At 72.8% G+C, this 57671-nt stretch carries 40 protein-coding genes and 2 pseudogenes (2 of these 42 cut by a window edge); 35 read left to right on the top strand and 7 right to left on the bottom strand.

The window, feature by feature from the left end; genetic code table 11:
* On the bottom strand, positions 1-208 hold the beginning of the coding sequence (locus tag BU197_RS22965; protein ID WP_188270198.1) for a choice-of-anchor C family protein. The gene continues 389 nt to the left of window position 1, outside the view; the window shows 208 of its 597 coding nt (coding positions 1-208); the start codon lies at positions 206-208; its stop codon lies beyond the left edge, outside the window.
* A gap of 588 nt (positions 209-796) precedes the next feature.
* Between BU197_RS22965 and BU197_RS22970 the strand changes: the two genes are divergently transcribed.
* Positions 797-2815: an ABC transporter ATP-binding protein gene (locus tag BU197_RS22970; RefSeq protein WP_188270199.1), complete on the top strand. Its 2019-nt coding sequence runs from the start codon at positions 797-799 to the stop codon at positions 2813-2815.
* Between the two features lie 119 nt (positions 2816-2934).
* On the opposite strand, the gene BU197_RS22975 is transcribed toward BU197_RS22970, so the two are convergent.
* Both BU197_RS22975 and car read right to left on the bottom strand, forming a co-directional pair.
* Positions 2935-3792 (bottom strand): D-alanyl-D-alanine carboxypeptidase family protein, encoded by an 858-nt coding sequence (locus tag BU197_RS22975; RefSeq protein ID WP_188270248.1) that lies wholly within the window; start codon positions 3790-3792, stop codon positions 2935-2937.
* A 210-nt stretch (positions 3793-4002) separates the two neighbouring features.
* Complete coding sequence (gene car / locus BU197_RS22980; RefSeq protein ID WP_411158523.1) at positions 4003-7461, bottom strand: carboxylic acid reductase; 3459 nt, start codon at positions 7459-7461, stop codon at positions 4003-4005.
* A 397-nt stretch (positions 7462-7858) separates the two neighbouring features.
* Between car and BU197_RS22985 the strand changes: the two genes are divergently transcribed.
* Positions 7859-8563 carry a ScbR family autoregulator-binding transcription factor gene (locus BU197_RS22985; protein WP_188270200.1) on the top strand — a complete coding sequence of 235 codons (705 nt, stop codon included), beginning with the start codon at positions 7859-7861 and terminating at the stop codon, positions 8561-8563.
* Here the strand turns inward: BU197_RS22985 and BU197_RS22990 are convergent.
* Both BU197_RS22990 and BU197_RS22995 read right to left on the bottom strand, forming a co-directional pair.
* A complete protein-coding gene (locus BU197_RS22990) occupies positions 8550-9362 on the bottom strand; it encodes an aminotransferase class IV family protein (RefSeq protein ID WP_188270201.1) in 813 nt (270 codons plus the stop codon). The two genes, BU197_RS22985 and BU197_RS22990, sit on opposite strands and share 14 nt — an antisense overlap.
* Positions 9363-9423: 61 nt before the next feature.
* Complete coding sequence (locus BU197_RS22995; protein WP_188270202.1) at positions 9424-10005, bottom strand: TetR/AcrR family transcriptional regulator; 582 nt, start codon at positions 10003-10005, stop codon at positions 9424-9426.
* Between the two features lie 303 nt (positions 10006-10308).
* Here BU197_RS22995 and BU197_RS23000 point away from each other — a divergent pair, with 303 nt between their 5' ends.
* The 26 genes and pseudogenes from BU197_RS23000 (at position 10309) to BU197_RS23125 (ending at position 46345) form a co-directional block, all read left to right on the top strand.
* Positions 10309-11718 carry an MFS transporter gene (locus BU197_RS23000; protein WP_188270250.1) on the top strand — a complete coding sequence of 470 codons (1410 nt, stop codon included), beginning with the start codon at positions 10309-10311 and terminating at the stop codon, positions 11716-11718.
* A 354-nt stretch (positions 11719-12072) separates the two neighbouring features.
* Positions 12073-13266: a transposase gene (locus tag BU197_RS23005; RefSeq protein ID WP_188270203.1), complete on the top strand. Its 1194-nt coding sequence runs from the start codon at positions 12073-12075 to the stop codon at positions 13264-13266.
* Between the two features lie 280 nt (positions 13267-13546).
* On the top strand, positions 13547-14749 hold the full coding sequence (locus BU197_RS23010; protein WP_188270204.1) for a 3-deoxy-7-phosphoheptulonate synthase: 1203 nt from the start codon (positions 13547-13549) through the stop codon (positions 14747-14749).
* A gap of 305 nt (positions 14750-15054) precedes the next feature.
* Entirely contained in the window at positions 15055-15717 is a 663-nt protein-coding gene (locus BU197_RS23015; RefSeq protein ID WP_188270205.1) for an isochorismatase family protein, read from the top strand.
* Positions 15714-17753, top strand: a complete 2040-nt coding sequence (locus BU197_RS23020; protein WP_188270206.1) for an anthranilate synthase family protein — start codon at positions 15714-15716, stop codon at positions 17751-17753. The genes BU197_RS23015 and BU197_RS23020 overlap by 4 nt, the downstream gene beginning before the upstream one ends.
* An 831-nt stretch (positions 17754-18584) precedes the next feature.
* Positions 18585-20075, top strand: a complete 1491-nt coding sequence (locus tag BU197_RS23025; protein ID WP_188270207.1) for a sugar transferase — start codon at positions 18585-18587, stop codon at positions 20073-20075.
* A gap of 73 nt (positions 20076-20148) precedes the next feature.
* Positions 20149-21468 carry a nucleotide sugar dehydrogenase gene (locus BU197_RS23030; protein ID WP_188270208.1) on the top strand — a complete coding sequence of 440 codons (1320 nt, stop codon included), beginning with the start codon at positions 20149-20151 and terminating at the stop codon, positions 21466-21468.
* Complete coding sequence (locus BU197_RS23035) at positions 21458-22732, top strand: glycosyltransferase family 4 protein (protein ID WP_188270209.1); 1275 nt, start codon at positions 21458-21460, stop codon at positions 22730-22732. The genes BU197_RS23030 and BU197_RS23035 overlap by 11 nt, the downstream gene beginning before the upstream one ends.
* On the top strand, positions 22729-24087 hold the full coding sequence (locus BU197_RS23040) for a Wzz/FepE/Etk N-terminal domain-containing protein (protein ID WP_188270210.1): 1359 nt from the start codon (positions 22729-22731) through the stop codon (positions 24085-24087). Before BU197_RS23035 ends, BU197_RS23040 begins: the two co-directional genes overlap by 4 nt.
* On the top strand, positions 24084-25607 hold the full coding sequence (locus BU197_RS23045) for a Wzz/FepE/Etk N-terminal domain-containing protein (protein WP_188270211.1): 1524 nt from the start codon (positions 24084-24086) through the stop codon (positions 25605-25607). The genes BU197_RS23040 and BU197_RS23045 overlap by 4 nt, the downstream gene beginning before the upstream one ends.
* A 3-nt stretch (positions 25608-25610) precedes the next feature.
* Positions 25611-27536 carry an asparagine synthase (glutamine-hydrolyzing) gene (asnB, locus tag BU197_RS23050; protein WP_188270212.1) on the top strand — a complete coding sequence of 642 codons (1926 nt, stop codon included), beginning with the start codon at positions 25611-25613 and terminating at the stop codon, positions 27534-27536.
* A gap of 25 nt (positions 27537-27561) precedes the next feature.
* Positions 27562-29739, top strand: coding sequence for a bi-domain-containing oxidoreductase (locus BU197_RS23055; protein WP_188270213.1), 2178 nt, complete (start codon positions 27562-27564; stop codon positions 29737-29739).
* Positions 29736-31688 (top strand): alginate lyase family protein, encoded by a 1953-nt coding sequence (locus BU197_RS23060; RefSeq protein ID WP_188270214.1) that lies wholly within the window; start codon positions 29736-29738, stop codon positions 31686-31688. The genes BU197_RS23055 and BU197_RS23060 overlap by 4 nt, the downstream gene beginning before the upstream one ends.
* Positions 31689-31702: 14 nt before the next feature.
* On the top strand, positions 31703-33292 hold the full coding sequence (locus BU197_RS23065) for a right-handed parallel beta-helix repeat-containing protein (RefSeq protein WP_317452109.1): 1590 nt from the start codon (positions 31703-31705) through the stop codon (positions 33290-33292).
* 1 nt (position 33293) lies between these two features.
* Positions 33294-34697, top strand: a complete 1404-nt coding sequence (locus BU197_RS23070) for an O-antigen ligase domain-containing protein (RefSeq protein WP_223182919.1) — start codon at positions 33294-33296, stop codon at positions 34695-34697.
* Positions 34698-34704: 7 nt separating this feature from the next.
* Positions 34705-35981 (top strand): annotated as a pseudogene (locus BU197_RS23075) (glycosyltransferase).
* Positions 35978-37213: a class I SAM-dependent methyltransferase gene (locus BU197_RS23080; RefSeq protein WP_188270216.1), complete on the top strand. Its 1236-nt coding sequence runs from the start codon at positions 35978-35980 to the stop codon at positions 37211-37213. The pseudogene BU197_RS23075 and the gene BU197_RS23080 overlap by 4 nt, the downstream one beginning before the upstream one ends.
* Complete coding sequence (locus tag BU197_RS23085) at positions 37210-38016, top strand: sugar phosphate nucleotidyltransferase (RefSeq protein WP_188270217.1); 807 nt, start codon at positions 37210-37212, stop codon at positions 38014-38016. The genes BU197_RS23080 and BU197_RS23085 overlap by 4 nt, the downstream gene beginning before the upstream one ends.
* The gene (locus BU197_RS23090; RefSeq protein ID WP_188270218.1) at positions 38013-38660 is read left to right on the top strand and encodes a PIG-L deacetylase family protein; all 648 of its coding nucleotides are present in this window, start codon (positions 38013-38015) and stop codon (positions 38658-38660) included. The genes BU197_RS23085 and BU197_RS23090 overlap by 4 nt, the downstream gene beginning before the upstream one ends.
* Before the next feature lie 3 nt (positions 38661-38663).
* Positions 38664-39689: an NAD-dependent epimerase/dehydratase family protein gene (locus tag BU197_RS23095; RefSeq protein ID WP_188270219.1), complete on the top strand. Its 1026-nt coding sequence runs from the start codon at positions 38664-38666 to the stop codon at positions 39687-39689.
* Positions 39677-40960, top strand: a complete 1284-nt coding sequence (locus BU197_RS23100) for a DUF4910 domain-containing protein (protein WP_188270220.1) — start codon at positions 39677-39679, stop codon at positions 40958-40960. Before BU197_RS23095 ends, BU197_RS23100 begins: the two co-directional genes overlap by 13 nt.
* A gap of 4 nt (positions 40961-40964) precedes the next feature.
* Positions 40965-42281 (top strand): hypothetical protein, encoded by a 1317-nt coding sequence (locus BU197_RS23105; RefSeq protein ID WP_188270221.1) that lies wholly within the window; start codon positions 40965-40967, stop codon positions 42279-42281.
* Complete coding sequence (locus BU197_RS23110; RefSeq protein ID WP_188270222.1) at positions 42278-43234, top strand: glycosyltransferase family 2 protein; 957 nt, start codon at positions 42278-42280, stop codon at positions 43232-43234. Before BU197_RS23105 ends, BU197_RS23110 begins: the two co-directional genes overlap by 4 nt.
* Positions 43231-44469 (top strand): polysaccharide pyruvyl transferase family protein, encoded by a 1239-nt coding sequence (locus BU197_RS23115; protein ID WP_188270223.1) that lies wholly within the window; start codon positions 43231-43233, stop codon positions 44467-44469. The genes BU197_RS23110 and BU197_RS23115 overlap by 4 nt, the downstream gene beginning before the upstream one ends.
* Entirely contained in the window at positions 44466-45023 is a 558-nt protein-coding gene (rfbC, locus tag BU197_RS23120; protein ID WP_188270224.1) for a dTDP-4-dehydrorhamnose 3,5-epimerase, read from the top strand. The genes BU197_RS23115 and rfbC overlap by 4 nt, the downstream gene beginning before the upstream one ends.
* Positions 45020-46345 carry a glutamate-1-semialdehyde 2,1-aminomutase gene (locus BU197_RS23125; protein WP_188270225.1) on the top strand — a complete coding sequence of 442 codons (1326 nt, stop codon included), beginning with the start codon at positions 45020-45022 and terminating at the stop codon, positions 46343-46345. Before rfbC ends, BU197_RS23125 begins: the two co-directional genes overlap by 4 nt.
* Before the next feature lie 7 nt (positions 46346-46352).
* Here BU197_RS23125 and BU197_RS23130 read toward each other — a convergent pair whose 3' ends face one another.
* Positions 46353-47000, bottom strand: a complete 648-nt coding sequence (locus BU197_RS23130; RefSeq protein ID WP_188270253.1) for a phosphatase PAP2 family protein — start codon at positions 46998-47000, stop codon at positions 46353-46355.
* A 610-nt stretch (positions 47001-47610) separates the two neighbouring features.
* Here BU197_RS23130 and BU197_RS23135 point away from each other — a divergent pair.
* The 3 genes from BU197_RS23135 to BU197_RS23145 all read left to right on the top strand — a co-directional run bounded on the left by BU197_RS23135 (position 47611) and on the right by BU197_RS23145 (position 52742).
* On the top strand, positions 47611-49395 hold the full coding sequence (locus BU197_RS23135; RefSeq protein ID WP_188270226.1) for an N-acetylglutaminylglutamine amidotransferase: 1785 nt from the start codon (positions 47611-47613) through the stop codon (positions 49393-49395).
* Positions 49368-51443 carry an alpha/beta fold hydrolase gene (locus BU197_RS23140; RefSeq protein WP_188270227.1) on the top strand — a complete coding sequence of 692 codons (2076 nt, stop codon included), beginning with the start codon at positions 49368-49370 and terminating at the stop codon, positions 51441-51443. The genes BU197_RS23135 and BU197_RS23140 overlap by 28 nt, the downstream gene beginning before the upstream one ends.
* Positions 51444-51551: 108 nt before the next feature.
* Complete coding sequence (locus BU197_RS23145; RefSeq protein WP_317452110.1) at positions 51552-52742, top strand: amidohydrolase; 1191 nt, start codon at positions 51552-51554, stop codon at positions 52740-52742.
* A 71-nt stretch (positions 52743-52813) separates the two neighbouring features.
* Here the strand turns inward: BU197_RS23145 and BU197_RS30725 are convergent.
* Positions 52814-52930, bottom strand: a pseudogene (locus BU197_RS30725) (LLM class F420-dependent oxidoreductase); the annotation flags it as partial.
* A gap of 530 nt (positions 52931-53460) precedes the next feature.
* Here BU197_RS30725 and lanL point away from each other — a divergent pair.
* The 4 genes from lanL to BU197_RS23165 all read left to right on the top strand — a co-directional run.
* Positions 53461-56127, top strand: a complete 2667-nt coding sequence (gene lanL, locus BU197_RS23150) for a class IV lanthionine synthetase LanL (protein ID WP_188270229.1) — start codon at positions 53461-53463, stop codon at positions 56125-56127.
* A gap of 52 nt (positions 56128-56179) precedes the next feature.
* Entirely contained in the window at positions 56180-56335 is a 156-nt protein-coding gene (locus BU197_RS23155; protein ID WP_188270230.1) for a VenA family class IV lanthipeptide, read from the top strand.
* 146 nt (positions 56336-56481) lie between these two features.
* Entirely contained in the window at positions 56482-57594 is a 1113-nt protein-coding gene (locus BU197_RS23160; protein WP_188270231.1) for an ATP-binding cassette domain-containing protein, read from the top strand.
* Positions 57591-57671, top strand: partial view of an ABC transporter permease gene (locus BU197_RS23165; RefSeq protein WP_188270232.1) — the beginning only. It continues 792 nt past the right edge of the window; only the first 81 of its 873 coding nucleotides appear in the window; the start codon lies at positions 57591-57593; the stop codon falls past the right edge of the window. Before BU197_RS23160 ends, BU197_RS23165 begins: the two co-directional genes overlap by 4 nt.

A 57671-nucleotide genomic window follows, 5' to 3' on the forward strand; every position in this document is an offset into this window, starting at 1 on the left:
CCACGGAGCCGGAGACGACCCGCCAGGGTCCGATCGACTGACCCGCGACGAGCGTGGTGAACGCGTGCGCCGGAGCGGTGGGGTATTCGAAACTGCCGTCGTCGAACCGGCTCACGGCCGCCGCCGGGGTGGCCGTGACCATGCCCGAGCCGACCGCGAGAAGCCCCGCCGTGATCGCGGCGACGCATGAGGAACCGGTGACCGCCATGTCTTCCTCCTGGTGAGGGTGAGTTCCCGAGGACGGGATCAGCGTTCCGGCATCCCCACCGACAGGGGAAGACCGAGGCCCCGGCGTGCGGAAGTGCGGGACGGGGCGCGTGCCGACGAATGCGCCGGACGCGCTCCTGCGAGCCCTCAGCGTCCGGGGAGCCCGCAGGGACCCCAGAGCACGGAGAGGCCGGGGAGCCCGAAGTGCCCGTGGAGGCCGTGGAAGCCATGGCGGCCGTGGAGTCCGGGTGATCGTGGAACCCTCGGTGTCCGTTGGGTTCGGCCGGATCCCGGTGTCGGCGTTTCGGCCATGCGTGTGGATCATCACGACCCCGTGTCGACGGGGGTCGATGCATGACACACGAACGCGTATTCGCTGATTCCCGGGAGGCGCACCACGTCCAAAACACATGTGTTCGAGGAGCGGGGTGGCGTCGTTGGGCTTCCCGACAGTTCGACTCTCCTGCCTGGAGGCAGCGATGTACCCCCTTCCCACCACCGTGGCTCCCCTCCTCCGTACCGCCGGCGCCGTGACCGGGCGGTCCCCCGAGTCCCTCCGTACGGCACGGCCGGATACGAGGTGGGGAGCATGACGGGTGGCGACAACGATCCGCTGACGGCCGCCAAGGGGACTCCGTCCGCGTCCGAGCGGCTCCTGTTCGGGGGCGAACTCACCTACGAGCAGGGGTGGGGCGCGCACGACGGCGCCTGGCTGAAGCTGGGGCTGCGCGCGATGGCGGGCTCGCTGCCGAAGCAGGTGGCGGTGGCCGTCCGGCTGGCGCGGGAGGCCGACCCCCGGGCGTTCGCGACGGTCGCCGTGAGCGAGGTCGTCCGCGGTGTCACCCAGGCGGTCTCCCTGGTCGCGGTGAACGCCCTGCTCGTGCATGTGCTGGCCCCCGGGGACATCGCGGGGCGGCTCCGTGCGGCGCTGCCGTCACTCGTGCTCGTCGCCCTCCTCTCGGTCGTCGGCTCGGTCTGCCAGTCGGCCTCGGCCGCCGCCACGGGAATCCTGGAACCGAAGGCGCAGCGGGTGGCGACCGAGCGGTATCTGGGTCTGGTGGCGGGGGTGGAGCTGGAGGCGATCGAGGACGACACCTTCCACAAGTTGATGGACTCCGCCCAGTGGGGCGCCGACTCGGCCCGGCGGATGGTCGGCTACTGCACCGCCGTGGTGACCTCGGCGATCTCGCTGCTCGCCGCCGCGGGGGTGCTCACCGTCCTCCACCCGGTCCTCCTGCCGCTCCTGGTCCTGATGGCGCTGCCGAGCGCCTGGAGCGCGTTGACCATGGCCCGGCACCGGTACATCAGCTGGCACCGCTTCGTGCAGCACGTGCGGGCCGCGAAGCTGATCGGGCAGCTGCTGATCAACCAGCAGGCGGCCGCCGAGATCCGGGTCCACGGGGCGGCCCCTTTCCTGCTGCGGCACTTCCGGCGGATGGCCGAGACGAGCGAGCGGGAGCAGACCCGGCTCGCGTGGACCGGCGCCCGCACCCGTATGGTCGCGGGCGCGACGCGCGGGATCGCGGTCGTCGCCACCTACGGGGTGCTCGGGCTGCTGCTGTGGCACGGGCGGATGGGCCTGGCCGTCGCGGGCACGGCCGTGCTGGCGATCCGTACGGGCGCGGCGAGCATCACGGATCTCGTCCTGCGCGTCACCGACGTACAGGAGGAGGCCCTGTTCGTCGCCGACTTGCAGGAGCTGTGCGAGGAGGCCGCCCGGCGGGCCATCCCCGTCGGCGGGCTCGACGTGCCGGAGGACGGCGACGTCCGGTTCGAGGGGGTGACGTTCACCTATCCCGGCGCCGACAAGCCGTCCCTGCACGAGGTCGACCTGGTCATTCCGAGGGGCCGGACGGTCGCCCTGGTCGGGCGGAACGGCTCGGGCAAGTCGACCCTCGTCCGGCTCCTGAGCGGGGCCCGGCTCCCCGACTCCGGGCGGGTGCTGTGGGGCGGGGTGAGCACCGCGGAGGCCGACCGGGCGCAGATCTTCGACCGGGTCGCGATGGTCGCGCAGGACTTCTTCCGCTGGCCCTTCACCGCACGGGTCAACATCGGCATCGGCCGCAGCTCCGCCCCCATGGACGACCGGACCATCGGGGCGGCGGCGGCCTACGCGGGGGCCGACGAGGTGGTCGAGGGCCTCCCGCGCGGCCTGGACAGTCTGCTTTCCCGGGGCTACCGGGGCGGGCAGGAGATCTCGGGCGGGCAGTGGCAGAAGATCGGGCTCGCCCGCGCCCGGCACCGGGAGGGCGCCGTCCTGATCGTGGACGAGCCGACCAGCGCGCTCGACCCCGCCGCCGAGCAGCGGGTCTTCGACCAGATCCACCGGCTCGCGGGCTCGGGCCAGACCACGGTCCTGATCACCCACCGGCTGCACAGCGTCCGGCACGCCGACCTCGTCTACGTGCTCGACGAGGGCCGGGTCGTCGAGCACGGCACCTTCGCGGAACTCATGGCCCCGACGGCCGGGACGGGGCTGTTCCGGGAGATGTACGCGCTTCAGGCCCGTCAGTTCGCCGACGCTCCGTTGCCCGCGCAGCCCGGCGCGGCGGACGGGGCGGCGGGAGCGGCGCCGAGTGGTGTCGGGGAGGGGGCGGCCTTCTCCTGACGTCCCGCCCCGACGGGCGGCGGGTCCGCCGGTGGCGCTCGGGCCCGTGGAGCTGCCTCCCGCCGGGGCGGGAGGCAGCGGGGCGGCGACCGGTGGTCCGGGCCTCCGGTCGTCGCCGGTTACTTCGCGAAGCCGTAGTCCAGCAGCTTCTTCACGTCGGCGGCCCGGTTGGTCTCGTTGGGCGCGCCGAGCACCGTGCCGATGACCGTCTTGTTGCCGCGGGTGGCCGCGAAGACGAGGCAGTACTTGGCCTGCGGGCCCGATCCGGTCTTCACGCCGATCGCGCCGCTGTAGGTGCTCAGGAGCTTGTTCGTGTTGGTCCACGCCATGTTCCGGTAACCGCCGCTCTTGGTGGTCACCTTCTGGCTCGTGGACTTCGTCTTGACGATGGTGCGGAAGGTGGAGTTCTTCATCGCACTGCTGGCGATCTTCGTCAGATCGCGCGGGGTGGAGTAGTTGCCCGTGCCCCCTATCCCGTCGAACGAGTCGAAGTGGGTGTTCCTCAGGCCCATCTTCTTGGCCTCGTCGTTCATCTTCCCGATGAACGACTTGACCCGGGCGGCCCGGGTGGTGCCGGTGCCGAACTTGTCGGCGAGGGCGTAGGCCGCGTCACAGCCGGACGGGAGCATCAGGCCGTAGAGGAGCTGCCGGACCGTCACCTTGTCGCCGACGATGAGGCGGGCCGAGGAGGCGTTCTTGGAGACGATGTAGTCGCTGTAGGCCTTGTCGATCGTGACCTTCGCGTCGAGGTTGAGGTTGCGCTGTGCCAGCACCACCTTCGCCGTCATGATCTTCGTGGTGGAGCCGGTCGGCCTGCGGGTGTCCGCTGCCTTGCCGAACAGCGCCGCGCCCGTCCCGTTGTTCATCACGAAGCCGCCCGGGGCGGTGATGGTCGGGACGCGCGGCGCCGCGGCGTGCGCCTGGCCGGCGAAGAGGCCGCCGGCCAGGACGGCCGAGGTCGTGACCGCGACGGTCATGGCCCGGCGCACGCCCAGTGTCGTAGTTGTCAAAGTGTTCTGCCCTTGGTGAGTGTCACTGCCACACGAGACCCGGACGGACCTCGCGCACCATCAAGATGCGCGAGGGGCCCCAAGGGATGTACGGACGGGAGTGTGACCTGCGTCGCATTTCACGAAGGTCCCGGAGGGCCCGCCCGGAGCGGGCACATCCGCGTAACTCGGTTTATTTTAGCTACGGTTGACCTCTATGTCCGCCTTGAGGGCGGCGAGGTCGGCCGCGTACTTCGCCACGAAGTCACGGTTCAGGCTGGGGATGTCCGTGTACCCCTCGACCCCGCCCGCGCGGACGGCGGCGCGGAACCGTCCGGAGGGGATGACGGATCCCGACACCGGCTCCTCGGGTTCCTTGTATCCGTGGAGGATCGGCAGTGCCGAGCGCTGTCGTTGGGCCTCCGGGAGGGAGCGCATGGCCGCCTCGAAGCGGAGGTACCAGTCGGCGTGGTCCGCGACCCGTTCGACGGGGTGCCCGAGTTCGCTCAGCCAGTCGGTGATGGTGTCGAGGGAGACGCCGTCGTCGTTCGGGTTGACCAGGCTGAACGTACGGTACGCGGAGGGCGCTTCCTCGGACGCACCGCCCAGGGCGACCACGGCCGCCGCGGTGAAGTCGACGGGCAGCCCGTCGTAGTGGGCCCGTGCGCCGTCCGCGCGGTAGAAGCTGCGCGGCGCGATGCCGGTGGCGAGCACGCTGTAGAGCAGCCGGGTGAACATGTCGGGGACGTTGAGCTGGCCCCGGTACCGGCTGTGCGCCAGGATCATGTTGGAGCGGAAGGTGGTGACGGGCAGCCCGTACTGCTCGTGCGCCTCGCGCAGCAGGATCTCCCCGGCCCACTTGCTGGTGGCGTAGCCGCCCGCGTAGCCGTCGCCGTCGACGCTCTGGGCGGGCATCGCGAGCCGGACGTCGGCGTCCTCGTCGAGCGGGGTCCCGGGGTGTGCGACGGCGACCGCCACGCTGGAGATGTACGTGAACGCCTTCGCCCGGCGGGTGAGGGCCAGCCTGATCAGCTCGGCGGTGCCGACGACATTGGCCTCGAACAGCTCGGGGTAGGGCAGTACGTGGTTGACGAGCGCTCCGGCGTGGACGACGAGGTCGACCTCCTCGGCGAGCCGGTCCCAGGTCTCCTCGTCCAGACCGAGCCTCGGCTCGGCCAGATCGCCCGCCACCACCTCCAGATGGTCCGCCGCCAGCGCCTCGAAGGTGCGGACCAGCTCGGGATCGCCGCTGTCGAAGGCCGTGTCGAGACGGGCGCGGGCGGCGGCGGCGTCCTTGCCCCGGATGACGGCGATCAGCCGGCCGCCCTCGGGGGCCAGCCGCTCCAGCCACTGGAGGGTGAGGAAACGGCCGAGGTAGCCGCCGGCGCCGGTGAGCAGGACGGTGCGCGGCGCGGTCGGCGCGGGGGGCAGGGTGGCGGCCCCCGCCAGGGTGGCCTGGTCGACGAACCGGTCCAGGGTGAGGTCCTTGGCGTGGACCTCGGTGCTGCCCTCGCCGTGCACCGAGGCGAAGGTGGGACGGTCGGAGCCGTCGGCGCGGCGGGCCTCGATGTGCTCGGCGAGGTGCCGCAGGTCGTAGGCGGGGCTGATGATCACGTCCACGGGGACCCGGACCCCGAAGGTCTCCCCCAGGAGGGTGGAGAGCTGCACGGCGGAGAGGGAGTCGCCGCCGAGGTCGCGGAAGTGGGCGTCGGGACCGATCTCGGCGGTGGCTCCGGCGAGCAGGGCCCGGACGGCGCGCAGGACGGTCTCCAGGGCGGGGCCGTCGGCGCCGGCGAGGCGGATCCGGGCCAGTTCCGCGTTCTCGCGGGCGGTGGTGTCGGCGTAGAGCTGTTCGAGCCGCTCGCCGTACCGCTTCACCAGCCGGGGCCAGAGCAGTTTGCGGTGGTCCGAGAGGAGACCGTTGGCCTGACTGAACGGCTCGGTCTCGACGAGGAGGTCACGGGGGATCTCGTACGAGTTGAGTCCGGCCTCCCTGGCGAGTTCCTGGAAGCGCCCGGTGAGCAGCCGCTTCAGCTCCCCGTGGTCGGCGCCGTGCTCGCGCAGGGCCTCGGGGGTCGGGACGACCACCGCGAGGAGATAGGAGCGCTCGCTGTTTCCGTAGACGAAGATCTGGCGTACCAGCGGGCTGGTGGCGAAGACGGCTTCGAGCCGGGAGGTGGCCACGAACTCGCCTTGGGAGAGCTTGAGGACGTTGCTGCGCCGGTCGACGATCGCGATCCGGTCGGGTCCCAGCTCCGCGACGATGTCGCCCGTGCGGTAGTAGCCGTCCTCGTCGAAGAGCTTCGCGGAGAGTTCGGGCTGCTTGTAGTAGCCGGGGATCATGGCGTCGGTCCTGAGCAGGAGTTCGCCGCGCGGATGGGGCGAGTCCGTCCGGAAGTAGCCGAGTTCGGGTACGTCGGCGAGGCGGTAGTCGAGGACCGGCGGGCGCAGCAGCAGGCCGTCGACCGAGACTCCGGCGGCCTCGGTGGAGCCGTAGACGTTGTGCAGTTCGAGGCCGAGGAGGGATTCGACGAAGGCGGTCAGCTCCGGGGAGAGCGGGGCGGAGCTGTTGCTGGCCCAGGCGATCCGGCCGCCGAGGACGTTCTCCCGGATGTCCTCGCGGGCCGCGGCCTCGGCGCTCTCGCGGTCGAGTCCGGCGGCGGTGCGCCGGTCGGCCTCGCTGAGGAAGCGCTGGTGGAGCATCTCCGACACCCGGGGCACCAGGGAGAGTTCCGTGGGCCTGGCCAGGGCGATGTCCTCGAAGAAGGTCGACAGGTCGCTGCTGGCGGTGAAGTAGCTGGTGCCGCCGCGCACCATGGTCGCCTTCAGGGAGGAGTGCCCGGCGACATGGCTCATCGGCATGTAGTGGAAGGTGACGGCGTACGTCTCGTCGAAGAGCTTGGCCCATGCCCCGCCCCACATGGCACCGGCCAGCCGCTGGGTGTACATGGCGCCCTTGGGCGTACCGGTGCTGCCGGAGGTGTAGATGAGCATGGCGAGGGGGTCCTCGCCCTCGGGTGCCTCGTACAGCGGCGCCTCGGGCAGCCTGGTGCCCTCTTCCAGGAGTTCGGACAGGAGGTCCACGGCGAGGGCGGGCCGGAGTGCGGCGAGGCGTTCGCGCGCGGCGGCCAGGGTCTCGCGGTGGTCGTCGGACTCGGGGTGGTAGTCGAAGACGAGGAGCTGCCGCACCGAGTCGCTGTCGCGTACCAGCTCGACGGCGGCGTCGAGCCGTTCGAGGCTGGTGGCCAGGGTGGAGGGTTCGGTCTCGGCCACGATCGAGCGCAGCTGCTCGGTGGCGCTGCTGGTCTGAAGGGGGACGGTGACGGCGCCGAGGTGGATGGCGGCGAGGTCGATCGTGGCGTAGTCACGGCTGGTGAATCCGAAGAGGGCGACCCGTTCGCCGGCGCTCAGCGGCCGGTCCGGGTCGTGGTGCCAGGCGCCCGCCACCGCGCGGACCCGGCCCCACAGCTCCGCGTAGCTGGTGGTCTCGTAGCGGGGCAGCAGCCGGAGAACGGTTCGGCCCGTCGTGGCGTCGCGCGTGAATTCCTTCACGCGTTCGCCGACGGCGGGGCGGTCGGGGTGGCGCTGCAAGACGGACGCCATCACATGGGCAAGTCGCATTCTGGGTCTCCGCGTCGCATCATGGGCCGACTTCAGGGGTGGGGTGCCGTGAACAGGGCGAGGAGCGGGTGCGCGACGGCATACCGAAAGGCGCCGGTCGCTTTCGGAACGCGACGGAATGGGGGCCGCGTCGATTCCGGCTCGTCGCCTCATGCTAGGCACAGCCGAAGAGGCGGCTTCGGGAATCGGCCGACGATCCGTCAAGTTCCGTTGGATGCATCAGGTTCGTCGGAAGGTCGATATCACAGGGGCCGGTAACCATCTGTGGTTATCGCATTGTTCACGTGGTAGGAAGGACAAGCGGTCGCACGGGACGTGCGTTCGCCATTCCGCCTCGGCAGGTGTACACCCGCGCCGCCCCGGCGTCTTCGCGTGGCCGCTCACCGGTCCACGTGCTCTTCACTCCCTCACCTTCCTACGGAGTGCGCATCGCATGAAGGATCGTGCCGCCAAAACACGCCGCCAACTGATCAGGTCGACCGCCGAGCTCTTCGACCGATCCGGTTTCGCGGGAACGTCCGTCGGGCAGATCTGCGCCCTGGCCCAGGTCAGCCAGGGCGCTCTGCATTTCCATTTCGGAAACAAGCACGCTCTCGGCCAGGCGGTCGAGGCGACCGCCGCCGAGATCCTGACATGTGTCATCGGGCCGGTGCCCGCCCGCCATCCCGCGCCGCTCCAGCTGCTCGTGGACACCTCCCACGTGCTGGCGCGGCGGGTCTCCCAGGATCCGCTGCTGCGGGCGGGGTTCGGTCTCGCACGGGATCCCGCCTGGCCGGGCGGGACCAGTCCGTGGCAGCTGTGGCGGGAGTGGGTCAGGGGGCTGCTCCGGCTCGCCCGGCGGCAGGGCTGTCTGACGGCGGGCGTGGACCTGGACGGCGCCGTCACCACGATCACGGCGGTGACGGCGGGGCTCGAAGGGTTGCAGCGCGCCCCCGACCGGGCCGGTGCGACGCAGTCGGTGACGCCGTTCTGGCGGTTGGTGCTGCCGCAGCTCGCCGCGGAGGGCGTCCGGGGGCGGATCGATCCGGCGGGGGCGTGTCCGTTGGAGCTGCGGCGGTTCGGACCGGGAGGGGAGCCGGAGGAGTGCCCGGTGACGGGTGCCGGGGAGCTGTGCCGCTCCCCTCTCACCAGGAGCTGAGCGGTTCGGCCTGGTAGGCGCGGTGCAGCAGGTCCGTGAAGTCCGGCGCCTCGGGAAGGGGCGTCGGGCCCATCCGGCGGACCGGGACCCCTGGCGTCCAGGAGTTCATGACCGCGGCGCCGGACAGTTCCGGCAGGTCGGCGGGGGTGAGGTCCTGGACGCGCTGGGGGATGCCGAGGCGGTCGAGCTGCCTGCGGACGATGCTCATGGTGATGCCGTCGAGCATGGCCGCCGAGGGCCAGAGGACGCGGGTGCCGTCCCAGAAGGCGAGGTTCCAGATGGAGCCTTCGCTGAGCCGGCCCGTGCGGTCGGTGAAGGCGACGTCGTCGTGGCCCTGTTCGGTGGCGCGGCGCAGCCAGTAGGTCTTGGCGGGTTCGCCGACGTGCTTCACGGAGGGCAGGAACCGCTCGTGTTCCACCACCGCGAGCGAGAGCGGGCCGGTGGGACCGGAGGCGGGGGGTGCGGTACGGACGAGGAGTCCGGGCTCCTCGCCGGGTGCGGCGACGGTGAACTCGCCGGACGGCGAGAAGGCGGTGGCGGTCAGCGAGAGGTCGGCGGGAGCCCCGGCGAGGGCGGCGTGCAGCTGGGCCCGGACGCGGTCGTCGGGGAGGGCCCGGCCGAAGAGTTCGAGCGAGGCGTGCCGCAGTCGGGCGAGGTGCAAGTCGATGCCTCGGACCCGGCCGTCGCGTACCTGCATCGCGGTGAAGTGGGCGTATCCGGCGAAGGCGAGGGGGGCGAGGGTCTGCGCGTCGGCCTCGTGTCCGTCGCGGAGCGTGCGGGTCGCCTGGGTGGTCGTCATGCCGTGCCCAACGATCCGGCTTCCGGACGGACACCCCCGTCTGGTCCGTCCGGGAGGCCGCTCAGTGGCTGGTCACGGGGGAGAACGTCCTCGCCGCAGGAGCGCCGGCGGTCTTCGCCGCGCGCTGTTCCATTCCGTCGAGGAGGGTTTCGAGACCGGTCTCGAAGTCTTCCTCGGTGGCCCTCAGGGGGGATTGCTCGGGCTTCTCACCACCGGGCAGGAGCTGCTGCGCCACGTGCTGGATGCAGACGCCCTGGACGTACGACCAGATGGCGATGGAGAAGGAGCGGGCCTGGTCGGGGTCCTCGGTGAGGCCGGTGAGCGCGTCCACCATCCAGTCGAGGCAGCTGGTGTCGGAGAAGTGGCGGGCGGAGCTGGAGGTGACCAGGGCCCAGGGGTGGCGGCAGTAGACCTCCCAGTCGAGCCGGGCGGCGAGCCGCATCGCCTCGCGCCAGTCCGGCGGGGCGGGCTCGGGGTAGGGGTGCTCGTCGCACGCCGCCTGGGTGATCAGGGTGAGCAGCGCGTCCTTGTTCGCCACGTGCCGGTAGAGCGACATGACGCCCGAGTCCAGCTCGGTCGCCAGGCGCCGCATCGAGAGGGCGGAGACCCCGTCGACATCGGCGATGCGGACCGCCGCGGTCACGATCGCGCTCCGCGACAGGGCCGGCGAACTCACTTGTCTGCCTTGCGTCTTGATGGCCACGCGTTATTATACCCATCCACTTGCGTACGCCGTACGCCTGATTTTCGCGTACGATGTACGCACCGCAACACGGCGATGTACGGCGCCCTTTCGCGTACGCCGTACCCCGTCACGCGATCCCCTTCGCACACCTTCTCCTGAAAGGTTGCCCCCGTGACTTCCGATGACTTAGTCGCGGAGCGTGCCGACCGACGGGCCTGGCTGGGCCTCCTCATCGTGCTCGGCCCGGTCGCCCTCGTCTCGATGGACGGCTCCGTTCTCTATCTCTCGATGCCCAGCATCACGTCCGCGATCACGCCGACGACCGATCAGGCCCTGTGGATCCTGGACATCTACGGGTTCGTGGTCTCTTCCCTGCTCATCACCTTCGGCAACCTCGGCGACCGTTACGGCCGGCTGAAGTTCCTGCTGGTCGGCGCGGCGGTCTTCGGCATCGGCTCGGCGGGCGCGGCGCTCGCGCCGAACCCCGAGGTCCTCATCGCCTGCCGGGCGCTGATGGGTCTCGGCGGCGCCACCCTGCTCCCCTCCGGCCTCGCCATCATCAGCAGCCTCTTCCACGACCCCCGTCAGCGGTCCCAGGCCATCGGCATCTTCGCGGCCACCTTCGCCGCCGGGTTCGCCGCCGGACCGGTGATCGGCGGACTGCTCCTCAGCCGCTTCGCCTGGGGTTCGGTCTTCCTCATCAACCTGCCGGTCGTGGTGCTGTTCCTGATCCTGGCGCCGGTGCTGCTGCGCGAGGTGCGGACCCCCGCCCCGGGCCGGGTCGACGCGCTCAGCGTCGTCCTGTCGGCCGTCGGCATCCTGCTCGCGGTCTACTCGGTGAAGTCGGCGGCGGCGGAGGGCTTCTCCGTCCTCCAGGCCGTGACCGGCATCGTCGGCCTCGCGCTCCTGGTGTGGTTCACACGCCGTCAGTTCGGCCTGGAGAACCCCCTGCTCGACCTGCGGCTCTTCCAGGACCGCGTGTTCACCGTGGCCATCCTCACCGGCCTGCTGACCCTGGTCGCCTGGGCCGCGGCCGGCTACCTCAGCGGCATCTACCTCCAGTCGGTGCTCGGCTACAGCGTCCTCGCCGCGGCCCTGCTCGCCCTGCCGGGCGCCGCCGTCCTGACGATCGTGTGCATCAAGACCAGCAGCATCGCCGACCGGATCGGCACCCGGTCGGCGCTCATCGCCTCGCACTTCTTCATGGGCGTCGGGCTGCTGCTCCTGCTCGCGACGACCACCGAGCACGGCGTGGCGGCGTTCATCGCCTCCACGATCGTGGCCGGCGTCGGCTACGGCCTCTCGTTCAGCCTGGTGGCGGACACCGCCGTGGCCGCGGTGCCGCCGGAGCGGGCGGGGTCGGCCGCGTCGATCGCCGAGACCAGCAACGAGCTGGGCAACGCCCTGGGCATCTCGCTGCTCGGCTCGCTGGCGGCCGTGACCTTCCGGCTCGTCGGCCCGGACGTCGCCGACACCCTCGACGAGACCCTGGACGCCCCCGGCCTGGCCGCGCGCACGATCGCCGACGCCCAAGGCGCCTTCCTCACCGGTCTGCACGTGGCCATCGGCGTGGCCAGCCTGCTCTGCCTGGCCCTCGGCGTCCTCGCCCTGCGCTGGGTGCCGAAGGAGAAGACCGCCGAGACCGAGGAAGCCGTACCGGCCGCCCACTGACACACCCCCACGGCACGGCCCCGCGCACGCCCCTGGTCACAGGGACGGACGCGGGGCCGTTCGCGTGCGCGCCCTCCTTCGCGGGCCGACCCCTCCCCCGCACCCCTTTCCGAGTCGTACGTTCCTTTTCGGCCGAGGCGAAATATCCCGGTACGGAGCCCATGGCGGGCGCGTAGACACCTCGTCGCCTCGCCAACAGGACTACCGTCCGGTAACTTGACACTTTCCTCCGGCGCGAGATGACTAGGCCCGGACCGTCCCCCGTACGCTCGATCGGGCAGCCCACCCGGCAATCCTGTTCGAACGCGCAACGGATGTGCGCCGGCCTGGCTGGCGACAGCCGTTAGGAGACGTATGCTCAGCCTTGACTCGCGAACCCCGGCCGGCTTAAGAGGGACACGTCCTTCGTCCTCACGGTCCGGCCCCCACGACGGCGACCTCACCGAGATCACCTCGATCCTCTTCACCTCTCTGTCCCGGACCGACCAGGGCACGAAGGCCATGCACTACCTGCGGGGCCTTCTTGAGACACCAGGCCGCAAATCCATCCGCAACATCGCGGCACTCCTGGGCGAACAGGTCTCCGAACAGAACCTCCACCACTTCATCTCCGGCTCCACCTGGGACTGGATCCCCGTGCGCCGCGCCCTCGCGGACCACTGGATCGACGCCCAGCCACCCCGCGCCTGGGTGGTCCAGCCGGTCATCATCCCGAAGACCGGACGGCACACGGTCGGCGTGGACCGGCACTTCGTCCCCACGCTCGGCCAGGTGATGAACGCCCAGCGCGCCATCGGCGTCTGGGCCGCGTCCGACAACGCGAGCACCCCGATCAACTGGCGTCTGCACCTCCCCCGCGCCTGGCTCAAGGACTCCCTGCGCCGTACCCAGGCGGCCATCCCGGACAGCGCTCCGGTGGAGACGTTCAGCGAGAGCGTCATCGCCGCCGTCCGGGAGTCGGTGACCCGTTGGCGGCTTCCGATACGTCCGTTCGTCCTCGACTCCTGCGAGGTGCACGCCGTCCCCGTCTTCGAGAGACTGCACGCCGCGGGGATGCCCCTCCTGGTCAGCGTCTGCGAGGACCAGCCGCTGACGGTCGCGGATCCCGCGCTCCCCGCCGCAGGGAAGGAGCCCCTCACCGCGGAACAGATCATGATCATGGCCGGGGCGCTTCGGCGTCCCGTACCGGCCGGCCCCCACGAACCGGGCAAGCCCCCCCGCGCCCACTGGGCCGCGACCGTCCGGGTCAGCGGTCCCTCGCTGCCCGGCCCGTCCGCCGGTCAGGGCGACGCCCTGCTCCTCGGCGTCGGCGAGGAGGGCGGACGATGGCCCGCCAAGCTGTGGCTGACCAATCTCTCCTCGGCGCCGCCCGCCTCCCTCGTCCTGCTGAGTTCCCTCGCCCAGCAGGTCGACCGGGACTTCACCGACATCGCGGACCGCGTGGGAATCCGGGACTTCTCCGGCCGTTCCTTCGACGGCTGGCACCGCCACGTCACCCTCGCGTCCGCCGCGCACGCGGTGGTCGCCTCCGCCGGAAACGGCCGCTAGACCCCCAGGAATACCCGAACGCAGGACCGGCAGACGGATGGGAACCCTCACTTTCCGCCTGCCGGTCCTTTCGCGTGCCCGAAAACATCGCATCGCTTTCCGGCCGTTCACCGGGCCGGACTCCGACGCCCTTCGCCCTGCGGCGACTTGATGGAAACTTGACCACTTGACGGATTGTGCGTTACCTGATGGATGTCGCACGGCTTGATGGTGGCGCCCCAGGAATTCCCCCGACGATCGAACGCGTCGCAGGTTTGCCAAATCGACTTGGGAGAATTCCGTGGACGACGCCCTGCTCGACATTCGGTATGAACAGGCGTTGCAGCAGCCCCCCTGGGAAGACGAGGAGCAGGTGCTCCGCGTACGCAAGGAACTCGCCGCCCGGCCCGCGCTCGTCCGCGCCGAGGACGTGCGCACGCTGCGGACCGTACTGGCCAAGGTCGCCGCCGGTGAGGCCCACGTGGTGCAGGCGGGCGACTGCGCGGAGGACACCGCCGAGTGCACCCCGGGCTACATCGCCCGCAAGGCCGGTCTCCTGAACGTCCTCGCCGGACGACTGGAAATGGACACCTGCCGTCCGGTGGTACGGGTCGGACGGCTGGCGGGCCAGTTCGGCAAGCCCCGCTCCAACCCGACCGAGCGCGTCGGCGACCTGGAACTCCCGGTCTTCCGCGGCCACATGGTCAACAGCCCGGAGCCCGACCCGGCGGCGCGCCGCCCCGACCCGCTGCGGCTGCTCTCCGGTTACGACGCCGCCCACGCGGCCATGGGCCATCTGGGCTGGCTCGACGAGTCCGGTCCGCATCGCATCGGCGCCCCCGTCTGGACCAGCCACGAGGCACTGCTGCTCGACTACGAGGTCCCGATGCTCCGCCGTCAGCCCGACGGACGGCTGCTGCTCACCTCCACGCACTTCCCGTGGATCGGCGAGCGGACCCGGCAGCTCGACGGCGCCCATGTCGCCCTGCTCGCGGAGGTCGTCAACCCGGTGGCCTGCAAGGTCGGCCCCACGATGACCCCCGAGGCGCTGACGGCCCTGTGCGAGCGCCTCGACCCGGCGCGGGAGGCCGGGCGGCTCACCCTCATCGCCCGCATGGGGGCCGGTGCCGCCGCCGAGCGGCTGCCCGCCCTGGTCGCCGCCGTGCGCGCGGCGGGGCACCCGGTGGTCTGGCTGACGGACCCCATGCACGGCAACACGGTCAACACCCCCTCGGGGCTCAAGTCCCGTTTCCTGGAGACGATCGCCCGCGAGATCGACGAGTTCCAGCACGCGGTGGCGGCCGGTGGCGGCATCGCCGGCGGCCTCCACCTGGAGACCACCCCCGACGACGTCACCGAGTGCGTCCTCGACAGCACGCAGGTCGACCTCGTCGGCACCCGGTACACGAGCTGCTGCGACCCCCGGCTCAACCCGGAGCAGGCCCTCGTCGCGGCCTCCGCCTGGTGGACGGCGGGCGGCTCGACCCGCCCGGCCGCCGCCTAGGGCCCGGCCGACGGTTCCCGCCGGGTCCGGCCCGCCCGGCACGCACGCTCGCCGATCGCACGCATCGAACGACCCGGCCTGATCCGACGCGAAGGGTCGGACAGGCCGTGGCCCGCGTACGGGAGGCAGTACCGCCCCCGCCCGTCGCCGTGGCCCGGACGGGCCCTCCCCCGAAGGGCCTCGTCCTCGGCGAACCTCCTCCCCCGGCGGCTCTCCTCCCCCGACCGGTGCCGGCCGTTCCCGCGGCCGGTACCGGTCCCACCCCCAGCCCCTCTTCCCTGCCCACGCCCAAGGAGAGAACAGCCATGGCCGGCATACCGCCCATCGAGCCCTACCCGCTGCCGACGGCGGACGACCTCCCGGACAACACCGCCGGCTGGTCCGCCGACCCGGACCGCGCGGTGCTCCTCGTCCACGACATGCAGCGCTACTTCCTGCGCCCCTTCCCCACCCCGGTGCGCGAGACACTCGTCCGGAACGCGGCCCGGCTGCGGGAGCGGGCCGTCGCCACCGGCATGCCGGTGGCGTACACCGCGCAGCCCGGCGGGATGACCGCCGAACAGCGTGGTCTGCTGAAGGACTTCTGGGGCCCCGGCATGCGCGTCGACCCCGTCGACCGCGAGGTCGTCGAGCCGCTCACCCCCAGCGCCGACGACCATGTGATCACCAAGTGGCGCTACAGCGCCTTCCACCGCTCCGACCTCCTCGGCTGGATGCGCGAGCAGGGCCGCGACCAGCTGATCCTGTGCGGTGTCTACGCCCATGTGGGTGTGCTGATGACCGCCGTCGACGCCTTCACCCACGACATCCAGCCGTTCTTCGTCGCCGACGCGGTCGCCGACTTCTCCGCCGAGTACCACCGGTCGGCCCTCGACTACGCCGCCGCGCGCTGCGCCGTCGTGACCACCACCGACACCGTCCTCGGCCAGCTGCGCCCCACCGCGACCGGCGTGGGAGCCACCTCGTGACCGCCCCGGACCCGCTGGCCCGGGTGCTCGGCCCCCGCCCGCCCGCCTTCGCCCTGCTGCACCGTCCCGAGACCGGCCGCCCGGACGCCGTGGAGCTGCTCCTGGGCGAGACCTCCACCCCGGACACCCTCGCGGACCTGCCCCTCTCCGATGCCGACGCACCCGGCGACGGCGCCCGGCACGAGGTCCTGACCCTCATCCCGTACCGGCAGATCGCCGAACGCGGTTTCGCCGCGCCCGACGACGGCGCGCCGCTGATCGCGATGACCGTCACCGAGCAGACGGCGATCCCTCTCGACGAGCTGCTGCGGCGGCTGCCGGACCGGCCGATCGACCTGGTGGGCGGCCACTTCGACGTGGACGACGCCCACTACGCCGAGACCGTCCGCCGGGTGATCGCCGATGAGATCGGGACCGGCGAAGGCGCCAACTTCGTCCTCAAGCGCTCCTTCGTCGCCGACATCGGCGACTACACCCCCGCCGCGGCCCTGTCGTTCTTCCGGCGGCTGCTGCGCGGCGAGTCCGGCGCCTACTGGACCTTCCTGGTCCACACCGGCGAACGGACCTTCGTCGGAGCCACGCCCGAGCGGCACATCAGCCTCTCCGACGGCACCGCCGTGATGAACCCGATCAGCGGCACCTACCGCTATCCGCCCACCGGCCCCACCCTCCCCGGGGTGCTGGACTTCCTCGCCGACCGCAAGGAGGCCGACGAGCTGTACATGGTCGTGGACGAAGAGCTGAAGATGATGGCCCGGATCTGCGACTCCGGCGGCCGGGTGGTGGGCCCCTATCTGAAGGAGATGGCCCGGCTCGCCCACACCGAGTACATCATCGAGGGCCACAGCACCCTCGACCCGCGCGAGATCCTGCGCGCCTCGATGTTCGCGCCGACGGTCACCGGCAGTCCGCTGGAAAGTGCCTGCCGGGTCGTCGACCGGTACGAGCCTGAGGGACGCGGCTACTACAGCGGGGTCGTCGCCCTCATCGGACGCGACGAGCGGGGCGGCCGGGTCCTGGACTCCTCCATCCTCATCCGTACCGCCGACATCGATCCGACCGGACGGCTGCGGATCGGCGTGGGCGCCACCCTCGTACGCCACTCGAACCCCGAGTCCGAGGTGGCCGAGACCCGCGCCAAGGCGGCGGGACTGCTCGCCGCGCTCCGGGTGGACCCCGTACGGGATGCGGCGGGGAGCACGGGGAACGCCGGGCCCGCGGGGAACGGCGGCACCACCGGTACCTCCCGCACCACTGGTACCTCCAGCACCACCAGTACCTCCAGCACCACAGGTACCTCCAGCACCACCGGCGCCGTCGACACCAGGCCCAGTTTCGCCGCCCACCCCGATGTGCGAGCCGCGCTGGAGCGGCGGAACACCAACCTCGCCGGTTTCTGGCTCTCCGGGGACGAAGGGCGCGTCCGACCGGGATCGGCGCTCGCGGGCAGCCGGGTCCTGGTGGTCGACGCCGAGGACACCTTCACCTCGATGATCGACCACCAGCTGCGCTCCTTCGGTCTCGACGTGACGGTCCGCCGGTTCGACGAGCCCTACTCGTTCGACGGTCACGACCTCGTCGTCATGGGCCCCGGGCCCGGAGATCCCCGGGAGGGCGACCATCCGAAGATCGCCCATCTGAGGAAGGCGGTCGACACCCTGCTCGCCGAGCGCCGTCCGTTCCTCGCCGTCTGCCTCAGTCACCAGGTGCTCAGCCTGCGCCTCGGCTTCCCGCTGGTCCGGCGCGAGGTGCCGAACCAGGGCGTGCAGCACGCGATCGACTTCTTCGGCGCCCGTGAGCGGGTCGGCTTCTACAACACGTTCGCCGCGCGCGGTGCGGAGGACAAGGCCGAGGTCGAGGGTGTGGGTCTGGTGGAGGTCAGCCGTGATCCGCTGACCGGGGAGGTGCACGGTCTACGGGGCCCGCACTTCGCCTCGATGCAGTTCCACGCGGAGTCGGTGCTCACCGAGGGCGGAGTCGATCTCTTCGGCGGGCTGCTTTCGGAGGCGCTCGGCGTACGGCCGCTCGCACACTGAGACCCCGGCCCTGCGCGCGTATTCGGACTGATCCCCACCGGATTACGGCCAAAAGATGAAGCCCGCATTCCGAGGGCCGTACGGAGAACTCGTCCCCTGCCGGGGGCGAGTTCTCCGTGCTTCATGGGTGCTTCCTCGCTGGTACGACGGCGCCGAGGGAATTCGATCATTCACTCCCGCCCCTCCCCTCCCTTCCGCTATATCCTCCACGCATATGCCCTGGGCACGGCCCCGGGGTGGTGGAAGGGGCACTGCGGAGATGCCGTGCGACTTCTCTGGAGAACTCCTGAAGTCACAGGTCACAAGGCCCGGTTCCCTCTTCTTTTCGTGATCGAAGAGCACCTCTCGAAGGGTTCGTCTTCAAACCTTGCCCACGAATTCCACTCATCCCCTCTCCAGGCGGGCCCCGATGGTCTAGATTGACCGTGCTTCGAGTGATCGGGCACGAAGCGACAAGAGTTGATCTATCGACCCGGCATCTCGGACGGCGTGTCGCGTTCCCGGTGCCGTATGTAATGAAGATCGAATTCCGGGGCCCGGGAGAGGGCTCCGGGTGCGGGGAGCACCCGGGGTTCCGACGGGTTTTCCGCGCACCTCGCGGTTCCGGTGGAGGGGTGAATACGCCGCCGTCCTCGCGAGGTGTCCAAGAGCACTGCGACAGCCGGTACGTCATGCCCGGGGAGTGAAGTCCTCTCCGGCGGAGGAAAAGCGCGGGCACGGGAGGCGGGGGCCTCCCGGGGGGAGGAATTGTACGGGGAGCCGGGGCCTCCCCGAGGGGGAGGAATCGTGTGGAGTCAACACGTCGAGCCCACTGGAACCCTGGGGGGGTCCGTGCAGCAGGGAGAATTAGTCAGCCCGTTTCCATCGGCGCGCGGGCGACTGGAGAACGGGGCGATCAACGGGGCGTACCACCAGCCCGCGAACGACTGGGAGCAGCGGTACCGACGTGCCGTGATGACCAGCGACACAGTGGCCACCGCCGTCGTCGTGGCGGCGATCGGGAACTTCTTCGGAGCCAGGGACGCGGCCAACTGGCATGAGAAGTGGGGAATTCTCGCCTTCGGCACCGAACTGCTCGTCCTGGCCGCGCTCGCGGTGAGCCGGGCTTGGGCTCCCGCCGTACTCGGTCAGGGTGCCGAGGAATTCCGCCGGCTGGGGCGATCGCTGTTCGCGGCGACCGTCGTCCTTTCACTCGGCGGGATAGCCCTCACCTCCCGCAACATCAAACTCTGGATATTCGTCGCCATTCCCGCGATCGCGCTCGTCACGATGACCGAGCGGTATCTGCTCCGTCTCCGGCTGCACCGGCAGCGGAAGGAAGGGCGGTGTCTGCGCCCGGTGCTCGCCGCCGGAAGCCCGGCCACCGTGCGCGATCTGATCACCCGTACGCGCAAGTTCCCGCATCTGGGCTGGCGGGTGGAGGCGGTGTGCACCGCCGACAGTCCCGCGCTCGACGACGAGCTGCTGGACGGGGTGCCGGTGGTGGGACGGCTGCCCGACGTGGCGGGTCAGGTGCACCGCAACGGCTACCGGGTCGTCGCGGTCACGCCGGATCCGCACTGGTCGCCGGACCGGTTGCAGCGGCTCGCCTGGAACCTGGAGGGCAGCGACGCCGAGATGGTCGTGGCGCCGGTGCTGATGGAGGTGGCGGGTCCCCGGCTGCATGTCGACGCGGTGCTCGGGATACCGCTGCTGCGGGTCAGCATGCCCGCCTTCACCGGTGCCCGGCGGGCGGTGAAGGAGATCGTCGACCGGTTGGGCGCGGCGGTCTTGCTGCTGCTGTTCTCGCCGCTGCTGCTGCTCGTCGCGGTGCTCGTCATGGCCGACAGCCGGGGCGGGGCGGTCTACCGGCAGCGCCGGGTCGGCAAGGACGGGCGCGAGTTCACCATTCTCAAGTTCCGCACCATGGTCGTCGGCGCCGACCGGGCGCGGGAGGACCTCGCGGACCGCAACGAGGGCGCCGGGCTGCTGTTCAAGATGCGCCGGGACCCGAGGGTGACCCGGGTGGGGTCGGTGCTGCGCCGCTACTCGGTCGACGAACTGCCGCAGCTCGTCAACGTCCTGACCGGCTCGATGTCGCTGGTCGGCCCGCGTCCTCCGCTGCCGGAGGAGTCCGCCGCGTACGGCCCGGACATCCGGCGGCGGCTCCTCGTCAAGCCGGGGCTGACCGGTCTGTGGCAGATCAGCGGGCGCAGCGACCTGCCGTGGGACGAGGCGGTGCGGCTGGATCTGCGGTACGTGGAGGACTGGTCGCTCGCTCTCGACGCGGTGATTCTCTGGAAGACGCTGCGCGCGGTGCTCTACGGGCAGGGGGCCTACTGATGCGCGGGGGGCGTCGTCGGGCCGGAAGGTGGGCGGCAGACCACAAGGGTCTGCCCGGGGGGAGGAACGGTTCATGAGGATCAGCGTCTTCGGGCTCGGCTACGTCGGCTGCGTATCGGCCGCGTGCCTGGCCGGCCTCGGGCACGAGGTCATCGGGGTGGACGTCAACCAGGTGAAGGTCGACCTGGTCAACGACGGCAAGGCTCCGGTGGTGGAGGAGCGGATCGGCGAGCTGATATCGGAGGTCGTGGAGTCGGGGGCGTTACGGGCCACCGGCGACGTCCGGGAGGCGATCAAGGACAGCGAGGTGTCGCTGATCTGCGTGGGCACGCCGTCGGAGGCCAACGGCAGTCTGTGCACCACGTATCTGGAGCGGGTCACCGAGGAGATCGGTGCCGCCGTGGCCGAGCGGGGCGGCCGGCAGACCGTCGTCTTCCGCAGCACCATGCTCCCGGGCACCTGTCTGAACCTGCTGGTGCCGATCCTGGAGAAGTACGCGGGCGGCACGGCGGGGGTGGACTTCGGGGTCGCGGTCAACCCGGAGTTCCTGCGCGAGGGCACGAGCGTGCGGGACTTCTTCGACCCGCCGAAGACCGTCATCGGCGAACTCGACCCGGAGAGCGGCGACGTGGTGGCGTCGCTGTACGAGGGGCTGCCGGGAGAGGTCTTCCGGGTGCCGATCCCGACCGCCGAGGCCATCAAGTACGCGGACAACGCCTTCCACGGTCTGAAGATCGGCTTCGCGAACGAGCTGGGCGCGGTCTGCCATGCGCTCGGGGTGGACTCGCACCAGGTGATCGACGTGTTCCTGGCCGACCGCAAGCTGAACATCAGCCCCGCCTATCTGCGGCCCGGTTTCGCCTTCGGCGGCTCCTGCCTGCCCAAGGACCTGCGCAGTCTGGTGTACGCGGCGCAGCGGGCCGACGTCTCGGTGCCGATCCTCGCCCACGTCCTGCCCTCCAACGCGGAGCATCTGCGGCGGGCGGTGGAGCTGGTCGAGCGGACCGGGAAGCGCCGGGTGGGCCTGTTCGGCCTGTCGTTCAAGCCCGGTACCGACGACCTCCGTGAGAGTCCGCTCGTCGAGCTGGCGGAGCGGCTCTTCGGCAAGGGGTACGACCTGCGGATCTACGACCCCAACGTGAACCTCTCGCGGCTGCTCGGCGCGAACCGGGAGTACATCGAGACCCGGCTGCCGCACCTCGCGCAGCTGCTCGCCGACTCCGTCGACGAGGTGGTCGGGCACGCCGAGGTGTGCCTGGTCGGGACCAGGGACCCGGCCGTGCTCGCGGCGCTTCCCCAGGGGGGCGACGGCCCGCAGATCGTCGACCTCGTCCACCTCCCCGACGCCGAGGCGCGCCGGGCCGAACCGGGATACATGGGCCTTGCCTGGTGACGCGTCGTCCGCGAGGACGCCCGGCGGCGACGGGGCGGCCCGTCGCGCGCTGGTTCTGGTGGAGAACCTGTCCGTGCCGTTCGACCGGCGGGTGTGGCAGGAGTGCGCCACGCTGCGCGACGCGGGCTGGGAGGTCCATGTCGTCTGCCCCCGGGGCGAGAGGCGGGACACGGAGCCGGAGGCGGTGATCGACGGGGTGCGGATCCACCGCTACCCGCTGCGCGCCGCCACCGGAGGACCGGCCGGATACCTGCGGGAGTACGGGACGGCGCTGTGGCACACGCTGCGGCTGGCCCGCCGGGTCGGGCCGGTGGACGTGGTCCACGCCTGCAACCCGCCGGACCTGCTGTTCCTGCCCGCGCTGTGGCTGAAGCGGCGGGGGGCCCGGTTCGTCTTCGACCAGCACGACCTGGTGCCCGAGCTGTATCTGTCCCGGTTCGGCCGGGGCGAGGACCTGCTCTACCGGGGCGTCCGCGCCCTCGAACGGCTGACCTACCGGAGCGCGGACGTCGTGCTCGCCACCAACGAGAGCTACCGGGACGTCGCGCTGCGCCGGGGCGGCAAGCGGCCCGAGGACGTCTTCGTGGTGCGCAGCGCTCCCGACACCGGGCGTTTCCACCCGGTGCCGCCCGAGCCGGAGCTGAAGGAGGGCAAGCCCCATCTGCTCTGCTACCTCGGGGTGATGGGGCCGCAGGACGGCGTCGACTACGCCCTGCGGGCGCTCGCGCGGCTCCGCGAGGAGCGGACCGACTGGCACGCGGTGTTCGTCGGCGCGGGGGACGCCTTCGACGCGATGGTGGAGCTGTCCCGGCGGCTCGGGCTCGCGGAGCACGTACGGTTCACCGGGCGCATCCCCGACGCCGACTTGGTGCGTTATCTGTCCACCGCTGATGTGTGCCTCTCCCCCGACCCGCGCAATCCGCTCAACGACGTGTCGACCATGAACAAGGTCCTTGAGTACATGGTGATGGGTCGGCCGATCGTCTCCTTCGACCTGCGGGAGGCGCGGGTCTCGGCGGGTGACGCCGCCGTCTACGCGCCCGCGAACGACGAGGAGGCGTTCGCCCGGCTCGTGGGGCGGCTCCTCGACGATCCGGAGGAGCGCGCCCGGATGGGGAAGATCGGTCAGGAGCGGATCGGCGGGCCGCTCGCCTGGCGGAACTCCCAGCGTGCGCTGCTCGACGCCTACGCCGCCGCCGTGCGCGGGCGTGCTCCGGTGGCGGCGGGTGGCCGGGGCAGGGCAGGGAAAAGGCCGCGCCGTTGAGCGATGACACGATACGCCTGGTCACGGTCGGGCGGATCATCCGTCGCCGTCTGCGGCTGCTCGCCCTCCTGGTGGTGCTGGGCGCGCTCGCCGGCCATGGCGTCTCCCTGCTGTTCCCCCCTCGGTACACGACATCGGCGTCGGTGCTGCTGAGGGGGGCGTGGCAGGAGCGGCAGCTGCTGACGCAGGCAGAGATCGCGACCAACTCGGTGGTGCTCGACCGCGTGGCCGACGCGCTCCGGCAGCCCGGGGTCGACGGTGAGGAGCTGCGGAAGCGGGTGACCGCGAAGGCGGCCAACGGGAACATCATCACGATCTCGGGGACGGCCGACACCCCGGAGGAGGCCCAGCGGCTCGCGGACCAGGCGGCCCGGCAGTTCGTCGTCTTCGCCGGGCAGATCGCGAGCGACGAGGCCGTCGAGGCGGCGGACCGGCCCGGGGCGCTGCGCAGGACGGTGACGGAGACCGGTCGCCGGATCGAGGAGCTGGCCGACGCGGCCGGTTCGGGGCAGAGCGTGGAGAGCGTGCAGACCCGTACGGAGCTGGCGAAGCTGCTCGCCGCCTTGCAGGGGGCCGTGGACAAGCTGGACGAGGCCGAGCTGGCCGTGAAGACGGACATGGTCGTGATGGGGCCCGCGGTCCGGCCGACCGGCGAGGCGCCGCCGACCCGGCCGCAGCTCGTGGGCGCGGGGGCGCTGCTGTTCTTCCTGGTCGCGGTCGTCGGGCATCTCGCGGCGGCGCGGATGAGCCGTCGGCCGCGTACCGAGCCGGAGATCGCGGCGGCGGTCGGGGCGGTGTCCCTCGGCGCGGTGGACGTGCCGGCGGACCGGCGGGCGCGGCGGCGGAAGGGCGGTGGGCCCCGGTCGTGGCTCCGGCGGCTGCTCGGTGTCGAGGTGCGGTGGGATGCCCCGGCTCCCCGCAAGGGTGACGAGGCGGGTACCCGGATCCGTTACCGGCGGGTGTGCGCCCGGCTCCGGGACCGGCTCCCGGGGGCCCTGCGGCTGCTCGTGGTCGTGCCGGAGGGGGACGCGGTCGCCGTCCGGGCGGCGGAGCGGCTGGTGGCCGAGGCCGAGGGCGATCCGCTGCTGCGGGTGGTGGAGGTGTCGGTGGCCCAGCCGATGCTGCCGGACCGTGAGGGCGAGGCCGGTGCGCTGGTCGTGCTCAGTGCGGGCGACTGGACGGCGGGCGATCTCGCCGGGGTCGCCGGGGCGTGCGTGGACGCGGGGCACGAGGTCGTCGGAGTGGTCCTGGCGGGCACGGTCCGGTTCCGTCCGGCGCGCTCCTCGGGCCGGTCCCGCCGTGTCGCCGTGCCGGATTCCCCGGTCGGGGCGTCGGTGGCGGGAGGTGGCGAGTGACGGCGGGTGCGCCAGGGGAGCCGTCGGCCGCCGCTCCGCTCCTCGACGTGCGGTCGCTGGTGGTGGCGGTGCGCAGGAGGCGGCGTCTGTGGTCGTCGGCGGCGCTGCTCGGGCTGCTCGGGGGCGGGGCGGTGGCGGTGGTGCTGCCGCAGCCGCCGACCGCGACGACCAAGGTGCTCGTGGCCCGTCAGGAGGATCAGCCGAACGATCCGGGGACGTTGATCCGTACGGATGTGGCGCTGCTCGGGACCACCCGGATCGCCGACGCGGCCCTGAGGTCCCTGGGGTCCGGGGAGCGGCCGGAGGACTTCATCCGGGAGTACGAGGGTGTGGGCCTGACCAACAACGTGCTCCAGATCCAGGTGACGGGTGGCAGCGAGGCGGAGGCGGTGGCCCGTGCGCGGGCGCTCGCGGACGCGTTCGTCGCGGACCATGTGCGGCGGATAAGAGAGGCCGCGGACGCCGAGGCCAGGACGCTGCTCGACCAGCGCGACCGGTTGCGCGGCGATCTCGCCGAGGTCAACAAGGCGATCGGCGAGGGGCCTTCGGGCGACGGGTCGAAGGCGTCGGCGGACACGGAGTCGCTCTTCTCCCGGCGGGCCGAACTCACCTCGCAGATCGCGGACTTCGGGCAGCGGGCCGCCGAGGCCCGGATCGGCACGCCCCGCCTTGTGGCGGGTACGCAAATCGTGGACGCCCCCCGGATGGTGCCGTACTCCCTGCCCAGGGTCGCCGCCACCGACGGTGCGATCGGGCTCGCCCTCGGTCTGGTGGTGGGGCTCGCGGTGTCCTCGGTGGGGTCGGTGGTGGCGGACCGTCCCATACTGCGCGGGGAGATCGCGGCGAACCTCGGGGCGTCGGTCGTCGCGGAGCTGCCCCGGCGGCCCGGGGGGCTGCTGAGGCGGCGCCGGCGGGTCCGGGCGGCGCGCGAGCGGCTCACGGCCTCCCTGGTGCGTGCCGTGCGTGGTCCGTCGGAGCCGGTGTCGCTGCTCGAACTGGGCTGTGCGCGCGGTGCGAGCGTGATCGCCCTGGATCTGGCCAGGGCGCTGGCGGCGGAGGGGCCGGTGGTCGTGGTCGACGGGCTGCCCGGTCCGTGGCTGGCCGAGCGGCGCGCGGAGCCGGGCGATCCGGTCGTGGTCAGGGGCGATCAAGCGGGGGCGGATTCCGGGCGGGAGCGGCGGCTCGGGGTGGGGTCGGTGGCGCCCGGCACGGCGTGGACCGATCTGCGGTACCTCGGGACCCGGACGGTGCTCGTCGTCCGGGCCGGGCACGGCAGCGCCGCGTGGCTGCACACCGTGGCGCGGCAGTTGGCGGAGCAGCACATCGCGGTGATCGGCGTGGTGCTGATCGACCCCGATCCGCGTGACCGTACGGACGGCACGCTGTGGGACGGGCCGGAGACGGCGCGGCGCGGCGGGTCCGAGGGGCACGCACGACAGAACGGGACGGGCCGTCAGCGGACGGAGCGGCTGCCGCTGTGGGCGGCGCGGGTCCCGGACAGCGACCAGGAGGCACGGTAGGACATGTGTGGCATCGCAGGCGCTTACCGCTGGCCGGACGGGAAGGCCGTGACCGACCGGCTGACCGACACCCTGGCCCATCGCGGGCCGGACGGGGCGGGGCGGTACAGCCATCCGCTGGGGGACGGGGAGGTGCATCTCGGGCACCGCAGGCTCGCCATCGTCGACCTGTCGGAGACGGGTGCACAGCCGATGGTCTCGGACGGTCTGGTCCTGACGTACAACGGCGAGCTGTACAACGCCGCCGAGCTGCGGGCCGAGCTGGTCTCGGCGGGGGTGCGCTTCCGGGGGACCTCCGACACCGAGGTGGTGCTCCAGGCCTGGCGGCGGTGGGGTACGGACTGTCTGCCCCGGCTGCGCGGCATGTTCGCGTTCGGGATCTTCGACGAGCGGACCGGTGAGCTGGTGCTCGCCCGTGACCAGCTCGGCGTCAAGCCGCTGTTCCTGCTGCGGCGCGGGGCGGGGCTGGTGTTCGCCTCGGAGCTGAAGGCGCTGGCGGCGGCGACCGGCGGGTCCCTGGAGGTGGATCACGGGGCGATGGTGGCCTCGCTGCTGTACTACTGGGTGCCGGACTCTCGGTGCGCGTACCGCGAGGCGGAGAAGCTGCCGCCGGGGAGCTGGCTGCGGTGCCGGCCCGACGGCCGGGTGGAGCGCGGCCGGTTCTGGTCGCTACGGGAGGTGGCGGCCGAGGGCCGGGAGCGGGCGCTGGCCGGTGAGGTGCCGGACGTGGCGGCCGTCGTGGAGGAGTCGACGCGGCGGCATCTGATCTCCGACGTGCCGGTGGCGACCTTCCTCTCCGGGGGGCTCGACTCCAGTTATCTGACGGCGCTCGCCGCCCGTGACCGGCCGGGGATCTCGGCCTACACGATCGGGTTCCGCGCGGAGGACGCCCGGTTCGAGGCGATGCCGGACGACCTGCGCTACGCCCGGCAAGTGGCCGCGCGGTTCGGTGTGGACCTGCACGAGATCGAGATCGCCCCGGACGTGCTCGATCTGCTGCCCCGGATGACGTACGCGCTGGACGAGCCGATCGGCGATCCCGCGGCGATCAACACGTTCCTGATCTGTTCGGCCGCGCGGGAGGCCGGGGTCAAGGTGATGCTGTCGGGGATGGGGGCCGACGAGCTGTTCGCCGGTTACCGCAAGCATCTGGCCAATCTGATCGCGCTGCGCTATCAGCGGGTTCCGCGTCCGGTGCGGCGGGCGGTGTCGGGGGCGGTGGACCGGCTGCCGGTGGCCTCGGCCCGCCGGGGGTACCGGTCGGTGCGGTTCGCGAAGCGGTTCCTCTCCTTCGCCGATCTGCCGGAGGAGACCGCGTTCCGGCGCAGTTACACCATGTACGACCGGGACGAGCTGCTCGGGTTGGTCGATCCGGATCTGGCGGGGACGGTCGACGACGTGCTGACCGAGCACGCGGACGTCTACCGGGACAACGACCTCGACGACTTCGTGAACCGCATGTGCCTGGGGGACGCCCGGATGTTCCTGCCGGGGCTGAACCTGGCCTACACGGACCGGTCGAGCATGGCCGCGTCGACGGAGGTACGGGTGCCGTACGTGGACGTCGAGGTGGTGAAGGCGGCGTTCGCCGTGCCGGGCGACCGCAAGATCGTCGGGCGGCAGGGCAAGGCGGTGCTGAAGGAGGCGGCCGTCTCGGTCCTGCCCCGGGAGATCGTGTACCGGCCCAAGGGCCTGTTCAGCGCGCCGCTGCGGGCCTGGATGAGCCGGGACCTGGCGCCGCTGGTGCGCGAGGTGGTGCACGACGGCGAGCTGGTGCGGTCCGGGTTCCTGCGCCGGGACGCGCTGGCGCGGCTCGTCGCCGAGGACGCCTCCGGTCAGCGGGATTTCTCCAAGCATCTGTGGCATGTGCTGACCCTCGAGTACTGGTATCGCGGCGCGACCTCCGGGTCCGGCGAGAACGCCGCCTGACGGCGTGGAAACAAGGGGACTTCGGATGAAGCAGGTCGTACAGAACTACAAGAGCGGCGAGCTGGCGGTGCTCGACGTGCCGGTGCCGGAGTGCAAGCCGGGGGGTGTGCTCGTCCGCAGCGCCTTCTCGCTGATCTCCACCGGGACCGAGCTGATGAAGGTGTCCGAGGCCGGCATGTCGATGCTGGGCAAGGCCCGTTCCCGGCCGGACCAGGTGGCCAAGGTCATGCAGAGCGTGGCCGCCAACGGGGTGCCCGCCACCTACCGCAAGGTGATGGGCAAGCTGGACTCGTACACGCCGCTCGGCTATTCGCTGTGCGGGGTGGTCGAGCGGGTCGGCGCCGGGGTCGACGACGTCGCCGTCGGGGACCTGGTGGCCTGCGCCGGGAACGAGCACGCGCTGCACGCCGAGTTGAACTGGGTGCCGAAGAACCTGTACGCCCCGGTGCCGGACGGTGTCGCGCCCCGCCACGCGGCCTTCGGCACGGTCGGGTCGATCGCCCTCCAGGGCGTCCGCAGGGGGGAGCCGCAGCTCGGCGAGGTGGCGTTGGTCATCGGGCTGGGGCTCATCGGGCAGTTGGTGGTGCAGCTGCTCGTCGCCTCCGGGGTCCGGGTGGTGGGGGCCGACCCGGATCCGGCGCGCTGCGAGCTTGCCGGGCGCCTCGGGGCCGCCGCCTGCGGTGATCCCGGCTCCGCCGCCGTGGAGACGGCCGTCGCCGAGCTGACCGGCGGTCACGGGGTGGACCAGGTGTATCTGGCCGCCGGTGGCGGCAGCAACCAGCCGGTGGAGCTGGCCGCCCGGCTGAGCCGGGACCGGGGCCGGGTCGTCGACATCGGCAAGTGCAGCCTGGACCTGCCGTGGAACGCGTACTACGAGAAGGAACTCGACGTCCGTTTCTCCCGCTCCTACGGTCCCGGGCGTTACGACCCCGAGTACGAGCTGGAGGGCCGGGACTACCCGATCGGCTACGTCCGCTGGACCGAGCGGCGCAATCTGGCGGGCTTCCTCGGGCTGCTCGCCCAGGGCAGGGTCGACGTGGAGCCGTTGGTCTCGCACATCGCCGACTTCGAGGACGCCGTCGACACGTACCGGAGTCTGGAGGAGGGCGAGCTGAAGGCGGTGGCGGTGCTCTTCCGCTACCCGGAGCACGCCGGGGAGGCCGAGGCTCCGGCGGTGACCGTGCCCGAGGTGCGGCGCGGTGCCGCGCCCTCCCCCGTCCGGTCGGCCCGGGGGCCGGTGCGCCTCGCGTTCGTCGGGGCGGGGAACTACGCGTCGTCGATGCTGCTGCCGCATCTGGCGGAGCGCGCCGGGGTCGAGCTGTCCACGGTCGTCACCACGACGGCGCTGTCCGCCGCCAACGCGCGGCACAAGTTCGGTTTCACCCGGGCGACCACCGATCTCGACGCCGTCCTCGGCGATCCCTCCGTCGACGCGGTGTTCGTGGTCACCCGGCACAGTTCGCACGCCGATCTGACGCAGAAGGCGCTCCTCGCGGGCAAGGCGGTGTTCGTGGAGAAGCCGCTCGCGCTCACCGAGGAGGAACTCGCCGGGGTGCTCACGGCGGTGGAGAAGTCCGGCAACGACCGGCTTCAGGTGGGCTTCAACCGGCGGTTCGCGCCGCTGCTCCGGGAGGCAAGGCAGCGTTTCGGCGACCGCACGGGACCGGCGAGCGTCCGCTATCTGGTCAACGCGGGCCGGCTCGACCACGGCAGCTGGTACCTGCGGCAGGGCACGGAGGGCTCGCGGTTCGCCGGTGAGGGCGGGCACTTCGTCGACACGGTGAGCTGGCTCCTCGGGGACGACCCCGTCTCCGTGTACGCGGTCGCACCGGCAGGGAACGAGGACCTCCAGGTCGTCCTGCGCTACCCGGACGGCTCCACCGCCGTCGTCAGCTATCTGACCACCGGCTCGGCCGCCTTCCCCAAGGAGACGCTGGACCTCGTCGCGGACGGCAGGGTGCTGCGGCTCGACGACTTCGTCCGCGCCTCGGTGTACGGGCGGAAGCGGTGGAGCAGCCCGCGCCTCTCCAAGGGCCGGGACAAGGGCCAGTCCGCCGAACTGGCCTCGTTCGTCAAGGCCGTACGGACCGGCGGGCCGATGCCGGTGTCCCTGGAGTCGCTGGTCGCCACCACGGCGGCCACCCTCGCCGTACGGACCTCGCTGGCCGCGGGCGTCCCGGTTTCGCTGGCGGGGCCGCGGTGAGCATGGACGCGGGCTGGTATCTGCGGCGGCTCTCCCGGATGGGGCCCCGGGAGGTCGGCGGCCGGGCGGGCGACGCGGTGCGCCGACGCCGGTGGCGGTCGGCGGTGGCGGAGAGCCCCCGGGTGACGGGGGCCCGGTTCACCTCGCCGCTGCCGCCGGGGACGGTCGCCTCGGTGCCGCCGGACGCCGTGAAACGGCTGGTCGCCGAGGCGGACCGGCTGATGGCCGGGCGCGCCGAGTTCTTCGGGGTGGAGCGGGACGACCTGGTCGACCCGGACTGGTGGTACGACCCGAAGACCGGGCGGCGAGCCCCCTCGGGGTACGCCTTCGACGTGCCGTACCGGGACGAGGAGGCGGTCGGGGACGTCAAGCAGATCTGGGAGCCGTCCCGGCACCAGTACCTCACCGTGCTCGCCGCCGCCTACGCGGTGACCGGGGACGAGCGGTACGCCGAGCGGGTGGCCGGCCATCTGCGGCGCTGGTGGGCGGGGAACGCGCCGCTGCGCGGGGTGCACTGGATCAGCGGCATCGAGCTGGGGATCCGGCTGCTGTCCTGGGTGTGGATCCGGCGGCTGCTCGACGGCTGGCCGGGGGCGGCCGGGCTCTTCGAGGAGAACCCGGTGGCGCTGCACCAGATCTGGCACCACCAGCGCTGGCTCGCCGCCTTCCCCAGCCGGGGCACCTCGGCGAACAACCACGTGGTCGCCGAGGCCGCCGGGCAGTTCGCCGCCGCCTGCGCCTTCGACTGGTTCCCCTCCTCGGCGCGCTGGCGTGACGAGGCGCTGCGCTCCCTCGACCGGGAGCTGCGCGCCAACACCTTCGGCTCCGGGCTCAACCGCGAGCTGGCCACCGAGTACCACGGTCTGGTCCTCGAACTGGGGCTGGCCGCGCTGGCGGAGGCGGACGCCGCCGGGGTGCCGGTCCCGGACCCGGTGCGGCTGGTGCTGCTGCGGATGACCGACGCGCTCGCCGCCGTCGTGGACGAGCGGCTGCGGCCACCGCGCCAGGGGGACGCGGACGACGGGCACGGTCTGGTGGTGGACGGCGCGGGAACCGACCGCTGGGGCTCGCTGCTCGCCACCGGGGACGCCGTCTTCGGCCGGCTCCCGTGGTGGCCGGAGACGACCGGCGGCGACGTACGGACCCCGCTGCTCGCCGCGCTCCTGCGGCCCGCCGCGCCGACCGCTTCCCGCCCGGCCGAACGGCCCTCCCACTTCGCCGACGCCGGTCTCACCCTCCTTCGCGGGCCCTCGGGGATCTGGTGCCGCTGCGACGGCGGCCCGCACGGGTTCCTCGCCATCGCCGCCCACGCCCACGCGGACGCGCTGTCCGTGGAGGTACGGCACCGGGGGGTCGACGTGCTCGCCGACCCGGGGACGTACTGCTACCACGGGCAGCCCGAGTGGCGGCGGTACTTCCGCTCGACCCTCGGCCACAACACCCTCCAGTGGGGCGACGCCGACCAGTCCGTCTCCGGCGGCCCGTTCCTGTGGACCCGGCACGCCCGCAGCCGGGTCCTGGTCGCGGACGTCCCGGGCCCCGACGACACGGGGACGGCCCGCTGGTGCGCCGAGCACGACGGCTACCCGGGCGTCACCCATCGCCGACGGGTGGAACTGACCGACGCGAAGCGGGAGTTGCGGGTGGTCGACGAGATCGGCGGCGCGCACGGGCCGGTACGGCTCGCGTTCCATCTCGGCCCGACGGTCACCGCCGCGCTGACGGGCGGCAGGGCGGCGCTCGGCTGGACCGCGGACGGCGAGGACCGTACGGCGGTGCTCGACCTGCCCGCCGGACTGTCCTGGCGGGCCCACCGGGGCGAGACGGATCCGCCGCTCGGCTGGTACTCGGCGGGCTTCGGGCGCAAGGAGCCCGCGACCACCCTGGTCGGCACCGGCTTCACGAACGGCCCGACAGGGTTCACCACCGTGCTCACGTTCGGCGACTAAGGGGGGAAGGAGGCGTGGTGATCGGAAGGCGGCGCTTGACGCTGCCGGTGGCGGCGCTGGCGCTGGCCCTGCCGGTGCTCGCCGGCTGCACCGGCACGCCGGACGCCCCGGCGAAGCCGTCGGCGACGCCCGGCACTTCGGGGACGCCGTCGGCGGTACCCGGCGTGTCGGGGGCGCCCGGTGCGTCGGGCGCGTCCCCCGTGGCCGTGGCCCGGGTCTGCGCGCATCCCGTGCCCGGACCGGCGCGGGCTCCGGCGGGCGCGGTGACGGTCGACCCCTCGGTGGTCGGCGATCTGGCCGCGAAGACCGAGAGCAGCCCCCCGGGCACCACGTTCTGGCTCCGTCCGGGCACGCACCGGCTCGACCCCGATCCCTACGCCCAGGTCCTGCCGAAGGAGGGGAACCGGTATCTGGGCGCGCCGGGCGCGGTGCTCGACGGGCGGAAGGTCAACCAGTACGCGTTCGGCGGCACCGCCCGTGACGTCGTCATCCGCCATCTGACCGTGCGGGGCTTCGCCGCGCCGAACAACGAGGGCGTGGTCAACCACGACATGGCCGACGGATGGGTGATCGAGCACACGACCATCCGGGACAACTCCGGTGCCGGGCTGATGGCCGGTGCCCGCCAGCGGCTCCGGGCCAGCTGTCTGCGTGACAACGGGCAGTACGGGATGAACGCGTACAAGACCGGTGACTCGATCCGGGGTCTGGTGGTCGAGGGCAACGAGATCACGGGCAACAACACCGACGACTGGGAGCGGCGGGAGCCGGGGTGCGGCTGCTCCGGGGGGATCAAGTTCTGGGCCGTGAACGGCGCCGACGTACGCGGCAACTGGGTCCACGACAACCGCGGGGCCGGGCTGTGGGCGGACAACAACAACAACGACTTCCGCATCGAGGACAACGTCCTGGAGGCCAACGACGGCGCCGCGCTGATCTACGAGACCAGTTACAACGCGGTGGTCAGGAACAACACGATCCGGCGGAACAACTGGGTCGAGGGCCGTGCCTCCGCCGACGACGGCGACGGCTTCCCGTACGCGACCGTCTACGTGTCGGAGTCGGGCGGCGAGCCGAGGATCCCGGCCCGTACGGACCGGATCGAGATCTCGCGGAACCTCCTTGAGGACAACTGGAACGGCATCACCCTGTGGGAGAACGCCGACCGGTTCTGCAACAGCCCCGCCAACACCTCCACCGGCTACTGCACGCTCCTCGTGAAGAAGACGGCCAGTTGCGCGCGGCCGGGGATCGCGACGGCGCCGCTCTTCACCGACTGCCGGTGGAGGACGCGTCGGGTGGACATCCACGGCAACCGCTTCGTGCTCGGCGGCTCCGTCCCGGGCTGTGCGGGGCGCTGCGGCCGGATGGCGGTCCTCGCCAACGAGGGCACCGAGCCCGACTGGTCGCCGTACCGGGGCGAGGGGGTGGCGCGGGCGATCGTGCACGGGCAGGACAACCGCTGGCACGACAACGTCTATCTCGGGCCGTGGAGCTTCGCCGTGGACGACGACCCGGACCGGCGCCTCGACGCGGGCCGATGGCGACGCGCGCCGTACCGGCAGGACACGGGCAGCACCTTCGCCCCCCGGGCGGGTGGCTGAGATGGCCGAGGAGCAGCGGCGCACGGAGCGGGCGGCCGACGCGGAGACGACGGGCGACGGGGCCGGGGCCGGGGCCGGGCCGGGAAGGACAGGCGGCGGGGCCGGGGGCGAGTCGCCTCCCGCCGGTACGGCGAAGCCCGCCGGTACGGCGAAGCCCGCCCCCACACCGCAGGCCGCCTCCGTACCGAAGGCCGCCGCCACGCCGAGGGCCGTCGGGATCGCCTGGGCGCTGCTCGGGCTCAACACGCTCGGTTCCGCCGGGGCGAAGACCATCGTCCCGCTCCCCCGCTCCCTCATCCAGATGGCCACCATGGGGGCGCTGGTCGGCGCGTTCGCGCTGGCGCTCGCGGTCAATCCGAGGCTGCGCATCCGGCCCAGCGCCTTTCTGCTGCTGCTCACCCTGCTGCTGGTGCCGAGCGTGATCTCCAGCGTGCAGTTGGACGTCGGCTTCGGAGCGCTGTTCCGCTGTTTCCGCCTCGCGCTCTTCGTCGGCACGCTGTGGCTGCTCAGCCGCTGGTGGGACGGGACCCCGCGGTTCGTCCCGTATCACATCCGGATGTACTTCGCGGCGCTCGCGACGGCGGCCGTCGGGCTGGTGATCTCGCCGGGGACGGCCATGCCCGAGTACTACGGGGGGCGGCTCGTCGGCGCGTTGTGGCCGCTGACCCCGCCGCAGATCGGGCAGTACGCGGCGGTGGTCATCGGGCTCACCGTGCTGCTCGTCCTGGGGCGCGCGGCCGACCGGACCAGCGCGCTGGTGGTCGTCGTGCCCTCGCTCGTGCTGCTCGCGATGACCCACACCAGGACGGCCACGCTGGGGCTGCTGGTCGGTCTCGCCCTCGCGATCGGTTCGCTCGTCCTGACCAGCGCCGTCGCCCGCCGGGTGTTCGCCTGGTCGGTGCTGTGCGCGACGGTGGCCGGGGTGGCGTTCAGCTCGGCGGTGCGGGCGTGGTTCCTGCGCGGGCAGAGCCAGGAGAACTTCGCCAACCTCACCGGCCGGGCCAAGGTCTGGGACGCGCTGCTCGACGCGCCCCGGACGGCCGGGGAGACGGTGTTCGGCACCGGCCTCGGCGACAAGTCGTTCGACGGGCTGCCGATCGACAGCAGCTGGCTGGCCGTCTACCACGAGCAGGGGCTGACGGGACTCGCGATCGTGACGGCGATCGTCGTCGTGCTCGGCGGGGTCGCGCTGCTGCGGCCCCCTTCGCTGCCGAGGGCCTGCGCGATCTTCCTGATCGGCTACTGCGGGATCTCCTCGTACACCGAGGTCGGGCTCGGCGACGCCTCGGCGTATCTGCTGCACCTGACCCTGGCCGCCTCGCTGCTCGCGGTGCCCGTGGCCGCCGCGCCGCAGCCGGTGGCCGGGCTTCCCCGACGCCGTGTCCCCCGATGGGCCAGGAGGTGACCTGAGCATGCGTGTCCTTGTGGTGCACAACCGATACTCCTCGGCGCAGCCGAGTGGGGAGAACAGGGTCGTCGACGAGGAGGTGGGGCTGCTGCGCGCGGCCGGCCACCGGGTCGACGTCTTCGAGCGGCGCAGTGACGACATCGCCGCCCGTTCCCTGCTCGCCAAGGCGGCGGTGCCGCTGCTCGTGCCGTGGAACCCGGCGGTGCGTACGGAGCTGACGGCGCGGCTGCGCGCCGAGCGGCCGGACGTGGTGCACGTCCACAACGTCTTCCCGCTGCTCTCGCCCGCCGTGCTCGCCGCCTGCGCCGACGCCGGGGTGCCCGTCGTCGCCACGCTGCACAACTACACCCAGGTCTGCCCGCCGGGCACGCTGCACCGGGACGGGCGCCCGTGCACCGAGTGCGTGGGTCCGGCGCTGCCGCTGCCCGCCGTCCGGCACGGCTGCTACCGGGACTCCCGGCTGGCGACGGTGCCGCTCGCGGTGAGCCTCGCGGTCAACCGGCGGCGGTGGTGGTCGGGGGTGGAGCGGTTCTTCTGTATCTCCGCCTCGCAGCGCGACCTCCTGGTGCGCTCCGGCATGCCGCCCGAGCGGCTGCTGGTGAAGCACAACTTCGTACCCGATCCGGGGGCCCGCCGGGAGGGGGACGGCGAGCAGTTGCTGTATCTCGGGCGGCTCGCGGAGGCCAAGGGCGTACGGCTGCTCATGACGGCGTGGGACCGGCTCGCGGCGGACGGCGGGGCGGGGGTGCCGCTGGTGATCGCCGGGGCGGGGCCGCTGGAGCGGGAGGTGTCCGCCTGGGCGGCGGGCCGGGACGACGTGCGGTACGCGGGTCTGTGGGATCCGGAGCGGTGCCGTCGGGCCGTGGCCCGGTCGGTCGCGGTGCTGGCTCCCTCGATGGCCCGGGAGACGTTCGGTCTGGTGGCGGCGGAGGCGATGGCGGCGGGGGTCCCGGCCGTCGCCGCCGGGCACGGCGCCTTCACCGAACTCGTCGAGGACGGGGTGACGGGGCTGCTGCACCGGCCGGGTGACGCCGCCTCGCTGGCGGACCGCATACGCCGGATCGTGTCCGATCCGGAGCGCAACCGGGAGATGGGCCGGGCGGCCCGGCACCGCTACGAGCGGGGTTTCAGTCCCGCCGTCGGTCTGGAGCGTCTGGTGGAGGGGTACCGCACCGCGATCGCGGTGCGGTCCGGCGGCGGCGACAGCCCGCCGTCGAGGGGCAACGAGAGCGCTGGTCCGCGGCGGGGTGCCGCGCGGACGGAGATGGGGGCAGTAGATGACTGATTGCCGACTGTGCGGTTCGGCGGCGCTGGTCAGCGTCGTCGACCTGGGGGCGACCCCGCCGTGCGAGAGCTTCCTCTCGGCGGACCGGCTGGATCTGCCGGAACCGGCGTACCCGCTGCATCTGCGGGTCTGCACGGAGTGCTGGCTCGCGCAGATCCCGCCGCTGATCACACCGGAGGAGACGTTCACGCAGTACGCGTACTTCTCCTCGTACTCGTCCTCCTGGGTGGAGCACGCGCGGGTGTACGTCGACGGCGCGGTGCGGCGGGCGGGGCTCGGGTCCGACGCGTTCGTGGTGGAGGTGGCGAGCAACGACGGGTACCTGCTGCGCCATGTGGTGGACCGGGGGATCCGCTGTCTGGGCATCGAGCCGTCGGTGAACGTCGGGGCGGCGGCGCGGGAGGCGGGGGTGCCCACGCTCACCGAGTTCCTGTCCCCCGAGACCGGTGCGGCCGTCCGCGCCGAGCACGGACCGGCGGATCTGGTCGTGGCGAACAACGTGTACGCGCACATTCCCGACGTGGTCGGCTTCACCCGGGGGCTGCGCGCCCTGGTCGCCGACGACGGCTGGGTCTCCATCGAGGTGCAGCATCTGCTGACCCTGATCGAGGAGAACCAGTACGACACGATCTACCACGAGCACTTCCAGTACTACACGGTGGCGTCCGCGATCCGGGCGCTGGCCAGTGGCGGGCTCGCGCTGGTGGACGTGGAGCTGCTGCCCACGCACGGCGGTTCGATCCGGCTGTGGGCCCGTCCGGCCGAGGTCGCGGGCGAGCCGAGCGGGCGGGTGGCGGACGTGCTGGCCCGGGAGAAGGCCGCGGGGCTCCAGGAGCTGTCCGGGTACGCGGACTTCTCCGCCCGGGTGGCCAAGGTGCGCCGGGATCTGCTGCGGTTCCTCGTCGAGGCGGCCGAGCGCGGCGAGACGGTCGTCGGCTACGGCGCCCCCGGCAAGGGCAACACCCTGCTCAACCACTGCGGCATCCGGCCCGACCTGCTCGCGTACACGGTCGACCGCAATCCGTACAAGCACGGCAGGTTCACCCCGGGCACCCGCGTTCCGATCCTGCCGCCCGAGCGGATCGCGGCGGACAGGCCGGACTACGTCCTCGTCCTGCCGTGGAACCTGCGGGAGGAGCTGACCGCGCAGCTGTCCTTCGTGCACGAGTGGGGCGGCCGGCTGGTCTTCCCCATCCCGGAACTGAGCATTGTCGAGGTCAAGTCATGAAGGTCGTGCTGTTCTGCGGCGGTTACGGGATGCGGATGCGCAACGGAACCTCCGACGACGTGCCCAAGCCGATGGCGATGGTCGGTCCGCGCCCGCTGATCTGGCACGTCATGCGCTACTACGCGCACTACGGGCACAAGGAGTTCATCCTGTGCCTGGGGTACGGGGCCCATCACATCAAGGACTTCTTCCTCCACTACGAGGAGACGACATCCAACGACTTCGTGCTGCGCGGCGGCCGGACGGAGCTGCTGTCCACCGATATCGCCGACTGGACGATCACCTTCGCGCAGACCGGCGAGGACTCGCCGATCGGGGAGCGGCTGCGGCGGGTGCGGCACCATCTGGACGGCGACGAGATGTTCCTCGCCAACTACGCCGACGTGCTCACCGACGCGCCGCTGCCGGAGATGATCGACCGGTTCGCCCGGCGGGACGCGGGCGCTTCGATGATGGTGGTGCCGCCGCAGTCCTCCTTCCACTGCGTGGAGCTGGGCGAGGACGGTCTGGTGGGGGGCATCACCGCGGTGAGCGAGCTGCCGCTGTGGGAGAACGGCGGCTATTTCGTGCTCCGCCAGGAGATCTTCGACCACATCCCGGAGAACGGGGACCTGGTGGCCGACGGCTGCACCCGGCTGGCGAAGGAAGGGCGTCTCGTGGCGCACCGGCACCGGGGGTTCTGGAAGCCGACGGACACCGTGAAGGAGCGTGCCGCGCTCGACTCGGCCTACGCGCGGGGCGAGCGTCCGTGGGCCGTGTGGGAGCGGGACGGTCTGCGGCACGGCGCGGGAGCGGGCGCGTGATCCGGCTCGGGCCGGGGCCGGTCGGCCGGATCGTCGCGGTGGGCGCGCACTGCGACGACCTCGCGATCGGCGCCGGGGGCACGCTGCTGACGCTGTGCCGCGCCCGGCCGGGGATCCGGGTGGACGTCCTGGTGCTCTCCGGCGGGGGCGGCGAGCGGGAAGCGGAGGAGGCGGCGGCGCTCGCCGCCTTCTGCCCGGACGCCGATCTGCGGCTGACCGTGCTCAAGCTGCCGGACGGCCGGTTCCCCGCACACTGGGACGAGGCGAAGGCGGCGGTCGAGGAGCTGCGCGCGCGGACCGATCCGGATCTGGTGCTCGCGCCGCGCACCGAGGACGCGCACCAGGACCACCGGGGTCTGGCGCGTCTGATGACCACCGCGTTCCGCGACCATCTCGTGCTCGGCTACGAGATCGTGAAGTGGGACGCCGATCTGGGCCGCCCCACGGCGTACCAGCCGCTGTCGCCGGAGACCGCGGAGGAGAAGGTGCGGCTGCTCCAGGCGCACTACCCCTCGCAGCGGCACCGCCCCTGGTACGACCGGGAGGCGTTCCTCGGTCTGGCCCGCATCCGGGGCATCGAATGCCATGAGCGCTACGCCGAGGCCTTCGCCGTCGGCAAACTCACTCTCGATCTGGGGGAATGAACCGTGCGTGTACTTCTCACCGGCCACCAGGGCTATCTGGGCACCGTGATGGCCCCGGTCCTCGCCGCGGCGGGGCACGAGGTCGTCGGGCTCGACGCCGGGCTGTTCGCGGACTGCGTCCTCGGCCCGGCGCCCTCGGACCCGCCGGGGTTCCGGGTGGACCTGCGGGACGTCACGGCCGAGCACGTCGCCGGGGTGGACGCCGTGATCCATCTGGCGGCGCTCTCCAACGACCCGCTGGGCTCGCTGGCCCCCGACCTCACCTACGACATCAACCACCACGCCTCCGTACGGCTCGCCCGGCTGGCCAGGGAGGCCGGGGTGCGGCGCTTCCTCTACGCGTCGACGTGCTCGGTCTACGGCGCGGCGGGCGGTGACGAACTGGTGGGCGAGGACGCGCCGCTGCGCCCGGTGACGCCGTACGCGGAGTCCAAGGTGCGGGTGGAGGACGATCTGCACGAGCTGGCCGACGCGGACTTCAGCCCGGTGTACCTGCGCAACGCGACCGCCTTCGGCTACTCGCCCCGGCTGCGCGCGGACATCGTCCTGAACAACCTGGTGGGCCACGCGCTGCTGTCCGGCGAGGTCCTCGTGCTCTCCGACGGCACGCCGTGGCGTCCGCTGGTGCACGCCGCCGACATCGCCCGTGCCTTCGAGGCGGCGCTGACCGCGCCCCGGGAGGCGGTGCACGACCGGGCGTTCAACATCGGCAGCGAGACGAACAACGTGACGGTCGCGGAGATCGCCGCGCAGGTCGCCGAGGCGGTGGCGGGGGCGCGGGTGCGGATCACCGGGGAGAGCGGGGCCGACCCGCGCTCGTACCGGGTGGACTTCTCCCGGTTCCGGGCCGCCCTGCCGGGCTTCGACTGCGAGTGGACGGTGAAGCGGGGCGCGCTCGAACTGGCCGACGCCTACCGGGCGTACGGACTCTCCCGGGAGGACTTCGAGCGGCGGTTCACCCGGCTCGCGGTGCTGCGCTCGGCGTCCGAGGCGGGCTCGGTCGACGAGACCCTGCGGTGGCGCCGGTGACGTCGGCGGGCGAGGAGATGCACGCCCTGGTGGAGCGGTTGTATCCGCTGTGCCGGAGCATCACGGGCGACGGGGTGCGCGCGACCCTGGACATCGTCGGCGAGTACCTTCCGCTGCGGGTGCACGAGGTGCCGACGGGGACGCGGGTGCTGGACTGGACGGTGCCGCAGGAGTGGAACATCCGGGACGCGTACGTCGCCGACGCGACGGGCCGGAGGGTGGTCGACTTCGCCGCGTCCAGTCTGCACGTGCTCGGCTACAGCGTGCCGGTGTCGGCGACGATGCCCCTGTCCGAGCTGCGCGGCCATCTGCACACCCTGCCGGAGCACCCCTCCTGGGTGCCGTACCGCACCAGCTACTACACGCCGGAGTGGGGGTTCTGTCTGGCGCAGGAGGTCCTGGACGCGATGCCGGAGGGCCCGTACGAGGTCCGGGTGGACTCCACGCTCGCGGACGGGCATCTCACCTACGCCGAGCACGTGGTCCCGGGGCGGGTCGCGGACGAGGTGATCGTCTCCTGCCACGTCTGCCATCCGTCGCTGGCCAACGACAACCTGGCGGGGATCGCGGTGGCGGTCTTCCTGGCGCGGGCGCTCGCGGCGGAGACGCCGTACTACACCTACCGCTTCGTCTTCGCGCCCGGGACGATCGGGGCGATCACCTGGCTGGCCCGCAACGCGGAGCGGATCGACGCGGTCAAGCACGGTCTGGTCCTCGCCTGCGCGGGCGACCGGGGCCGGCTGACGTACAAGCAGAGCCGGCGGGGCGACGCGGAGATCGACCGGGTGATGCGGCACGTCCTGGAGTCCTCCGGACGACCGCACCACATCACCGAGTTCACCCCGTACGGGTACGACGAGCGGCAGTACTGCTCCCCCGGTTTCGATCTCGGGGTGGGTTCGCTCAGCCGGACTCCGTACGCCGGGTATCCCGAGTACCACACCTCGGCGGACAATCCGGACTTCGTGTCGCCGGAGGCGATGGCGGACACGCTGGCCGTCTGCCGTGAGGCGTTCGCGGTCCTCGACCGCAACCGGCGCTTTCTCAACCTCAGCCCGTACGGCGAACCGCAGTTGGGACGGCGGGGGCTGTACGACTCGCTGGGCGGGCGCAGCGACGCCAAGCAGGCGCAGCTGGCGATGCTCTGGGTGCTCAGTCTCTCCGACGGCGAGCACACGCTGCTCGACGTCGCCGAGCGGTCGGGGCTGCCGTTCGGCACGGTCGCCGACGCCGCCGACGCGCTGCACGGCGCGGGACTGATCAAGGCGTGAGGCGATGACCACCGGGGAGGAGACGGAGAGCACGACGGCGCCCGCGGACAAGGCGGCGGGGCCCGCCCGGCGCTCCGCCCGGCGGGCCATGGCCGGCCGGCTGTCCTGGGGGCTGGCCGACCAGGCGGCCTCCAGCATGACCAACTTCGCGGTGGGCATCTATGTGGCGCGCTCGCTCGGCCTTGCCGCGTTCGGCGTGTTCAGCCTGGCGTGGGTGACCTACGGCGTGGTCCTCGGGATCTCCCGGGGGCTGACCACCGATCCGCTCATGGTGCGGTTCAGCGGTGTGCCGGAGGCGCCCTGGCGCGGGGCGGTGGGCCGGGCGTCGGGCACCGCGCTGGGCGTCGGCGGGGTCGTCGGGGCGTTCTGTCTCGCTCTGGGGTTCGCGCTCGACGGGCCGATGGGGACCGCGTTCGTCTGTCTCGGCGTGGTGCTGCCGGGGCTGCTGCTCCAGGACGCCTGGCGGTTCTCGTTCTTCGCGGCGGGCGCCGGACGGAAGGCGTTCGTCAACGATCTCGTGATGGGCGTCGCGCTCGTCCCCGCCATGGTGGTGGCGGCCAGGGCGGGCACCGTCGCGGCCTTCCTGCTGGCCTGGGGCGCCTCCGCCGCCGTGGCCGCCGGATACGGCTGTGTCCAGTCCGGTGTGCCGCCCCGGCCGTCCGGGGCGCGGGTCTGGCTCCGCGAGCAGCGCGATCTCGGCTTCCGCTATCTGGTGGAGAACGCGGGCATCAGCGGCGCGGGCCAGCTGCGGGCGTACGGGCTCGGCGCGATCGTCGGGGTCAGCGCGGTGGGCGTGGTCCGGGGCGCGGAACTCCTGCTCGGCCCCTTCCTCGCCGTCCTGATGGGGCTTTCGCTGGTGACCGTCGCGGAGGCGGCCCGGGTGCTGCGGCAGGCCCCGCACCGGCTGGGCCTGTTCTGTCTGCTGCTCGGCGGCGGGCAGGCGGCGGCCGCGCTGCTCTGGGGCGCGGCGCTGCTCCTCGTGCCGGACCGGCTCGGCGAGCTGGTGCTCGGCGGCGTCTGGCACGCGGCTTCGCAGCTGATCGTGCCGGCCACGCTCAGCGTCGCGGGCGCAAGTCTGGGCACCGGGGCGGCGGCCGGGCTGCGGGCGCTCGCGGCGGCCCGGCGCAGCCTGCGCTGCCAGTTGTTCGCCTCCACGCTCTATGTCGGCGGCGGGCTCGGCGGGGCGGTGGCGGCGGGCACGGTCGGTTCGGCCTGGGGCGTCGCCGCCGCGACGCTGAGCGGCTCGGCCGTGTGGTGGCTGCAACTGCGGTCCGCCCTGCGCGAGCACCACCTTTCCATCCCTGAAGTGAGGACGTCATGACCACCGTTCCCCGGCTCGGCATCGGCCTGCCCGTGTACAACGGCGAGGAGTATCTCGCCGAGTCGTTCGACGCCCTGCTCGGGCAGACCTACGGGGACTTCGAGCTGATCGTCTCCGACAACGCCTCGACCGACGGGACCGAGGAGATCTGCCGGGCGTACGCCGCCGCCGATCCGCGCATCCGGTACGTCCGGCTGCCCCGGAACATCGGGGCCACCCCGAACCACAACCGGGTGTTCGACGAGTGCCGCAGCGAGCTGTTCAAGTGGGCCTCGCACGACGACCTGTACGCGCGGGATCTGCTGCGGCGCTGTGTGGAGGCGCTGGACGAGCGTCCCGACGTGATCCTCGCCCATGCCGACCAGGCGGTGATCGACGGCGAGGGGAAGGTGAAGGTGCCCTACGCTTACGGGCTCGCCACCGCTTCCCCCCACGCGCCCGAGCGGTTTCGCAGCATGCTGTTCGAGCCCGGCGGCGACGACTTCTACGGGGTGATCAGGACCGAGGTGCTGCGCCGGGTGAAGCCGCTCGACAGCTACCACCACGCGGACCGCACCTTCGTCTGCGAGATCGGCCTGCACGGGCGCTTCCACCAGGTGCCGGAGCTGCTGTACTTCCGCCGGGACCATCCCACGCGGGCCGAGCGGGCCAACCCCTCCAAGCGGTCCCGGTGCGTCAATCTGGATCCGCGCCGGGCGGGCCGACTGCACCCGACGCCCCGGCTCCTCGCCGAGTACGTCTGGGGGTTCCTCTCGGCGGTCCGCCGGGCGCCGCTCTCCCCCGCCGACCGGCGCGAGTGCTACGGGCATCTGGCCGCGTGGGCGGCGAGCCGGACCCGGCCGGGTGCCGGGGAGCGGGTCGAGGACCGGGCGCCGGTCGACCCCGCGCTGCTCGACGTCTCCGTGGACGCCGTCGTCGCGGGCCGCGAGGGCCGCGCGGGGATGTCCGCGTGAGGGCGGGGGGCGGGGTTCCGCCGCGCGTCGGTCTGTTCGGGCTGCTCGGCTCGGGCAACCTCGGCAACGACGGGTCCCTGGAGGCGGTGCTCGGCTTCCTGCGCGCCGAGCACCCGGAGGCGGTCGTGGACGCGCTGTGCGGCGGACCCGAGGCCGTCACGGCCCGGTTCGGGATTCCGGCGACCCGGCTGCACTGGTACGGCGGGGAGTACCGGACCGCGTCCCGGGCGGGCTCGATCGCGGCGAAGGGCTTCGGCAAGGTCGTCGACGCCGTCCGCACCGCCCGCTGGGTGCGGCGGCACGAGGTGGTGATCGTGCCGGGCATGGGGGTCCTGGAGGCCACGCTGCCCCTGCGCCCGTGGGGTTTCCCGTACGCGCTGTTCCTGCTCTGCGCGTCCGGGCGGCTGTTCGGGACGCGGGTGGCGCTGGCCGGTGTCGGTGCCGCGCCGATCGCCGACCGGCCGGTGCGGGCACTGGTCCGCTGGTCGGCGCGGCTGGCCTCGTACCGCTCCTACCGGGACGCCCAGTCCCGGGACGCGATGCGGGCGATGGGGGTGGACACCTCGCGCGACGAGGTCTACCCGGACCTCGCCTTCTCCCTGCCCGCGCCCGCGTCGAGCGCGCCCCAGGGTCCGCCGGGAACGGTCTGTGTCGGGGTCATGGCATTCCACGGCGGCAACGACGACCGGGCGCGGGCCGAGGAGATCCACCGGCGCTATCTGGACGGGACGATCCGGTTCGTGCGGGCGCTGGTCGCGGAGGGCAGACCGGTCCGGCTGCTCACCGGCGACGCGGTCGACGCGCCGGTGGTCGACGCGATCCTCGACGCGGTGGACTCGCCGCTGGTCACCGCCGCCGAGACGGCCTCGCTCGCCGATCTGATGAAGGAGATGGCGGCGGCGGACAGCGTGGTCGCCGTCCGGTATCACAATCTGATCTGCGCGCTGAAGACCGGGACGCCGGTCCTCGCGGTCGGTTACGCGGCGAAGAGCGAGGCGCTGATGGCCGGGATGGGCCTGGGCGCGTACTGCCATCCGGCGCGCGAGGTCGACGCCGACCGGCTGCTCGTCCAGTTCCGGGAGCTGGAGGAGCACGCGCCGGAGCTGCGGCGGACGCTCGCGGAGCGGAACGCGGCGGCCGTCCGGCGGCTTGAGCACCAGTTCACCGCCCTGACCTCGGTCCTGTTCCCGGCGACGGGACCGGTTCCCACCCCCACCTCGCGGGAGGCCTCGTGAAAGCGACCGCGGTTCCGGAGATCTCCGGCGCCTACCTGTTCGAGCCGACGCCGTACGCCGACGAACGCGGCTTCTTCTGCCGGACCTTCGACGCCGACGTGGTCCGCTCGGTGGGCCTCGATCCGGACGCCTTCGTCCAGGACAGTCTGTCCCGCTCGGTCCGGGGCGTGCTGCGCGGGCTGCATCTGCGGGCGGGTGCCGGGGAGGCCAAGCTCGTGCGGTGCTCGTACGGGAGGATCTTCGACGTCGTCGTCGATCTGCGGGCGGACTCGCCGACGTACCGCGCCACCGCCTTCTTCGACCTGTCCGGGCGGACGCAGACGACGCTGTACATCCCGGCGGGGTGCGCGCACGGCTTCCAGGCGCTGTCGGAGACCGCCGACATCGCGTACCGGATCGACCGCCCGCACGATCCGGCCGAGGACGTGACGATCGCCCACGACGATCCGGAGCTGGCCATCCCCTGGCCTCTGCCGGTCACGTCGATGTCCGACCGGGACCGCGAGGCGCCGGGGCTCGCCGAGGCCCTGAAGCGGGCGGAGGAGCGGACGTGAGCCCCGGGGAGTTCCGGCTCGACGCGTCACGGCGGGCGAACGAGCGGCTGCACGCCCTGATCCCCGGGGGCGCGCACACCTACGCCAAGGGCGACGACCAGTATCCCGAGGGCCTGGCCCCCGTCATCAGCCATGGCCGGGGCGCCCATGTCTGGGACGTCGACGGCAACCGGTATCTGGAGTACGGCTCCGGTCTGCGCTCGGTCAGTCTCGGCCACGCCCACCCCCGGGTGATCGAGGCGGTGCGGCGGGAACTGGACCGGGGCGGCAACTTCGTCCGTCCGTCCATTCGGGAGGTCGAGGCGGCGGAGCGGTTCCTGGCGACCGTGCCGACCGCCGAGATGGTGAAGTTCGCGAAGAACGGCTCGGACGTCACCACGGCGGCGGTGCGGCTGGCGCGCGCCGTGACCGGGCGGCCCCGGGTGGCGATCTGCGGCGACCAGCCGTTCTTCTCCGTCGACGACTGGTTCATCGGCACCACCCCGATGTCCGCGGGGATCCCGGCGGCGGCCACCGAGCTGACCGTGTCGTTCCCCTACGGGGACCTGACCGCCGTGGAGGAGCTGCTGACCCGCCATCAGGGCGAGGTGGCCTGTCTGGTCCTCGAACCGGCCGGTCACACGGAACCGCCGCCCGGCTATCTCGCGGGGCTGCGCACCCTGGCCGACCGGCACGGCTGCCTGCTGGTCTTCGACGAGATGATCACGGGGCTTCGCTGGTCGGAGGCGGGTGCTCAGGGTCTCTACGGGGTCGTCCCCGACCTTTCCACCTTCGGCAAGGCGCTGGGCAACGGGTTCGCCATCGCCGCGCTGGCCGGGCGCCGCGAGCTGATGGAGCGGGGCGGGCTGCGCCACTCCGACGAGCGGGTGTTCCTGCTGTCCACCACGCACGGGGCGGAGACGCACTCGCTGGCCGCCGCGATGGCCGTGCTCGCCACCTACACGGAGGAGGGGATCACCGCGCGGCTGCACGCCCTCGGCGAGCGGCTGGCCGCCGGGGTGCGGGAGGCGGCGGAGGCGGCGGGGGTCGGCGAGCACGTCCTGGTCCGGGGCCGGGCCAGCAATCTGGTCTTCGCGACCCTGGACGAGGAACTGCGGCCTTCGCAGCCGTACCGCACCCTGTTCCTGCGCCGGCTCCTCGCGGGCGGGGTGCTGGCCCCGTCGTTCGTGGTGAGCAGCGCGCTCGACGAGGCCGACATCGACCGCACCGTCGATGTGGTGGCCGAGGCGTGCGGGGTGTACCGGAAGGCCCTTGAGTCCGCCGATCCCACGCCCTGGATGGCGGGGCGGCCGGTGAAGCCGGTGTTCCGAAGCCTGGCGTGACGAATCGTCATCTTCCTTGCGGTCCGAGGGAGTCGGACGTCCGGTCGATCAGCCAGGCGGTAGCCGGGGTCAGGGCGAGGGCGGTGCACCAGCCGCCGAGGGTGTCGGTCGGATAGTGGGCGCTCAGGGCGACCTGCGCCGCGCCCATGGCGACGCCCGCGAGCAGCGCCGACACGAGGAGGAGCGACAGGCCGGCCGTCCTGCCGAGGCCGAGCCTGCCGGTCGCGAGCAGCGCCACGACGAGGGCGAACGCGGTGGCGAAGGCGGTGTGCCCGCTGGGGTACGACAGGTATCCGCCGTGGATGGTGCGGCCCGCCAGGGGTTTGAGGAGCGTCGTCGTCACCACGGGCACGCCGGTGCCGAGCACGACGAGGACGGCGGCGCGGGGCCACCGCAGGAGCAGACAGACGGTCACGGCGAGGGCGATCAGGGCCGCCGCTCCCCCGGGTTCGCCGAGGAAGTCCAGGGCCAGGGCGAGGCCCCGCCAGGGGGGTCCCGCGCCGTCCATCGCCGCCAGGAGGGGCCTGTCCGCCGGGCCGGGCCCGCTGTCACCGGCGTACAGGAGTCCCAGGAGCAGGGCGGCGGACGCGGCGAGGAGGGCCGTCGTGCGGAGCGGGCGGCGCAAGGGCGGAGGGAGGAGGCGCGGGGGGAGCAGGGCGGGGGTGTGCCCGGACGCGCTCGCCGGTCCGGTCCGTTCGGGCGATGCCACGTGAGCCCCCTCGTCGTATCCGACCCGTCCGGGCGGCTTTCGTGCGGCCCGTCCGTACGGCACCCGTCCGGCCCGGGTGTGCGGCTCCCGTCCCGTCCGGGTGTGCCGTTTGCCGCCCCCTGGACCGGCCTCCTGCCGTCACCCTAGTCAACGCCCCGGTCGCGGAGGGCCGTTGCGGGAAAGTGGGGCGTACGGGAGACCTCGGGCGGAGAGTTCACCCCTTCGTACGAGAATCGGCTCCCCGTGCGTGGACGTATCCCGGGGCACGCTCCACGGCAGGGGTTCCCCTCCCGCCCGGCAGGGAGGCGGGGCTCCGCACCGGGGCCGGAACCTGCGGATCTTCCTGGGGCCGAGCCCGCGGGCCTCCAGGGGGCCGGCCCCGCGGATCTCCCCGGGGCCCGGCCCCGCGTGCCTCACTGCACCCGCGAACCGTCGCAATTCGTCGTAAAGTCGGACAGTGGCGTGTCCGGGGTCCAGGGCGACCCCGCGACGACGCGGCACCCCGCCCCGGGCTCCTCGCCCGGGGTCCACCGTCCGCCCCTTAAGGAGGCCCGGTGTGTGCGGCCTGAGTGGAGAGATCCGCTTCGACGGCGAGCGGCCCGATCTGGCCGCCGTGGAGCGCATGACAGCCCGGCTCGCGGCCAGAGGCCCCGACGGCCGGGGCCTCTGGAGTCAGGGGGCCATCGCTCTCGGCCATCGCCGATTGAAGATCATCGACCTGTCCGAGCGCGCCGCCCAGCCGATGACCGACGCCGGTGCGGGACTGACCTGCGTCTTCAACGGTTGCGTCTACAACTACCAGGAGCTGCGCGCGGAGCTGCGCCGACTCGGACACCACTTCGACACCACCTCGGACACCGAGGTCGTGCTCAAGGCGTACCGCCAGTGGGGCACCGACTTCGTCCTGCACTTCGCGGGCATGTTCGCGGTGGCCCTGGTGGAGCACGCCACCGGCAGACTCGTCCTCGCCCGGGACCGTCTCGGCATCAAGCCGCTCTACCTCGCGGCCCGGCCGGGACGGCTCAGGTTCGCCTCCACGCTCCCCGCGCTCCTCGCCGGGGGCGATGTCGACACCACCCTCGACCCGGTCGCCCTGCACCACTACATGAGCTGGCAGTCGACCGTACCGGCCCCGCTCACCGTGCTCGCCGGGGTGCGCAAGCTGCCGCCCGCGACCGTACGGACGGTGGAGCCGGACGGGACGGAGCACGACGAGCACTACTGGCAGCCCTCCTACACCCGCCGGAGCGAGTTCGCCGGGCTGCGCCCCGAGGACTGGCGCGATCTCCTCCTGGACGCGCTGCGGACCGCCGTACGCCGCCGGATGGTGGCCGACGTGCCGGTCGGCGTCCTGCTCTCCGGCGGGCTCGACTCCAGTCTGATCGTCGCCCTGCTCGCCGGGGAGGAACAGCGCGACCTGGCGACCTTCAGCGTCGGCTTCGAAACGGAGGCGGGCGAGGAGGGCGACGAATTCCGCTACTCCGATCGGGTCGCCCGGCTCTTCGGGACCGACCACCACCAGCTGATGGTGCCGTCCGACCGGGTCCCCGCCGCCCTCGACGGAGCCGTCGCCGCCATGAGCGAGCCCATGACCAGCCATGACGCCGTCGCCTTCCACCTCCTGTCCGAGCTGGTCTCCAAGGAGGTCAGCGTCGTGCAGAGCGGTCAGGGCGCCGACGAGGTCTTCGCCGGCTACCACTGGCACCCGGCCATGGCCGACGGATCGCGCGAGCCCCAGCCCGAGCGATACGCCGAGGTCTACTTCGACCGGCCGCACGCCGACCTCGCGAGGATCCTCCGGCCCGGGATGCTGCCCGCCACCGACCCCTCGGCCGCGTACATCCGCGACCACATGGCCGCGCCCGGCGCCGAGACCGCCATGGACGCCGCCCTGCGGACCGAGACCCACGTCATGCTCGTCGACGACCCGGTCAAACGGGTCGACAACATGACCATGGACTGGGGTCTGGAGGCCCGCACCCCCTTCCTCGACCACGAACTCGTCGAGCTGGCCGCCGCCTGCCCGCCCGAACTGAAGCTCGCCCAGGGCGGCAAGGGCATCCTCAAGGACGCCGGACGCACGGTCCTGCCCGTCGGCATCGTCGACCGCCCCAAGGGCTACTTCCCGGTTCCGGCGATCCGCCACATGGCGGGCCCGGTCCTCCAACGGGTCCGCGACGCGTTCGCCGCACCCGACGCGCGCGAGCGCGGCATCTTCCGAGACGAGTACATCGCCACCCTCCTCAGGGAACCGGACGGCCACCGCACCCACCGGGGGGCGAACGCCCTGTGGCAGGCGGCGTTGCTGGAGATATGGCTACAGACACACGGCATCCGCTGACCGGACGCCACCGGACCGGGGCCCCCACGGCACGGCACCTCGGCGGTGCCGCGGGGACGCCGGACGACCGGCCGCGCCTCGGAGCCCACGCCTGCTGGTACCCGGCGGCCGACCCCGCCGCCGAGCAGGTGGCCTTCATCTGCGATCGAGGGGGCTGGCCGCAGCTGTGGACGGCGCCGGTCGGCGGCTCCGAAGCCCGGCTCCTCGACGCCGCTTCGGACCACGTCACCGAGGTCTCCTGGTCGCCCGACGGCCGCTGGATCGCCTACACCGTCTCCCCCGGCGGCAGCGGCCACACCCGGGTGCTCTGCGTCCGCCCCGACGGCTCCGACCGCCGCATCCTCGCCGGTGCGGCCCCGGGCTCCTCGGCGTACCTCGGCTGCTGGACCAGGGACGGCACGGCGCTGGCCGTCACGATCGCCGAACCCACCCCCGGGCACCCCGCCCCGCACGAGCACACCGAACGCCCGGCCGGCTGGACGGAACGCGACGGCCACGCCGCCCTCCTCCACGACGGCGGGCCCGAGGACCTCGCCCCGCCGGCCCGGGACCGGCTCAGCGCCTACCTCGTCGACCCGGCCGCCGTGAGCGCCCCCGTCTTCCTCGCGGAGGAGACCGAGGCGGCGACCCTGCGGGTCTGCGACATCAGCCAGGACGGCGGCCTCGCCCTGCTGCGCCGGGGCCCGCGCGGGCGCCGGGAGGCGGTGGTGGTCCGCCCGGCCGACCCGACGCCGCTGCGGGTCCTCGGCGTCGCCGACGGCGATCCGTGGATCGGCCGTTTCTCCCCGGACGCCCGGACGGTCTGGCTGCGCAGCGATCACCAACGCGAGTTCGCCGCCCTGCTCGCCCTCGATCTCGACGGCCCGGGAGACCCCGCCCGCGACGTCCGGGTCCTGGCCCAGCGCGCGGACTGCGACCTCGAACTGCTCGCCTTCGTGGAGCACGGCCGACGGGCCGCGCTCGCCTGGAACGTCCTCGGCACCAGCGCCCTGGAGACCCTGCCGCTGACGGACGGCGAAACGGCACCGTACGAAGGGGCCGAGGACACCGGAGAGGCCGAGGAGTCCGGGACCGCCGTCCCGCGCGCGGTGGAGCTGGAACACGAGGTCGTCACCCGGGTCGCGCCGGCCGGTCCCGACGGCATGCTGGTCGCCCTCTCCGGCTCCCAGCGGCGGCCCGGGGTCTGGCACCTGCCGGGCGCGGCGCTCCCCGCGCCCGCCCCCTGGACGGCGCGGGACGCCGACACCGTGCCGCCGGGGCCCGCGCCGGTACGCCCGGTGCCGCTGCGCCCCACCGCACGGGACGGGCTGCTCCTGGGCGGCTGGTACCGCAGGGCGCCCGGCCACGCCGACGGCGAACCCGCGCCCTGTGTGATCCATCTGCACGGCGGCCCGGAGGAGCAGGAACGCCCGGTCTTCGACCCGCTCTACCACGAGCTGCTCGGCCGGGGCCTCGACGTCTTCGCCCCCGACGTCCGGGGCTCATCGGGCTGGGGCCGTACGTTCCGCGACGCCGACCTCGGCGAGGGGCGCTTCGCGGCGATCCAGGACGTGGCCGACTGCGCCGCGTACGTGATCGAGAGCGGTCTCGCCGACCCCCGCAGGCTGGCCGTCATGGGGCACTCGTACGGCGGCTATCTCACGCTCGCCTCCCTCGTCTGGCACCCGGAGCTGTTCCGCACCGGGGTCACCGTCTGCGGCATGTCGGACTTCGCCACCTTCTTCGCGGGCACCGAGCCCTGGCTCGCCGACTCCGCCGCGCACAAGTACGGGCACCCGGAGCGCGACCAGGCCCTGCTGCGCGCGCTGTCCCCGATGAGCCGCGTCGACGCCCTGCGCGTACCGCTGCTCGCGATCCACGGGGAGCACGACACCAACGTCCCGCCGCTCGAATCGGAACAGATCGTCGCGGCGGCACGGAACCTCGGTCTGGAGGCGGAACTGCTGCTCCTGCACGAGGAGGGCCACGACTTCCGCCGCGCGGAGAGCCGACGCCTGTTCCGGCTGACGGCGGCGGACTGGATCCAGCGCCGGCTGCCCCCGGTGTGACCGGACCCGCGCACCGGCCCCGACCCCGAGGAGACCCCCGTGGCACGGAACGCCGAAGAACCGCACGCCGGTACCGGTGGTACGGCCCGTCCCGCCGGTCCCGCTCGTATCGCCCACGAGGTGGCCGCGCGGGCGGAACGGCTCTGGGACATCGCCCTCACCCTCCACCAGCAGCCGGAGACCGCCTACGAGGAACACCGGGCGGCCGCCCTGCTCACGGACGAGCTGGAGCGGGAGGGCTTCCGGGTGGAGCGCGGGACCGCCGGGCTGCCGACCGCCTTCGTCGCCCGCGCGGGGCCCGGGTCCCCCTCCGGTCGGCGGGTGGCACTCCTGATGGAGTACGACGCGCTGCCGCTGCTCGGGCACGCCTGTGGCCACAACCTCATCGCGACGGCCGGTCTCGGGGCGGCGCTCGCCGTGCGTGCCGCGCTCGACGCCGCCGGGGCGGAAGGCGCCGGGTGGGCGGAGGGCGAGCTGCTGGCCGTCGGGGCTCCGGCGGAGGAGCGCGGCGGCGGCAAGGTCACGCTCGTGGAGGCGGGGGTGTTCGACGGGGTCGACGCGGCCCTGATGTTCCATCCGGGCACGCACGACTGGACCTGGGCGCCGCTGACGGCCAGCGCGCAGCTCCGGGTGGGGTTCCACGGGCACGCGGCGCATCCCACGGGCGACCCGACGGAGGGCATCGACGCCCTGGGCGCCCTGATCCAGCTCTTCAACGCGCTCGGCGTCCTGCACAAGCGGCTGCCCCCGGGCTCGCACGTCCAGGGGATCGTCTCGGACGGCGGGCGCGCCACGAACATCGTGCCGGAGTACGCGGAGGGCCTGTTCGGGCTGCGCGGGACGACCACCCGGGCCCTTGAGGAGCTGGTCGAGGAGGTGGGCTCCTGCGCGCGGGGGATCGCGCTCGCCACCCGTACCACGGTGGAGGTGTCCGGCGTCGGCGGCCGGTACGAGCACTTCCGTCCGGTCGGGACGCTCTCCGCGCTGTTCGCCGCGCATCTGGAGCGGGCGGGCATCCCCCTGTCGGAGCCCGTTCCCGGGGTGTACCTGGGCTCCTCGGACATCGGCAACGTCAGCACCCGGGTGCCCGCGCTGCACCCCTGGGTCGCCATCGAGGCGGCGGACGCGTCCCGTCACACGTCCCGGTTCGCGGAGGCGGCGGCCGGGCCCCGGGCCCGTCGGGTACTGGCCTCCGTGACGGAGGCGCTGGCCCGCACGGCGGCCGATGTCCTGCTGCGCCCGGAGGTGGCGGAGGGCGCCTGGGCGGACTTCGGGAGGGAGGGCGCGGAGGGAACGTGAGCGGCGCCGGGCGCGCCCGGCCGCTCCGTGGCCCGGGGGGCGGGTGCGGCGGGCGGCGGGTCAGGCCTCGCGCAGGGGAGGGCGGCGGCCATGTCCTCGGGCCGGATGTGCTCGGTGGTCTGGGCGAATGCGGCGGGAAGGGGCAGTTCGGCGTTGACCCGCCAGCCGCCGAGGGACCAGCGGAACTGCTCCCGGGGCCCGGCCTGCTCGGTCATCACCGGGTAGCCGAGGCGCATCGTGTCCGGCGACTTGCCGCGATCGCCAGACCGTCAACGGAGTCCGGCCAGAACTCGTCGATCGCGTTCGGATCGTCGCACATCCGAGTCAGTGGGAAAAACGGATTTCCTTGAGGTCTCCGAAAGTTCGAGCGAGGTGCGCTGTTCGGAACCGTTCCCGTCCTCGTCCCGCTTCCTCCGCGCTCGCCAAGGGGCCTGCCGTACCGGGAGATCGGGGACGGGTGCCGCTTTCCCTCGCTCACGGTCGATGCCATCAGCCCTCTGACGTGCCTTGATTCCTTGAGGAGTTCCCTTCTGTCACACTGGTGACAGATCGCTCCGGTGTGCGCCGGAGCGTATTTTTTTGCGCCCCGGCGCACGTAAGTCGCGATGAAATGCGCTGTGCGCTCGCCGGATCAAGTGAAAACACTTCCTGTCTGTTGGTATGCCGAATCCCATCAGGCAACGTTCCGACCAGCGGTTCTCACCGTTGAGAGGGACACATGACAAGCCAAGCAACTGAAGCCGAATTCGAGGGCCTTCTGCGCCGAGCGCTGGACACCACCGGCACCGGAGCGCGCTGGACGGCCGAAGCCGACGAGATGTGGTGCCGGGTGGCGCCCCGGTCGGGCGTACGGCGCGAGCAAGGGTGGAAGCTGCACGTGTCGGCGACCGCCGCCTCCGCTCCGGCGGTCCTCGCGAAGGCACTGGACGTGCTGCTGCGGGAGGAGTCGACGTTCAAGTTCGCCCGGTCGCTCGACCAGGTGAGCGCGCTCAACTCCCGGGCCACCCCACGCGGAAGCTCCGGCAAGTTCATCACCGTCTACCCCCGCTCCGACGAGGACGCGACCCGCGTCGCCCGGGATCTGCACCGGGCCACGGCGGGGCTCGCCGGCCCCCGGATCCTGTCGGACCGGCCCTACGCGGTGAACAGCCTGGTGCACTACCGCTACGGCGCCTTCGTCGGACGGCGGCGCCTCTCGGAAGAGGGCCTCCTCGTGTGGGTCATCGAGGACCCCGAAGGCAACCCGGTGGAGGACAAGCGCACCGGGAGCTACTCCCCGCCCTCCTGGGCGGTCTGCCCCTTCCCCGCCCTGGTGCCCGCCCCGCCCCGCACGGCGGAGGCGGCGAACCGCCCGGTGCTGCTCGGCGGCCGCTTCGCGGTGCGGGAGGCGATCCGGCACACCAACAAGGGCGGTGTCTACCGGGGCACCGAGGTCGCCACGGGCGCCCCCGTGGTCATCAAGGAGACCCGGCCGCACGTGGAGGCCGACGCCTCGGGAAACGACGTGCGCGACTGGCTGCGCGCCGAGGCGCGGGCCCTGGAGAAGCTCAAGGGCACGGGGCTCGCCCCGGAGGCCCTGGCGATGTTCGAGCACGGCGGCCATCTGTTCCTGGCCCAGGAGGAGGTGCCGGGCGTCCCCCTGCGCACCTGGGTCGCCGAGCGTTTCCGCGACGCGGGGAGCGAGCGCTACCGCGCCGAGGCCCTGGAGCAGGTCGCCCGCCTGGTGGACCTGGTCGCCGCCGCCCATGGACACGGCTGCGTCCTGCGGGACTTCACCCCGGGCAACGTCATGGTCCGCCCCGACGGCGAACTGCGCCTGATCGACCTGGAGCTGGCCGTCCTGACCGAGGACGATCCCCTGCCGACCCGGGTGGGCACCCCCTGCTTCAGCGCCCCCGAACGCCTCGTGGACGCCCCCGTCTCCCCCACGGCCGACTACTACAGCCTCGGCGCCACCGCCTGCTTCGTGATGGCCGGCAAGGTGCCGAACCTGCTGCCGGAGGAGCCCGGCACCCGGGCCCCCGAGGAGCGGCTCGCCGACTGGCTGGCCGCCTGCGCCGAACCGCTCCGGCTTCCCGAAGGCCTCGCGGAGCTGTTCCTCGGACTGATGAGGGACGATCCCGCCGAGCGCTGGGACCCCGTCAGGGCGCGCGAGGCGCTGCGGAAGGCGCACCCCGCCCGGCAGGGCGTCCGGATCGGCGCCGACCGGGCCCGGGGCGACGAGCGGCAGGCGGCGGTGGCCGGGATCGTGGACCACCTCGTCGACTCGATGACCCCGGCGGACCCGACCCGGCTGTGGCCCGTCTCCACCAAGGCGGGAGAGACCGACCCCTGCACCGTGCAGCAGGGCGCGGCCGGTGTCCTCGCCGTCCTCACCCGGTACTACGAACTCACCCGGGACGCCCGGCTGCCCGAGGTGCTCGCCACCGCCGGACGCTGGATCGCCGACCACACCGACACCGCGGGACCCGTCCGCCCCGGGCTCCACTTCGGCGGACGGGGGACGGCCTGGGCCCTGTACGACGCGGGGCGCGCCGTCGACGACCGGGCACTGATGGGCCACGCCGTGGCCCTGGCCCTCGCCCCGCAGGAGTCCACCCTCAGCCACGACATCACCCATGGCGCGGCGGGCAGCGGGACGGCCGCCCTGCACCTGTGGCACCGCACCGGTGATCCGCGCTTCGCCGAACGGGCCGTCGCGGCGGCCGACCGGCTGGCCGCCGCCGCACGGCCCGAACCGAACGGCGTCAGCTGGCCGATCCCGGCGGAGGCGGTCACCGAGGAGCGGGGCAAGCGGTATCTGGGCTTCGCCCACGGTGCCGCGGGCATCGGCGCCTTCCTCCTCGCCGCCTCCGCCGTGTCGGGGCACCCCGGACACCGGGCGCTCGCCGTGGCCGCCGGGGAACTCCTCGTCACCCACGCCGTCCGGGTCGGCGAGGCCGCCCAGTGGCCCGCCCAGGCCGGTGACGCCCCCACGGCCCCGTACTGGTGTCACGGCTCGGCGGGCATCGGCACCTTCCTCATCCGCCTCTGGCAGGCCACCGGGGACGACAGGTACGGCGACCTCGCCCGGCGCGGCGCGCACGCGGTGGTGGAGCGCGCCTCCCGCGCGCCCCTCACCCAGTGCCACGGGCTCGCGGGGAACGGCGACTTCCTGCTCGACCTGGCCGACGCCACGGGCGACCCCGGCTACCGCTCCCTGGCCGGGGAACTGGCCCGGCTCATCGTCGCCGAGCGGGCCGGGCGCGGCGGTCACGTGGTCTTCCCCAACGAGTACGGGGAGACCTCGACCGGCTGGAGCGACGGCTCCGCGGGGATCCTCGCCTTCCTCCTGCGGCTCCACCACACAGACCACCGGCACTGGATGATCCGGCAGCCGGTCTGAGCGGCACCCCCTGCCGCCACACCACAGAGAAAACCAGAGAAGGAGAAAGATCATGGAGAACCAGGACCTCGACCTGCTGGCCCGCCTCCACGCCCTCCCGGAGACCGACCCGGTCGGCGCCGACGGTGCCGCCTTCGCCGCCACCTGCAACTGCGTCGGCCTGCTGACGCTCCTCAACACCGTCTGTATCGGTGTCAGCTGCGCCTGATCCAGGCGGCACCATCCGGCCGGCGGCTGTCCCGGGCAGCCGCCGGCCGACAGCCTGCTCCCCAGGCACGGCCGTCCGCGACGGCGGGTCCTCCCGCCGTCGCGGGCGCGCCGGCGCCGACGTCTCCAGGATGAGGACCAGACGACATGCAGCTGCACGCCGGTGACGACGATCTCGCCCGAGCGGACCTCATGGCCACGCCCGTCCCCGGTCCCGGCTCCGCCCCTCCCCCCTCCGCTCCGGCCCTCGCGATCAGCGCGCGCGGCCTGGTCAAGAGCTATCCGGGGCCCGACGGCACGCTCACCCAGGCGGTGCGCGGCCTGGACCTGGACGTGTACCGGGGCGAGACCTTCGCCTTCCTCGGCCCCAACGGCGCCGGGAAGTCCACCACCATCGCCCTGCTGTGCGCGCTGGCCCGCCCCACCGCCGGGCACGCCACCGTGGCCGGTGCCGACGTGGCCACCCGGCCCGACCGGGTGCGCCGACGGGTCGGCATGCTCTTCCAGCACAGCGCCCTCGACCCGGACCTGTCGGTCGAGCAGAACCTGTACATCCACGCGCGTCTCTACGGGATGCGCCGCAAGCACGCCCGGAGCCGTACCGCAGAGGTCCTGGAGACGGCCGAGCTGACCGACCGGCGCCGCTCCCTCGTCCGTACCCTGTCCGGCGGCATGCGGCGGCGGCTGGAGATCTCCCGCCAACTGCTGCACGCCCCCAGCGTGCTCTTCCTCGACGAGCCGACGACCGGTCTCGACCCCCATGCCCGCGCGCTGCTCTGGGATCACCTGCGCGAGCTGCGGGAGAGGCACGGCAGCACGCTCTTCGTCACCAGCCATTATCTGGACGAGGCGGAGAACTGCGACCGGATCGCGATCATCGACCACGGCAGACTGGTGGCGCAGGGCGCGCCGCACGCGCTGAAGGCCGCGATCGGGGACGACCGGGTGGTGCTGCGTACCAGCGACGACGTCCGGGCGCGGCGGGTCGTGCGGCGGATCGCGCCGCCGGACCGGCTCGTCACGGCGGACGCCGACGGGATCTGGCTGCGGGTGCCCGACGGCAGCGCCTGGATTCCCCGGCTGTGCGCGACCCTGGAGACCCACGGTGTCTCCGTGCACGCCGCTTCGGCGACCCCGCCCACGCTCGACGACGTCTTCTTCCACCACACCGGCCGCAGCATCCACACCCCGGGGAGCGGCCGGGCGCCGCTGCCGCCCCCGTCCGGGCGGACCTCGGCGGAAACCGGAGGCGCCCGATGACCACGCTCGTCCCCGAGGCTCCCGAAGCCCCCGTCGTCCCCGGCGCCGGGGCGCGCGAGCGGTTGCCACACCTGCGG

The sequence above is a fragment of the Streptomyces sp. CBMA291 genome (assembly GCF_014596525.1).
Classification (GTDB): domain Bacteria; phylum Actinomycetota; class Actinomycetes; order Streptomycetales; family Streptomycetaceae; genus Streptomyces.

Bases quoted from the DNA above. Each gene is read 5' to 3' on its own strand.
- BU197_RS22970 (WP_188270199.1), top strand. From the start codon at position 797: ATGACGGGTGGCGACAACGATCCGCTGACGGCCGCCAAGGGGACTCCG.
- BU197_RS22975 (WP_188270248.1), bottom strand. From the start codon at position 3,792: ATGACCGTCGCGGTCACGACCTCGGCCGTCCTGGCCGGCGGCCTCTTC.
- BU197_RS22985 (WP_188270200.1), top strand. From the start codon at position 7,859: ATGAAGGATCGTGCCGCCAAAACACGCCGCCAACTGATCAGGTCGACC.
- BU197_RS22990 (WP_188270201.1), bottom strand. From the start codon at position 9,362: ATGACGACCACCCAGGCGACCCGCACGCTCCGCGACGGACACGAGGCC.
- BU197_RS23000 (WP_188270250.1), top strand. From the start codon at position 10,309: ATGGACGGCTCCGTTCTCTATCTCTCGATGCCCAGCATCACGTCCGCG.
- BU197_RS23005 (WP_188270203.1), top strand. From the start codon at position 12,073: ATGCTCAGCCTTGACTCGCGAACCCCGGCCGGCTTAAGAGGGACACGT.
- BU197_RS23015 (WP_188270205.1), top strand. From the start codon at position 15,055: ATGGCCGGCATACCGCCCATCGAGCCCTACCCGCTGCCGACGGCGGAC.
- BU197_RS23030 (WP_188270208.1), top strand. From the start codon at position 20,149: ATGAGGATCAGCGTCTTCGGGCTCGGCTACGTCGGCTGCGTATCGGCC.
- asnB (WP_188270212.1), top strand. From the start codon at position 25,611: ATGTGTGGCATCGCAGGCGCTTACCGCTGGCCGGACGGGAAGGCCGTG.
- BU197_RS23055 (WP_188270213.1), top strand. From the start codon at position 27,562: ATGAAGCAGGTCGTACAGAACTACAAGAGCGGCGAGCTGGCGGTGCTC.
- BU197_RS23070 (WP_223182919.1), top strand. From the start codon at position 33,294: ATGGCCGAGGAGCAGCGGCGCACGGAGCGGGCGGCCGACGCGGAGACG.
- BU197_RS23080 (WP_188270216.1), top strand. From the start codon at position 35,978: ATGACTGATTGCCGACTGTGCGGTTCGGCGGCGCTGGTCAGCGTCGTC.
- BU197_RS23085 (WP_188270217.1), top strand. From the start codon at position 37,210: ATGAAGGTCGTGCTGTTCTGCGGCGGTTACGGGATGCGGATGCGCAAC.
- BU197_RS23105 (WP_188270221.1), top strand. From the start codon at position 40,965: ATGACCACCGGGGAGGAGACGGAGAGCACGACGGCGCCCGCGGACAAG.
- BU197_RS23110 (WP_188270222.1), top strand. From the start codon at position 42,278: ATGACCACCGTTCCCCGGCTCGGCATCGGCCTGCCCGTGTACAACGGC.
- BU197_RS23140 (WP_188270227.1), top strand. From the start codon at position 49,368: ATGGCTACAGACACACGGCATCCGCTGACCGGACGCCACCGGACCGGG.
- lanL (WP_188270229.1), top strand. From the start codon at position 53,461: ATGACAAGCCAAGCAACTGAAGCCGAATTCGAGGGCCTTCTGCGCCGA.
- BU197_RS23155 (WP_188270230.1), top strand. From the start codon at position 56,180: ATGGAGAACCAGGACCTCGACCTGCTGGCCCGCCTCCACGCCCTCCCG.
- BU197_RS23160 (WP_188270231.1), top strand. From the start codon at position 56,482: ATGCAGCTGCACGCCGGTGACGACGATCTCGCCCGAGCGGACCTCATG.